The sequence below is a fragment of the Sorangiineae bacterium MSr12523 genome, from assembly GCA_037157775.1.
GTDB classification, from domain to species: Bacteria; Myxococcota_A; Polyangia; order Polyangiales; family Polyangiaceae; genus Pendulispora; species Pendulispora brunnea.
The window spans coordinates 5,996,445-6,054,115 of record CP089982.1; the positions used below are offsets into that span (position 1 = coordinate 5,996,445).

Annotated in this window: 54 protein-coding genes and 1 tRNA gene (2 of these 55 cut by a window edge); 22 read left to right on the forward strand and 33 right to left on the reverse strand. The window is 65.8% G+C overall.

The annotated features are described in order from the left end of the window. Positions 1-535, forward strand: partial view of a hypothetical protein gene (locus tag LZC95_23000; protein WXA99671.1) — the 3' portion only. The gene continues 5 nt to the left of window position 1, outside the view; the window shows 535 of its 540 coding nt (coding positions 6-540); its start codon lies off the left edge, out of view; its stop codon occupies positions 533-535. Positions 536-580: 45 nt separating this feature from the next. Here LZC95_23000 and LZC95_23005 read toward each other — a convergent pair whose 3' ends face one another. The 8 genes from LZC95_23005 to LZC95_23040 all read right to left on the reverse strand — a co-directional run bounded on the left by LZC95_23005 (position 581) and on the right by LZC95_23040 (position 8,477). Continuing rightward, positions 581-1,042, reverse strand: a complete 462-nt coding sequence (locus LZC95_23005) for a hypothetical protein (GenBank protein ID WXA99672.1) — start codon at positions 1,040-1,042, stop codon at positions 581-583. 95 nt (positions 1,043-1,137) lie between these two features. After that, positions 1,138-2,346, reverse strand: coding sequence for a metallophosphoesterase (locus LZC95_23010; GenBank protein ID WXA99673.1), 1,209 nt, complete (start codon positions 2,344-2,346; stop codon positions 1,138-1,140). Further along, positions 2,343-2,852, reverse strand: a complete 510-nt coding sequence (locus tag LZC95_23015; protein WXA99674.1) for a hypothetical protein — start codon at positions 2,850-2,852, stop codon at positions 2,343-2,345. Before LZC95_23015 ends, LZC95_23010 begins: the two co-directional genes overlap by 4 nt. 120 nt (positions 2,853-2,972) lie before the next feature. After that, entirely contained in the window at positions 2,973-4,892 is a 1,920-nt protein-coding gene (locus tag LZC95_23020) for a 3-oxoacyl-ACP synthase (GenBank protein ID WXA99675.1), read from the reverse strand. A 29-nt stretch (positions 4,893-4,921) separates the two neighbouring features. Continuing rightward, a complete protein-coding gene (locus LZC95_23025) occupies positions 4,922-5,677 on the reverse strand; it encodes a hypothetical protein (protein ID WXA99676.1) in 756 nt (251 codons plus the stop codon). Continuing rightward, positions 5,674-7,902 (reverse strand): beta-ketoacyl-[acyl-carrier-protein] synthase family protein, encoded by a 2,229-nt coding sequence (locus LZC95_23030; GenBank protein WXA99677.1) that lies wholly within the window; start codon positions 7,900-7,902, stop codon positions 5,674-5,676. Before LZC95_23030 ends, LZC95_23025 begins: the two co-directional genes overlap by 4 nt. Before the next feature lie 10 nt (positions 7,903-7,912). Further along, complete coding sequence (locus tag LZC95_23035) at positions 7,913-8,236, reverse strand: phosphopantetheine-binding protein (protein ID WXA99678.1); 324 nt, start codon at positions 8,234-8,236, stop codon at positions 7,913-7,915. Positions 8,237-8,264: 28 nt separating this feature from the next. Further along, positions 8,265-8,477 (reverse strand): hypothetical protein, encoded by a 213-nt coding sequence (locus LZC95_23040; GenBank protein ID WXA99679.1) that lies wholly within the window; start codon positions 8,475-8,477, stop codon positions 8,265-8,267. 146 nt (positions 8,478-8,623) lie between these two features. Between LZC95_23040 and LZC95_23045 the strand changes: the two genes are divergently transcribed. Then, a complete protein-coding gene (locus LZC95_23045; GenBank protein ID WXA99680.1) occupies positions 8,624-9,418 on the forward strand; it encodes an enoyl-CoA hydratase/isomerase family protein in 795 nt (264 codons plus the stop codon). Here the strand turns inward: LZC95_23045 and LZC95_23050 are convergent, their stop codons facing one another. Then, entirely contained in the window at positions 9,419-9,847 is a 429-nt protein-coding gene (locus LZC95_23050) for a hypothetical protein (protein ID WXA99681.1), read from the reverse strand. Between the two features lie 116 nt (positions 9,848-9,963). Between LZC95_23050 and LZC95_23055 the strand changes: the two genes are divergently transcribed. Beyond that, entirely contained in the window at positions 9,964-10,617 is a 654-nt protein-coding gene (locus tag LZC95_23055) for a hypothetical protein (protein ID WXA99682.1), read from the forward strand. Positions 10,618-10,629: 12 nt separating this feature from the next. Here LZC95_23055 and LZC95_23060 read toward each other — a convergent pair whose 3' ends face one another. The 3 genes from LZC95_23060 to LZC95_23070 form a co-directional block, all read right to left on the reverse strand. Further along, positions 10,630-11,439, reverse strand: coding sequence for a hypothetical protein (locus tag LZC95_23060; GenBank protein WXA99683.1), 810 nt, complete (start codon positions 11,437-11,439; stop codon positions 10,630-10,632). Beyond that, complete coding sequence (locus LZC95_23065) at positions 11,436-13,271, reverse strand: DUF362 domain-containing protein (protein WXA99684.1); 1,836 nt, start codon at positions 13,269-13,271, stop codon at positions 11,436-11,438. Before LZC95_23065 ends, LZC95_23060 begins: the two co-directional genes overlap by 4 nt. 167 nt (positions 13,272-13,438) lie before the next feature. Then, entirely contained in the window at positions 13,439-13,945 is a 507-nt protein-coding gene (locus LZC95_23070) for a cupin domain-containing protein (GenBank protein ID WXA99685.1), read from the reverse strand. A 63-nt stretch (positions 13,946-14,008) separates the two neighbouring features. On the opposite strand from LZC95_23070, the gene LZC95_23075 reads away from it, so the two are divergent. The 6 genes from LZC95_23075 (at position 14,009) to LZC95_23100 (ending at position 24,626) form a co-directional block, all read left to right on the forward strand. Further along, positions 14,009-15,394 (forward strand): aldehyde dehydrogenase family protein, encoded by a 1,386-nt coding sequence (locus LZC95_23075; GenBank protein WXA99686.1) that lies wholly within the window; start codon positions 14,009-14,011, stop codon positions 15,392-15,394. A 327-nt stretch (positions 15,395-15,721) separates the two neighbouring features. Continuing rightward, on the forward strand, positions 15,722-17,212 hold the full coding sequence (locus LZC95_23080) for a hypothetical protein (GenBank protein WXA99687.1): 1,491 nt from the start codon (positions 15,722-15,724) through the stop codon (positions 17,210-17,212). A gap of 1,002 nt (positions 17,213-18,214) precedes the next feature. Then, the gene (locus LZC95_23085) at positions 18,215-19,699 is read left to right on the forward strand and encodes a hypothetical protein (protein WXA99688.1); all 1,485 of its coding nucleotides are present in this window, start codon (positions 18,215-18,217) and stop codon (positions 19,697-19,699) included. A gap of 149 nt (positions 19,700-19,848) precedes the next feature. Further along, entirely contained in the window at positions 19,849-22,254 is a 2,406-nt protein-coding gene (locus tag LZC95_23090; protein ID WXA99689.1) for a CehA/McbA family metallohydrolase, read from the forward strand. 247 nt (positions 22,255-22,501) lie between these two features. After that, positions 22,502-23,584, forward strand: coding sequence for a hypothetical protein (locus LZC95_23095; GenBank protein ID WXA99690.1), 1,083 nt, complete (start codon positions 22,502-22,504; stop codon positions 23,582-23,584). Positions 23,585-23,594: 10 nt separating this feature from the next. Continuing rightward, positions 23,595-24,626 carry a tetratricopeptide repeat protein gene (locus LZC95_23100; protein WXA99691.1) on the forward strand — a complete coding sequence of 344 codons (1,032 nt, stop codon included), beginning with the start codon at positions 23,595-23,597 and terminating at the stop codon, positions 24,624-24,626. Positions 24,627-24,633: 7 nt separating this feature from the next. On the opposite strand, the gene LZC95_23105 is transcribed toward LZC95_23100, so the two are convergent. Then, complete coding sequence (locus LZC95_23105; GenBank protein ID WXA99692.1) at positions 24,634-25,998, reverse strand: serine/threonine protein kinase; 1,365 nt, start codon at positions 25,996-25,998, stop codon at positions 24,634-24,636. Positions 25,999-26,046: 48 nt separating this feature from the next. On the opposite strand from LZC95_23105, the gene LZC95_23110 reads away from it, so the two are divergent. Continuing rightward, the gene (locus tag LZC95_23110; GenBank protein ID WXA99693.1) at positions 26,047-27,027 is read left to right on the forward strand and encodes a D-glycerate dehydrogenase; all 981 of its coding nucleotides are present in this window, start codon (positions 26,047-26,049) and stop codon (positions 27,025-27,027) included. Positions 27,028-27,081: 54 nt separating this feature from the next. After that, positions 27,082-29,106: an NADPH-dependent 2,4-dienoyl-CoA reductase gene (locus tag LZC95_23115; protein WXB00213.1), complete on the forward strand. Its 2,025-nt coding sequence runs from the start codon at positions 27,082-27,084 to the stop codon at positions 29,104-29,106. Positions 29,107-29,114: 8 nt separating this feature from the next. Here LZC95_23115 and LZC95_23120 read toward each other — a convergent pair whose 3' ends face one another. Beyond that, positions 29,115-29,666 carry a DinB family protein gene (locus LZC95_23120; GenBank protein ID WXA99694.1) on the reverse strand — a complete coding sequence of 184 codons (552 nt, stop codon included), beginning with the start codon at positions 29,664-29,666 and terminating at the stop codon, positions 29,115-29,117. A 73-nt stretch (positions 29,667-29,739) separates the two neighbouring features. After that, positions 29,740-30,690, reverse strand: a complete 951-nt coding sequence (locus LZC95_23125) for a LysR substrate-binding domain-containing protein (GenBank protein WXA99695.1) — start codon at positions 30,688-30,690, stop codon at positions 29,740-29,742. A 55-nt stretch (positions 30,691-30,745) separates the two neighbouring features. Here LZC95_23125 and LZC95_23130 point away from each other — a divergent pair, with 55 nt between their 5' ends. Further along, positions 30,746-31,369, forward strand: coding sequence for a glutathione S-transferase N-terminal domain-containing protein (locus LZC95_23130; GenBank protein WXA99696.1), 624 nt, complete (start codon positions 30,746-30,748; stop codon positions 31,367-31,369). Positions 31,370-31,463: 94 nt separating this feature from the next. Here the strand turns inward: LZC95_23130 and LZC95_23135 are convergent. Continuing rightward, positions 31,464-31,536, reverse strand: a tRNA-Lys gene (locus tag LZC95_23135). 180 nt (positions 31,537-31,716) lie between these two features. On the opposite strand from LZC95_23135, the gene LZC95_23140 reads away from it, so the two are divergent. Then, complete coding sequence (locus tag LZC95_23140; GenBank protein WXA99697.1) at positions 31,717-32,364, forward strand: NAD(P)-binding domain-containing protein; 648 nt, start codon at positions 31,717-31,719, stop codon at positions 32,362-32,364. Here LZC95_23140 and LZC95_23145 read toward each other — a convergent pair. Next, on the reverse strand, positions 32,348-33,505 hold the full coding sequence (locus tag LZC95_23145) for a helix-turn-helix domain-containing protein (protein ID WXA99698.1): 1,158 nt from the start codon (positions 33,503-33,505) through the stop codon (positions 32,348-32,350). The two genes, LZC95_23140 and LZC95_23145, sit on opposite strands and share 17 nt — an antisense overlap. A gap of 7 nt (positions 33,506-33,512) precedes the next feature. Then, positions 33,513-33,785 carry a metal/formaldehyde-sensitive transcriptional repressor gene (locus LZC95_23150; GenBank protein ID WXA99699.1) on the reverse strand — a complete coding sequence of 91 codons (273 nt, stop codon included), beginning with the start codon at positions 33,783-33,785 and terminating at the stop codon, positions 33,513-33,515. Positions 33,786-33,805: 20 nt separating this feature from the next. Here LZC95_23150 and dmeF point away from each other — a divergent pair, with 20 nt between their 5' ends. After that, positions 33,806-34,738 (forward strand): CDF family Co(II)/Ni(II) efflux transporter DmeF, encoded by a 933-nt coding sequence (gene dmeF, locus LZC95_23155; GenBank protein WXA99700.1) that lies wholly within the window; start codon positions 33,806-33,808, stop codon positions 34,736-34,738. Here the strand turns inward: dmeF and mukB are convergent. The 4 genes from mukB to LZC95_23175 are packed head-to-tail and all read right to left on the reverse strand — an operon-like array spanning position 34,720 to position 41,827. Beyond that, a complete protein-coding gene (gene mukB / locus LZC95_23160; GenBank protein WXA99701.1) occupies positions 34,720-39,177 on the reverse strand; it encodes a chromosome partition protein MukB in 4,458 nt (1,485 codons plus the stop codon). The two genes, dmeF and mukB, sit on opposite strands and share 19 nt — an antisense overlap. Next, positions 39,174-39,992 (reverse strand): chromosome partition protein MukE, encoded by an 819-nt coding sequence (locus LZC95_23165; protein ID WXA99702.1) that lies wholly within the window; start codon positions 39,990-39,992, stop codon positions 39,174-39,176. The genes mukB and LZC95_23165 overlap by 4 nt, the downstream gene beginning before the upstream one ends. Continuing rightward, entirely contained in the window at positions 39,989-41,326 is a 1,338-nt protein-coding gene (locus LZC95_23170; protein ID WXA99703.1) for a condensin subunit MukF, read from the reverse strand. The genes LZC95_23165 and LZC95_23170 overlap by 4 nt, the downstream gene beginning before the upstream one ends. A gap of 30 nt (positions 41,327-41,356) precedes the next feature. Then, entirely contained in the window at positions 41,357-41,827 is a 471-nt protein-coding gene (locus tag LZC95_23175) for a class I SAM-dependent methyltransferase (protein ID WXA99704.1), read from the reverse strand. Positions 41,828-41,894: 67 nt separating this feature from the next. Between LZC95_23175 and LZC95_23180 the strand changes: the two genes are divergently transcribed. Further along, positions 41,895-42,794 (forward strand): LysR family transcriptional regulator, encoded by a 900-nt coding sequence (locus tag LZC95_23180; GenBank protein WXA99705.1) that lies wholly within the window; start codon positions 41,895-41,897, stop codon positions 42,792-42,794. Between the two features lie 7 nt (positions 42,795-42,801). Here the strand turns inward: LZC95_23180 and LZC95_23185 are convergent, their stop codons facing one another. The 3 genes from LZC95_23185 to LZC95_23195 form a co-directional block, all read right to left on the reverse strand. After that, complete coding sequence (locus LZC95_23185; protein WXA99706.1) at positions 42,802-43,083, reverse strand: hypothetical protein; 282 nt, start codon at positions 43,081-43,083, stop codon at positions 42,802-42,804. After that, the gene (locus LZC95_23190) at positions 43,083-45,458 is read right to left on the reverse strand and encodes a cation-translocating P-type ATPase (GenBank protein WXA99707.1); all 2,376 of its coding nucleotides are present in this window, start codon (positions 45,456-45,458) and stop codon (positions 43,083-43,085) included. Before LZC95_23190 ends, LZC95_23185 begins: the two co-directional genes overlap by 1 nt. Before the next feature lie 116 nt (positions 45,459-45,574). Then, positions 45,575-46,066 (reverse strand): nuclear transport factor 2 family protein, encoded by a 492-nt coding sequence (locus LZC95_23195; protein WXA99708.1) that lies wholly within the window; start codon positions 46,064-46,066, stop codon positions 45,575-45,577. A gap of 84 nt (positions 46,067-46,150) precedes the next feature. Between LZC95_23195 and LZC95_23200 the strand changes: the two genes are divergently transcribed. Continuing rightward, the gene (locus LZC95_23200) at positions 46,151-46,810 is read left to right on the forward strand and encodes a hypothetical protein (protein ID WXA99709.1); all 660 of its coding nucleotides are present in this window, start codon (positions 46,151-46,153) and stop codon (positions 46,808-46,810) included. On the opposite strand, the gene LZC95_23205 is transcribed toward LZC95_23200, so the two are convergent. After that, positions 46,801-47,292 (reverse strand): OsmC family protein, encoded by a 492-nt coding sequence (locus tag LZC95_23205; GenBank protein WXA99710.1) that lies wholly within the window; start codon positions 47,290-47,292, stop codon positions 46,801-46,803. The genes LZC95_23200 and LZC95_23205 overlap by 10 nt on opposite strands. A 161-nt stretch (positions 47,293-47,453) precedes the next feature. On the opposite strand from LZC95_23205, the gene LZC95_23210 reads away from it, so the two are divergent. Beyond that, on the forward strand, positions 47,454-47,861 hold the full coding sequence (locus LZC95_23210) for a response regulator (GenBank protein WXA99711.1): 408 nt from the start codon (positions 47,454-47,456) through the stop codon (positions 47,859-47,861). 2 nt (positions 47,862-47,863) lie between these two features. Here LZC95_23210 and LZC95_23215 read toward each other — a convergent pair whose 3' ends face one another. Beyond that, entirely contained in the window at positions 47,864-48,175 is a 312-nt protein-coding gene (locus tag LZC95_23215; GenBank protein ID WXA99712.1) for a GIY-YIG nuclease family protein, read from the reverse strand. Between the two features lie 57 nt (positions 48,176-48,232). Here LZC95_23215 and LZC95_23220 point away from each other — a divergent pair, with 57 nt between their 5' ends. After that, entirely contained in the window at positions 48,233-49,012 is a 780-nt protein-coding gene (locus LZC95_23220) for an aminotransferase class I and II (GenBank protein WXA99713.1), read from the forward strand. Further along, on the forward strand, positions 48,996-49,361 hold the full coding sequence (locus LZC95_23225) for a DUF3037 domain-containing protein (GenBank protein ID WXA99714.1): 366 nt from the start codon (positions 48,996-48,998) through the stop codon (positions 49,359-49,361). Before LZC95_23220 ends, LZC95_23225 begins: the two co-directional genes overlap by 17 nt. Here LZC95_23225 and LZC95_23230 read toward each other — a convergent pair. Then, positions 49,352-49,912: a hypothetical protein gene (locus LZC95_23230; GenBank protein WXA99715.1), complete on the reverse strand. Its 561-nt coding sequence runs from the start codon at positions 49,910-49,912 to the stop codon at positions 49,352-49,354. The two genes, LZC95_23225 and LZC95_23230, sit on opposite strands and share 10 nt — an antisense overlap. Before the next feature lie 120 nt (positions 49,913-50,032). On the opposite strand from LZC95_23230, the gene alkB reads away from it, so the two are divergent. From alkB to LZC95_23245, 3 genes are all read left to right on the forward strand, one after another. Further along, positions 50,033-50,686 carry a DNA oxidative demethylase AlkB gene (alkB, locus tag LZC95_23235; protein WXA99716.1) on the forward strand — a complete coding sequence of 218 codons (654 nt, stop codon included), beginning with the start codon at positions 50,033-50,035 and terminating at the stop codon, positions 50,684-50,686. Between the two features lie 78 nt (positions 50,687-50,764). Then, on the forward strand, positions 50,765-51,217 hold the full coding sequence (locus tag LZC95_23240) for a cytochrome c-type biogenesis protein CcmH (GenBank protein WXA99717.1): 453 nt from the start codon (positions 50,765-50,767) through the stop codon (positions 51,215-51,217). Positions 51,218-51,287: 70 nt separating this feature from the next. After that, positions 51,288-52,052, forward strand: a complete 765-nt coding sequence (locus LZC95_23245; protein WXA99718.1) for a hypothetical protein — start codon at positions 51,288-51,290, stop codon at positions 52,050-52,052. Here LZC95_23245 and LZC95_23250 read toward each other — a convergent pair. The 5 genes from LZC95_23250 to LZC95_23270 all read right to left on the reverse strand — a co-directional run. Further along, positions 52,015-53,481, reverse strand: coding sequence for a methionine--tRNA ligase (locus tag LZC95_23250; GenBank protein ID WXA99719.1), 1,467 nt, complete (start codon positions 53,479-53,481; stop codon positions 52,015-52,017). The genes LZC95_23245 and LZC95_23250 overlap by 38 nt on opposite strands. 185 nt (positions 53,482-53,666) lie before the next feature. After that, positions 53,667-54,932, reverse strand: a complete 1,266-nt coding sequence (locus LZC95_23255) for a serine/threonine protein kinase (GenBank protein WXA99720.1) — start codon at positions 54,930-54,932, stop codon at positions 53,667-53,669. A gap of 105 nt (positions 54,933-55,037) precedes the next feature. Further along, positions 55,038-55,874 carry a polysaccharide lyase family 7 protein gene (locus LZC95_23260; GenBank protein ID WXA99721.1) on the reverse strand — a complete coding sequence of 279 codons (837 nt, stop codon included), beginning with the start codon at positions 55,872-55,874 and terminating at the stop codon, positions 55,038-55,040. A gap of 61 nt (positions 55,875-55,935) precedes the next feature. Next, positions 55,936-56,703, reverse strand: a complete 768-nt coding sequence (locus LZC95_23265) for an SDR family oxidoreductase (GenBank protein WXA99722.1) — start codon at positions 56,701-56,703, stop codon at positions 55,936-55,938. 79 nt (positions 56,704-56,782) lie between these two features. Beyond that, positions 56,783-57,671, reverse strand: partial view of an MFS transporter gene (locus LZC95_23270; GenBank protein WXA99723.1) — the 3' portion only. It continues 419 nt past the right edge of the window; the window shows 889 of its 1,308 coding nt (coding positions 420-1,308); its start codon lies off the right edge, out of view — the gene reads right to left on this strand; its stop codon occupies positions 56,783-56,785.

The window sequence follows — 57,671 nt, forward strand, 5'->3', positions numbered from 1 at the left end:
CTTCCGTGGAATCCCGTTGGGCGCCGCCATCGTTGGGGCCACTCTTCTCGTGGGAGCGATCGGGGTGGCGGGCGTCGTCGTCAGCGCGTGCGGGACCGATCCCACCGGCATCGAAACGTGCCGCAGCATCGAGGAAGCGCGCTGCCGCGCCGCCGCGGCGTGCGGCAACATCGACCTCGACGTCCCTCCCCACAATGGAGATTCCGACGGTGACAAAGTCGAGGGCTGCATCCTCTGGTACCACGATGCCTGCCTCCACGGGCTCATGAACAACGCACCGGACAACGCCGCCGTGGAAACGTGCATCGAGGCCATCAAGGGTGGCGACTGCAATATCGTGGCCCACCCCGAGCAAAGCCCTGCCTGCAGTTGGATTGCCCCGCCCGACCGGCGCCCGGATGCGGGAGACGCAGGAGACGCAGGCGATGCGGCCGACGCGGCCAACGCGAGGGACGCCACGGACGCAGCCGACGCGAACAGCGGGAGCAACGCGGCCGACGCCAGCGACGCCGCCGATACGGGCAACGACCGCTAGAGCGACAGTCGAAGATCAATCGATGTTTGCGCCTAAGGGCGCGGTTCATCGCCGCGCATCGTGCGGCTTGGCGCGCATGCGCGAGGCCGTGCGTTCCACCGTCATGGCCATGATGCGCAGGGCACTGAGAGGCCGGCCGCGCTTCTCCTCGAGCCATGCGAGGGCCCCCTCCGTGGTCTCGAACACCATCTTTTCGCACTGAGGCGGCGGGCCCACCCAGCGCATGGCCACCTGTGCGCCGCGCAATTCGGGATCCGTCGTGACGATCGCCAGATACGGATTGTATGCAGGCAGCGCCGACATTTCGGCGAGTTGTTTTCGCCGCATGGCATTCGGCCGGCTGCAGTCCAAATAGAGCAGCACCGCGGGGCGGAATGGCAATTTGGGACTATGCGCCATCAACTCGCGCATATCGGCAAATTCTTGTTCCCAATCCTCGTCGGTTTGGAATCCGGTAACCCACCAAACGGCGATACCGAACTCCCACCTATTGCGCGAAAGATACATGTCGCCTTTCTCTTTCGCGCCTGCGCCTTTGCAGACGAATTCCCTCTCCCAATGAAGGGATTGTTACTCCGCTCCGCTAGGCTGGCAAGATCACATCACTCGTCGGCCGGGCCCGCGGACATGTCGTCCGTGCCGGGATCGTTTTCTTGCTCGACCGCTTCGATCGGTAGGCGAACCCGTTCGGCGTGCACATTTTTGCCCATTTCGACGCGCCAAAACGAAGGTGCGTCACCGCTGCGGCATCCGAGGGTGAGCGAAGGTGATGCCAAAAGTCGAAAGTCGACCCCGGCGGGCTGGCGCTCTTCGCTGATATGGCGATGTCCATGCATCACCAAGGTTGCGCCAATTTCGTTGAAAACCTCGGCCACCGTGCGTGCATCGTCCAGGCGCATTCCGATTTCCGACGGGGCGCGTCGTCCGACGCCATGCGGGAGTGGCACCACATGATGATGCAGTGCGACCAAACGATGCCGCGCTCCCTTCCACTCGGGAGTCTCCGCGACCCCGCGCATGTATTCGATTTGTTCGGGGCCGATCGCCCCGTTGTGGCGAAAGAACCGACGTTGGGGGCGAGCGCACGAATCGAGCCCGATGAAGGCCACTTCCCCATCCGCCATCACGTTGAACCACGCACCGCATGGCTCGATGTGCAGGCCAATGCGCGCCGCAAACGCCTTCCACGCGGCGCGTTTGATGTCCGACGTGGGCCGGGGGCGGCCGCTGCCCGCGAGGGGAAATAGGTAAAGATCGTGATTGCCCGGAATGGCAAATAGCCGGCCCTTGTCCTTCCAACGCTGGAATGCAGCCTCCACCAGCTCGTACCCGTCGCCGTCGTCGGTGATGTCGCCGGTGATGATCACCGCGTCGGCATCGCTCTCCTCGACGTAACGCACGGCGCGGAGGAGGCGCACGTTGGAGTTTTTCGGCGTGGCCTGTTGCAACGTGCGCAAGGCCCCATCGCTCGGCACGGCCTGGGCGAGTGTGTTGGCGCGGCGCGCTTCCAGGCGGCATGCCTTGGCGGCGGCACGCTCCACCGGGTCGACGATGCCGCCGGACTCGCGCGTGGAGGGCACCGCGTGGGCGTAGCCCTCGGGATCGATCAGCGCGAGGCGCGCGGGACGGGCGCCTCGCTGATGGAGCACGCGCCATCCGGCCTCGGACCACTTCTCCTCGTAACGTGACGAATCGGCATCGGCGAGGTGAACGCTGCGTTTGACGATGCGAGCCCGGTCATGGAACGTGTCCCCGAAGGTGGACACGTGCAGATCGGAGACGTGGGCGAGGACGAAGGAGGAGCGGCTCACATGCCCGCGAGGATTTTGAAGCTCTCCCCTTCGGGCACGAGCTCCAGGCGATTGTCGGCCACGGTATGCTTCCATTCCTGTGCCTTGACGCCGGGAATGCGGAAGCTCGCCGCGTAGGTGTAGTCGACGAAAACCTTGTTGGTCTCGGTGATGGTCACGCGGCGATAGCGGATTTCGTAGCGGATGTTCGTGGTCTGCTGGAACACCGACGTCATGAACTCTTTGTAGCCGTCGTAATCCAGATCGTCGTCGCCGGCCGAGTTGCCGCCATCTTCGTGGTACTGCGGGCTGACCATCGAGAGGAGGCGGCCGACGTTCCGCTCCTCGACGGCGTGGCGGTAATCCTCGCAAAATTTGATGATTTTGCGGTTTTCGCCGGTGTCCTCGACGTCGGTGTTGGGGATGTACGACTTCGAGCAACCGAGGGCACCCATGGACAAGGGCGCAACGGTCAGCAGAAAGGCGAAGGCTTTGGAGCGGAGCGGGGCGAATGGCATGAGGGACATGACGAGGGAGGAAACCTTTGACAGACGCAGCAGATTCCTGGGGACTTCCTGGAAGCTAACCTTACTGCGGGAACTTGCGTTTCGAATCAAGATCCTTGCTTTAAGTCGGACCCTCGCCGGTTAACCTAGCTGCTGGATCAGGGTCAACTTCGCAAAACCCCAAGGTGAAGCGCTTTGGACCTCCGCCGGCGGCTCCGGCGACACGAGCGGGCGCAGGGCGAGGTGGCCCGGCGGGCCCATGCTGGCGGTGCCCTTGTTGGCGGTGGGAGCGCGGGTGAAGGCGCCTTGGATGCGGTCGACCTGCGCGTAACCCGCCGGCTCGGATGTCACCAGGAGCGCAATGGCCCCCGGCTGCGGGGGCGGATAGCCTGCCGCCGCAGCCAAGGCCAGGGAGGTGGCGGCCACCTCGTCCACGGCCACGACGACCATGCGATCCGCGTCGCCCGCGCGCACGAGCTCCGCGGCCGCGGCCAAGGCCTCGACGGCGCCGTGAAGGCCGCTCGAGACAGCGAGACCGGGGCCGGAGAGGCCGAAAACGACGCCACACTCGCCCGCGACGGCATTGGGCGAGGTGTAGGGGAAGCGCCGCGGCTCCGCGCTGACGCCGCGCTCGCGAACACGTGCGTCGTAGGTGGCGTTCGTTTCGAGGGTAGCAAGAAAATGCCCCACGACGATGCCGGCACCCGCCACGGGCCCGACCTTGGCCTGCAACGCGGCGACGGCCGCCAGGGCAAGCCGGCAGAGGCCATCGGCGCGTGACAGTTTGTCAGGCGGATGCTTCGTGAGCTCGGCCAGGGTGGCCACGTCGGGCATGGCCTCGACGTGAACGGCACGCGAGAGGTGCACGACGCGGGGCTGGCGCTGGGGGCCCGGCACCGCGGAGCGGGTGACGACGAGCGAGGCGTTTGCACCGCCAAAGGCGGCCGACAGCTTGAGGGCCGTCACGACGGGCGCGGTCTCGGCGCGCGCGAGCAGGCGCACCGAAAAGCCGGGCTCGATGCCGTCGGCGTGGGCGGCCGCCGGCAACACGCCGCGGCGGATGGCCTCGACGCACGTCAGGGTCTCGAGCGCCCCGGCGGCGCCCAAGGTGTGGCCAATCTGGGCCTTGGCCGGGTGAACGACGGGGACGGCATCCGGGATGGCGCGCTTCAGCGCATGCCACTCCGCCGCATCGTTGAACGGCGTGGCGGTGGCGTGGGCGCTCACCAGATCGACGGCGGCGGGGTCGACGCCCGCATCCGTGAGCGCGGCGGCTGCAGCGCGCGCGAGGCCTTGGCCGGTGCGATCCGGTGCCGTGATGTGAACCGCATCGGCGGACGCGCCGAAACCGGAGACGAAGGCCAGCGCGTTGGAGGATGCGCGCGTCATTCGGGTCATGGCCAGCAATGCGGCGCCTTCACCGAGGGCCATGCCATCGCGGCCCACGCAAAAGGGGCGCGGCGGAAGCTGCGCGGTGGTGGCACGCAAGGCTTCGAAGCCCGAGGCCACGAACGTGCTCACGCTGTCGAAACCGCCCGCGAGGACCAGATCGCACGCGTCGTGGTCGAGCCAGCGGAGCCCGAGCCCGATGGCCAATGTCGAGGCGGAACACGCCGTGAGGACCAGGGTGGCGGGCGACAAGACGGGCACCGGCGCATCCTCGGAGAACACGGACACCATGGGCGCGAAGTACGTCGCGTCGGTGGCTTCTTGTTGCGAAGGCACCTGGCCTGCGCGCAACGTGGCGAAGAGCTTTTCCGCACCGCGCATTCCCCCCGCCGACGTCGCGAGAGAAAGCCCCACGCGCAGCGAGCGCCAGCCGGGCAGTGCGCGATCCAAGTCGGCGACGCACGCGAGGAGCGCCTTTCGAAGCAGGGCACCCGCATCGGGACCGCCCGCGGCACGCGCGGCATGGGGGCGCGCGAACCCGGCCCGCGTCAATTCGTCGTCGACGGTGATGCCGGTGCGTGCCGGCTCGCCGGGCTCGCCGACGCACGATGCCTCGGGCCCCTCCCCGAGGGACGAGATGGCACCGTAGGCCACAACGGCCGCGCCTCTCACGCTTGTCGCGTTTGCCACGCCGGACCCACTCATAGTGCGACGCCTCGCGCATCGGGATCGATGAACGCCGCCGGATCGGGGCTTTCTTGCGAGAGGGCCTCCACCTCGATCTCGATCTGAAGGCCCGTGCTGCGTTGCGTGTAGACGGCACGGTCTCCCGGCCCGGGCTGCACGCGGCGCGCGATCCACTCCAGGCGATCGACCTCCATGTCGCGCGATGGCTCGGTGGAGAACACCTCACGCCGCACGGCCACGTAATGGCGCCGCGGCAGGTGCTGCAAGGTCACCGTGGCGTTGCCGTCGCGCAGCACGAACACGCGCTCGTCGTGGCGGTTTTCCGGCAGCACGATGGAAAGAAGCCGCCCGTCGAGGGGCTCGAGGAACCACCAGCGGAAGAAGCCCACGGGCACGTCGTACACCGGTTTGTCCGACTCACCACGGCGGATCAAATCGAGCGCGGGCACGGCGAAGCGCCACGCATCGTGGGTGACCCACACGTCGAGCGCCGTGCGGCCGCCGGGCCCCAGAAGGACCAGCCGCACCGCGCGGCGCGGGTCGACGGCAACCGCGCCGCGACCCTCGATGATCTTGCCCGTGCGCGGCTCGCGCAGGGCGACCCGGATCAACTCGACGTACGGCTCGCTCGGGACCTCGCTGCGCATCTTCTTCAAGTCTTCGCGCGCACGCGTCCAATCGGCCTGCGAGACGATGGGGAGGCGCGGCGGTGGCTCTTTCGCGCACCCCGCTAGCGCAACGAGCGCGATCGCCGCGAAAAACCGGCTCACGGAGCGACCAAACGCAGCGCATACCCGCGCCCTGGGGCCACGCCGAGCACCAGGGCATCGCCGATGCGCCGGTGGGCGAACTCCGAAACCGCGGCCGCCACCGCGGCGGCGCCCAGCGCATCGTGCTCACCGCACGCGCCCTCGCACACGCGCACGGGCACGCCCTGCCATGCGGAGCGCGCGAGCATGTCCTCGAGTGCACGATCGCGACGCGGAAGGATGACGCACGCCGCGCGCGCAGGACCGCGCGGGGGCTCCAGCGGCAGGAGCGGCGATGCATCGTGCTCGCGCCAGGTGAGCACCTGCGCCACCTCGGCGAGAATCTCCGCGCCGCGCGCGCTCGCATGCCCCTTCTCTTCGAGGATGACGGCGGCCGCCCCCTCGGCGCGCGCAGGATGCGCGGATTTGCGCTCGGAGGAGCGCTCGAACAGAATCGCGATGCTGCGCTCGACGATGTCGCTCGCCTCTTCGTAGCCGCCCGCCGCCACGACGTCGGCTTCCCCGCCCTCCACCAGCTCGATGGCCTGCGCCCATGCGCTTTCGCCGCTGGCCGCGAGATCGGACGTGGCCAGCGCCGGGCCTCCGAGGCCCAAGTAAATCGAGACGTGCCCCACCGGAGAGCTGGGCACCAGATTGGGAAAGTCCGCGGGACTCGCCAGCCGCGGTCCCTTCTCGAACAAGCGATGCATGAACGCCGCCGACGCCGAGATGGTCCCGAAGGAGCTGCCCAGAATGACGCCGAGCTCCTCGCGCGGGCCATGGGATAGCGCGCCCGATTCCTGGTACGCGCGTTCGACGACCAGCGCGGCCATGCGCGAGGATCGATCCAGCCGGCGCGCGCGCCCCAAATCCAGGTGCGCCGCGAGATCCAACGTCACTTCGCGCGACCCCTCCCCGTCCGCGCGCTGCAAAAGCTCACCGCAATCCGCCGTCCCGTGAAGGCCGCGCGGCGTGAGGGCGGCGGCGCCGGTCACCACGACTTTGCGCCCGCGGCGATGGCGCGCGGCCACGAGCCCCGGCTCGGTGAAGACCAGGGCGCTGTCCATCCCTCCGAAGCCGAACGAGTTCGTGATCACCGCCCGCACCCGCGCATCGCGTCCCACGCTGGGAACGTGCACCAACGAGCACGCGGGATCCGGCTCCTCGAGGCCGGCCGTGGGCACGAGGGATTGCTTGTGCACCGTCAACGCGGCGATGCCCGCTTCGATGGCGCCGGCGGCGGCCAGCGTATGGCCAATTTGCCCCTTGGAGCTCGAGACCGGAATGCGAGAGAGCTCGTCGCCCAGCGCAAGCCGCAACGCCGCGGTCTCCATCGCGTCGTTCAGCGGCGTGCCGGTGCCGTGCGCGTTGACGTAGTCGACGAGGCTCGCGTCGAGTCCCGCTTCGCGCATCGCCGCGCGGATGATGCGGCCCGCGGCCACGCCCGATGGCTCGGGGTTCGTGATGTGGTGCGCTTCCGCGCCCATGGCCCAGCCCGCGAGCTCCGCCAGCGGCTCCGCCCCGCGCGCGAGCGCACGTGTGGAGCGTTCCAGCACGAGAAAGCCCGAGCCCTCGCCCAAGTTCAAACCGCGGCGGCGTCGATCGAACGGGCGACACGGTTCCGGATCGATCGCAGCCAGCGCATTGAAGCCGCTCAACGTCAGCCGGCAAAGGCCATCGGTGCCACCCGCCACCACGGCATCGACCCGGCCCGACAGAAGCCAATTGGCCGCGACCAAAAGTGCATTCGCGCCGCTGGAGCAAGCGCTGGCCACGGTGCGAATCTGCCAGAAGGGCCCGATGGCCTCGTCGAGGCAATCGCCCGTGGACGTCAGCGGGTGCGCGAGCATCTCGAGCTGCGCCTGCTGCGAATCCGGGTGCACGTGAAGCTCGGCAAGGCGCGCCTCGGTCTCGAACATGCCGCCGGTGGTCGCACCGACCACGAGCCCGACACGCAGGCGCCGCGGATCGAGCCGCGCCTGCGCCATGGCCTCGCGTGCCGCATGAAGCGCGAGCAACGTCGAACGCGACCACGCGCCGCCGCGGTACTCTTTGGGGGCGGTCTCCAACGTGAGGCCGCGCACGGCGCCTCCGAGCGAGGCGCGCTGACCCGTCGTATCGAAGAGCTCGATCGGGAAAATCCCGCGCTCGCCCCTTCGGAGCGCGGCCCACGTGGTCTCCCGCGTCTCGCCCACGGAGGTGACCAGACCGACGCCGGTCACCGAAATCCGAAGCGGCTCGGTCACGGAATCCTCGTTAGGTTGCCGGGATGGCGCTGGGATCGCCACCGGAAACGCCGTCCTGCGCGGCCTGGGAGCGCACGATGTACTCGGCCAGCGACGCAACGGAGCGGAAAATGGGGCGCGCCTCGTCCCCTTCCGGGATGCGCACGCCAAAGGTCTCTTCGATGCTCATGGCGAGCTGCAAGGCATCCAGCGAGTCCAGCCCCAGCCCTTCCCCGAAAAGCGGCGCCTCGTCCTGGATGCTTGCCGGATCTTTGCCCTCCAGGTTGAGCTCGCGAACGATAAGCTGTTTAATCTGGGTCCGGATAGTCGACTCTGCCATGAAGACGCGCAGCATAGCGCGTCTTCCTCGAAACGGGGACCTCCTAAACCGGTACCCTTTCGGACGGGTCGATCGTGCGCTCCTGCGATTTCGGCGCGGGTGCGGGCTCCGCAGGAGCCGATGGCGCACCGGGCCCTAGCTCATTTCCCGAGCCGCCGGGTCGTTTGAAGGCAACGCCGTCGATCGTGAAGACCACGAAGGCGCCCGCCAGAGCCCAGGGAACGAGCACCAACGCCACGCGCTTGCCCAGGTGCATATTCCGATCATAGGTGGTGATCCCCTGGTGCGCTACCCCGGCCCCCTCGGCGGAGTCTACTTTCCCGGATCTTTTGTACGTGGACGGCGGCTCCCGTTGCATTTTCTCGCGTGCGTGGCGCTGGCGTAACGGGTTAGCTTCCATGCATGGGCACACTCGTCCACTACGCTACCGACAAAGGCGTCGCATTCCTGACGCTCACCGATCCACCGGTGAACGCCTACACCTATGAAATGTTCAAGGAGCTCGACGCCGCCATTTTGGAGGCGCGCTTCGACGACGACGTGCACGTCATCGTGCTCACCGGCCACGGCGAGAAGTACTTTTGCGCCGGCGCGAACATCAACATGCTTCGCGAGGCCGACGAGAGCTTCAAATACTATTTCTGCCTGCACGCCAACGAGACGCTCTGCAGGCTCGAGCAGACGCCGAAGCTGGTCATCGCCGCGCTCAACGGTCACGCGGTGGGCGGCGGGCTCGAAGTTGCCCTCGCCTGCGATCTGCGCGTGGCGCGCACGGGCCCCTTTCTCGTGGGCCTTCCCGAGGTAAACCTCGGCGTGCTCCCGGGCACGGGCGGCACGCAGCGCCTTGCGCGCCTCATCGGCCGCTCCAAAGCCATCGAGATGATGGCCGAGGGCCAGAACGTACCCTTCGAGGAGGGCGTGCGCCTGGGCATCATCAACAAATACTGGGAGTGCACGAAAATCGAAGACTTCCGCCGCAAGGTCGACGAGTACGCCCACGAATTCACCCCGCCGCACAAGGCGGCGTTCGCCGTGGGCCGCATCAAGCGCAGCGTGCAGAGCGGCCTCGAAATGAGCCTGCTCGAGGGACTCGCCTTCGAACGCGAGCTGCAGGCGGAGCTTTTCGCGAGCTCCGACGCCAAAGAAGGGCTCACCGCTTATACTGCCAAGCGGAAGCCCTCCTTCAAAGCGCGATGATTACTGGCCGCCGGGCAGGCAGAAGCCCGTCTGCGGGTTGCACTGCGCGCCTTGGATGCAGTCGACGGCGCTCTGCTGGCAGGGGAACGCGCACTTCTGGTACTGCGTGTTGCAGCGCGCGAGGCCGCAGGCCGAGTCATTCTGACATGGAAACGCGAGCGCCCCGGGGACGGCCATCTGGCCCGGCTGCGAGGGCTGCGTCGGCGTGGGGCTTGCACCCGTGGGGGCGGGCTGCGGGTACTGCTGCTGCGGATACTGGCCCTGCGGCTGCTGCCCTTGCGGGTATTGCCCTTGCGGGTATTGACCCTGCGGATACTGCTGGTACTGACCTTGCGGCGCAACCGGCTGAGGAGAGTCCTCTTCCTTCTTGCACGCAGCGATGATGACGATGCCCATGGCGACGGCGCCGAGAGTTCCCAAAGCCTTCATGAAAGTCCTCCGCAAAGTGAGGCACTAGGTAATCGTTGCGACGGCCATCGGTCAATCTTCGTTACAAATGTCACCTAAGCCACGGCTGCGTCGGCAGGGCCGTGCAGCTTGCTTTCATGGCGACTCTCATCGGGCCGTTGGCGTGCCTCGTGGCATGCCGGCAAGGTGATCCGCCCACCGCGGGTGTCTCGAGCGCAGCGCCCATCGCGACGATGGCGTTGGCCACACCGCCGCGGGCGCGGACCGACAAGGACGCATCCGCACCGCGCGATGCGGCGGCTCCGTCCCCTGCCCCCGATGCCGCGGTGTCCGACGATCCAAGCCTTCCGCAAACGCACGACCGCCCCAACACGGATGCGGCGTTCGATGCGCGGGTGCGTGCGCTGTTCGACGGGATCGTGAACGACGATCCCGATCGGGCCATGCCCTTCTTCTTCCCCTTGGCCGCCTACCAACAGGTCAAGGCCATCGCCACACCCGAACGCGATTGGAAGCGGCGCCTCGTGGCCAACTACGTGCGTGACATCCATGCCCTTGCGCAAAACCTGAAAGAGCTCGGCCCCGATGCGCGTTTCGCGCGCGTCGAGGTCCCGCGTCAGGCACGCTGGGTGGAGCCCGACGAGGAGTACAACCGCATCGGGTACTACCGCGTGTATGGCACACAGATCTTCTGGACCTCCCGCGATGGCAAGGAGCACGCGGTGCGTATCAGCTCGATGATCTCCTGGCGCGGCCAGTGGTACGTCGTGCACTTGACCGGCTTCAAGTAGCCGGTAAAGGCGCTAGGGAAACGCCACCTCCAAGCGGCCGATATCGAGCGTCCCGCCGTGGCTGCAATTCGGGGATCCGGAGCCCTTCCACTCCGTGACGAAGCTCCGGTCCGCGCGCGAGGGCTTTGCTTCGATCCATGCGGCATCGCCCTCGCCGCACCCCACCAAGAAACGCGTGCAGCTCGGCACCTCCGAGGCGCCCACCGCGCAATGGGTCAGGTAGCGCTTCTTGAACGCCGAAACGGTCTCGATGCGCTGGCCCGTGCCGGGAGCGCCCGTGTAGCCCTCGATGGAGACCGTCTCGGTGTGGTCGATCACGAGAAGCTGCCCTTCGCCGAGCGCCTCCAAACCGAGCGAGGCCACCTTTGCATCGACGCCGAGCTCCTCCATCGGCACGCCGTCGCGATACGGATCGTCCACGCGGGCGAACCAGCCCTTGCGGGTGCGAATGGCCAAACCGAAGGCTTTCCAGTTCTTGCCTTGTCCAGCGAGGTACATCTTCATTGGGAAAAGGCGCGCCTCGAGAACCGCTCCGCGGGGCGCAACGAGGCGCTGGCGCTCGGGCGGCTCGTCGGACCATCCCTGGCCGCGATCGCACCGGTTTCGCCCCTTGGCGAGGGCGTGGCACACGTCCTCTGGGAAGCGCGCGTACGGCCCGCGCAGGAGCTCGGCCTTGCGTGGCGTCACGGGCGCGGGTGGCGTCACGGGCGCAGGTGGCGGTGCGGCATCCTCCGTGGCGACCGGCACCGGTCCAGAGCGGGACTGGCACCCCGAGCCGAGCACCGCCACGGCCCCAGAAAGACCGAGTACCCAGCGGATCACGGATCGATCACCAAGGTGCCAAAAGCCTCCGGCACGTGGAAATTCGGAGTCTTCGTTCGCGCGGGGCTGAAGGCCAAATAGCGACGCGGCTTTTCTTTGCCCTCCATGCGAAAGATCCCGAGGGGCAAACGGGCGCCCGCCGAGAGGGCGGCGACGATTTCCGGTGCGGCAATCGCAACTTCGATGATGGCACTCTTAATGACAGGATCGCGGCTGGTGGCCATACGCAGGTTGCCCGACCATTTCGTATCCCACTTTCTCGTTTGTTTCTTTTCGCCTTCGGTCCACGTCAAAATATCGAAGTAGTGGCCATGAGGCCCTAATTCGATTTCCGCATAGCGCCTTGGGTTCTTGGGATCGGGCGCCAGGAAAAGCTCCACGCAGTTTTCTTGGTAGAGCCCTTCCCGCTCCACCTCGATGGGGCGCGACGTGTCGGTGTTCGGCTCCATCGACTCGAGCCGGTAAGCGGCATACAGCGCCTCGTTCGACCAGGCGAAGCGCACGCGCGTCACCACCCCTGTCGATGCGCCCGAGTAATCCGTGTCGAACGAGACCTCCGGCGCCTGCTTCCAAATGGCATCGTCGAGCTTTCCGTCGATCACCGGCGTGCCCTGGACGGCATGCGCCTCCGGCTTCCCTTCCGGTGCCTCGGGCTTCGCCTCGTCCGCATCCTCCGCCAGCGTGAAGCCAGCCATCGCGCTGAACGGCGCTTTTCGGGCCGCGCTGAAAAGAGCCGCGCCATCGCCCTTCACCGCGGGCGATGCGAGGTCCACGTCGAACTTCTTCGCGGCCACCTCCAGCAGCGGCGACGTGCGATGCCCGCCGAGCTCCCGCGCCAGATCGGCTCGGTCCCAGAAGCCGAGCAGCTGCGCCCCCACGCGATCGACCAAAATGGGATTCTCCCCGCCGATGGCGAAGCTCTTCGGGCTCGGCACGAGCGTCTGGAAGCCATCGCCCGCCATGGCCGGTGCGCCCTCCGCGAGCACCGCGTCCGGCGCCTCGATCTCGAGTACGTCGGTGATGCGCTCGGCGAAGGTTTCCAGCGCGGACACGTAGGCTTCCCGCGTCTCCGTGCCGCGCTTTTTCGCTTCGAGCCACGGATTGAGCTCGCGGTGCATGCGCCACTTCTGCCGGAAGACCGGCGCCTTGTCCGAAAGCATCACTGTGCCCTGCATGCATTTGATGCCCATCGAAAACACGGCGAATCGATGGGCCTTTATCTTGGGAAGCGAGAGGAAAAGCCCGTGATCGAGGTGCTCGGCGAGGATCTTCGGGACCATCAGCGTGGGAACGTGGGTGTTCTCCATCCCGGTAAGACCGATGGCCTTTCCCGGCTGCGAGCCTTCCACGTCGAAGACGCCATCGTCGTCCATGGCCACGAGCGGCACGTGCTCTTCGTCGGTCATCTTCTTGTAGCCAGAAACGTCGATCAGGCGCTCCCAGTCCGCGTGGGTGGCGCCCCACCCTTCGGCCACGGTGATGCGGGTGTGCCCGCGCCCGCGCAGGCAGCGAATGACGCCGCGCACGAACTCCGGATCTGTGATGCGCCCGCGCAGACCGTCGTCGCCGCCGCTCTTTTTCGGGTCCTTGAACCAATCGAAGCCGCCCAAGTTGGGCTTGAGCAAGACCGGCGTCTCCGGAGGGCGCATCGGTGCGGCGGCCTGGCAGATGCGCTCCCCGAGCTCACGGGCGCTTCCACCTTCGAGCACGGTGACGGGGACCGGAGCATGCAGGCGCGCGCGGTTGCGCGCACGCCACCGCGCCACATCGATCTTCTCGGCCTCCGCCACCTTCGCGCCCCCGCCGTCGTCGTGCACCGACGCCGCCGACACGAGATCCGGCGCGGCATCGAAAGCACTTGAAACACCTGAGGCATCTGAACCCTGCGAGGTGCTCGAGGTCGATGACGCCCCACCGCAGCGCGCGCACCCCGTCGACGCCAGCGCGCTGCACCATGCAAGCAAGCCAAGCCGGCCAACCAGGCAAAGGCGCGTGCGGATCACTCGTGCGACAGCCTGGAAATCAGCTCGATGTGCGCGGGAAAGGCGCGCGCCAGCGTGTCCTTCTTGGCGATCTCGAAATCCGCAAAATCGAAGCCGGGAGCCACGGTGCAGCCCACCAATGCGAATTCGCCGCCCTCCTTCAGCTCGGAGCTGAACCAACTCCGCGCGCCGACCACGGACTGAAACGACTCACCGCGTTCCGGATCGGCGCCGAGCGTGTGCGTGTGCAGCTTTCCATCTTCGCCAATCTCGTGCACCAACAACGCATCGCCCGCATAGAAGTGCCAGATCTCGTCGGATTGAATCCGGTGAAATGCAGAGTATTCGCCATTACGAAGTAAAAAATAAATCTGTGTCGCCGCACTGCGGTCGCCGGCGAAGCCTTCGGGCAGGGCGTCCTTTCGTACGGTCAGCGCCGCTCGATAGGTCTGACGATACGCGCCACCTTCCGGGTGGGGCTCGAGCTGCAAGTGCCGAATCCAGTAATCCGCCGTGTGCCTCATTGCCTGCCGCCTTTCCCGTTCCCGGCGTTTTCGCCTGGAATTTTTTCCCGTACGCTCCGCGCCATGACCACCCTCGACGTCGACAACCCGTACACCCTCGAATCTGCCTGCACGGTACCGCTTGCAGACGAAAAGCGCGTCAATGAAACGCTGGACCGGGCGCGTGCGGCCGCGCGCGCTTGGAAGGAAACCTCGCTCGACGAGCGCAAAGCCCTGGCGGAGAAAGCCATCGTCGCCATGGAGAAGGCGGCGGACACCATCCCGCAGGACATCTCGCGCATGATGGGCAAGCCGCTCTCGCAGGCCCAAGGCGAGCTGCGCGGCATGGCGGACCGCGCCCGATTCATGCTCTCGATTGCGGAGAGCTCGCTTTCCGACATCGTGCTGCCACCGAAAGATGGATTCGAGCGGCGCATCGTTAAAGAGCCGCTCGGGGTCGTGCTGGATTTACCTGCGTGGAATTATCCACTCCTCACCGCCGTCAATGTCGTCGTGCCCGCCGTGCTCGCGGGAAATTCAGTCATCGTGAAGCACTCGCCGCGCACACCCCTCTCGGGCGGCCATTTCGCGCGCGCCTTCGAGGCGGCGGGCGCGCCTCCTCACCTGGTGCAGGCGCTCGATTGCGATCATCCCACGAGCGAACGCATCGTCGGAGACCCGAGGGTGGACCACGTCGTGTTCACCGGCTCCATTTATGGCGGACATCGAATCGCTCAGGCTGCTGCTGGCAAATTCATGCACGTAGGATTCGAATTAGGCGGCAATGATCCGGCGTACGTCGCCGCGGATTGCGATTTTGAAAAGACGGTGGAATCGGTGGTCGATGGCGCCATCTACAATGCCGGCCAGAGTTGCTGCGCCGTCGAGCGCGTTTACGTGCATCGCTCCCTTTATTCGCGATTCGTCGAAGCGTGTGATGCCCTGGTAAGTGCCTACGTACTCGGCGATCCGATGGCGCCCGAGACCACGTTGGGGCCCATTGCGCAGCCAAATCACGCCGCGGAACTCGAAGCACTGGTCGAAGACGCCCGCGGGCTTGGCGCACGAATCGTGCGCGGTGGACGTGCTACCCGCGTTAACGGCAAAGGTCGATTTTTCCAGGCTACGTTGGTCGCCGACGTTCCGCGAACCGCGAAGTTGATGACGGCGGAATCCTTCGGTCCGATTCTTCCCATTTGCGCGGTGGATTCCGACGAAGAAGCCCTGGAGCGCATGAACGATTCGCAATTGGGCCTCACGGCGAGCGTCTGGACGACCGATCGCGAACGCGCCGCACGTTTGTCACGCAAACTTGAATTCGGGACGGTTTACATGAACAGGTGCGACGCTCTCGACCCAGCGCTACCGTGGATCGGTGTGAAGCAATCAGGACGCGGACACAGCTTGAGCGCGCTCGGTTTCGATCAACTGACGCGGCCGAAAGCGATTCATTTTCGCCTGAAATTCTAGGGTTTTTCTCCTGCGGGCAGCGCGTGAGTAAGCACGCGCTGCTCGCGCGCGTGCGATGCGCGCGTTCATCGAAATGTTGCAGCGACGAGAAAACTTCCGCGCTTCGGTCGTTTTCTTTGCGAAGGTCTCGCTGGGTGGCCATTCACATGTTTGAAGGCCGACGACGAATCCTGCTAGACAGCACGACGCGTAATTGGCATTGTGCGAATCATTCAGAAGCACCGCTTCATTCTGAAGCACCATAGGCGCACCGCGATAATACGATGTTAGGTATGTCAACCAACATCCGCGCGTCGTGCGGCCCATTACTACACAAGGAGACCTCCCATGAGGAAGATGTCAGCGAAGTTGGGGTTGGTGGCGTTGATTCTTGGCTCGTCCCTCGCGATGGGATGCTCTTCCAGCGACGATTCGCCGGGCAACACCGGATCGAGCAATGCAGCGCTGGTGAAGGGGCATGTAACCGCGAACGGTAACGGCCAGATCGCGTTGGGCCTCGCAGGTACGGCGACGGTCAACGCAGCGGTCAATGTGAATATCTCGGCAGTCGTCGACGGCGCCCTCAAGGTCGTTGCGACGGCGAAGGTGGACGCGGGTGGGGCATTCACCCTCACGCTCCCGGCTGATCTCAATGCGAAAATCCTGATTGTCACTGCGCTCGACGTGAACGGCAACGTCATTGGCTCCTCGATCCTCGAGGCCAAGGCTGACATCGCCGCCGCGGGCAACATCACCTTCGCCGCCCCGATCTCGACGGAGACGTCGCTCGAGGCGAAGGCCCTCCTCGACCTCCTCATCAACGCCAAGATCGACGCGAACCTCGCGGTGCAGGTTGCCGCGCAGCTCCACGCCGCGATCGACGCGAACCTGTCGGCCAAGCTCTGCGCCGCCATCAACGCGGGCGCCAACATCGACGTCGTCGCTCACGCCGTTGCCAAGGCTGCGGTCATCGCGAACGCGGCGCTCGTTGGTGAGCTCCAGGCCAAGGCGAACATCGACATCGACGCGCTCGTCAAGGCGCAGATCGACGCCGCCGCCTCGCTCAACGCGTCGCTCGACGCGAACGTGAACGCCGACGCGAAGGTCGATGCGACCATCCAGGCGAACCTCCAGGCCAGCCTCGACGCGGCCGCGAAGCTCGATGCGGCGCTCAACGCGGATCTGAAGATCGACGCCAAGGTCATCGCCGATGCGAAGGCCCACGCGAACCTCGTGCTCAATGCGGCCCTCGGCGCGGCGCTCGATGCCTCCGTCAAGGCGGATATCCAGGCCTCGCTCGATGTCGACGCGAAGCTCACGGCGGATGTCAAAGCCAATGCCAAGCTCGAGATCAACGCGGCCGCCAAGGCTTTGGTCGAAGTTCTGACCAAGAAGGGCGCGAGCCAGAACCTGATCACGGCGGTCCTCGATGCGGCTGCCAGCGTCAACGCGGAACTCGACGCGAAGGTCAGCGTCAGCGCCGTTCTCGAGGCGCAGGCCTCCTTCGCCGCCAAGATCGACGCGGAAGTTCGCGCCCAGTTGAAGGGCCTCCCGATCCTCGGTGACGTCCTCACGGCGGTCCTCGACATCGTGGGTCACATCAACGCGAACCTCGAAGCCCACCTCAAGATCTGCCTCTCGGCGGACGTGAGCGTGAAGGCGAAGTTGGACCTCGCCCTCAAGGCCATCGCGGACATCAGCGCGAAGCTCGATCAGGGCATCAACGTCGACGTGAAGGCCGAACTCAACGCGGCTCTCTCGGGTCTCCTCGACGTCCAGGCGAACATCAGCCTCGCTTGCCCGGGTGGCGGCGGCGGTGGCGGTGGCGGCACGAAGTGAATGAAGTAGCAGCACCCCTGATGCAGTAAATGTAGTTAGGTAGTTGCCAATCCGGTTGTCTCAGTAAAAATCGGCCGGATCTTCGGGCGCCTCACCCGAAAGGTCCGGCCGGTTGTTTTTCCATCGTTCATGTACGTACAAGCATCCTTTGGGCGGATGTTCGACGCCATGAATGATCCGTGTGAAGTCGGCATCCAAGCTCGCGCTGTTCGTTACAAAAAACGTTCGCTCCGTTTGAACGGACGACGGGAGCTTGGATCCGATGATGATGAAGATTGCCACCGATGGAAGATGCGACGCGCATGACAGCGCGATCAGGCTTCCAACGGTGGGATATGTAAAAATATTTTCGCACTTTCGACGTCCTGTTGCGGTTGCGTTTCCGCCGCACTGAGCTAGTTTGGGTGGACAGTCGTTCGGCATGCTGAAGGCACATCCCAGCGCCGTTCTAGGTACCGCTGTAGGTTGCGGCGCCAGAATCGGAGCGATGTGCACGTCGATTCAGCGGCGAGCGAGAGCAGTACATGTCGGTCATTGGCCGACATGATAATTTGGTCATTGAAAAGTTTGTAACGGCTGACAGCAATTGTCCGTCATTCGTGATCATCCGAATGTCACGTTGCGGCTGCTCGCCAATCCCAGATTACCGATTGGATTGTGCCGAGTGGCGAGGCACGCAGCGTGCAATCTCCACAATCGATAACTACGCATTACGCAGACAATTGAATCAGCGAAGGCCCGCTCGAGGCGCGGACCATGATCGCCAGATCATTCGCAAGCACTCGCTGGAATGACGCGGCGTTCAATCGCTGGTGATAGGCAGTTTTAACCCCTGAGATTCAACTTAACGCCCAATTAAGGAGCGAACTCATGAAGAAGATTTCTTCGGCGTGGAGCATGCTGGCATTGGTTCTCGGAGTTTCCGTGGCCGGTTGCTCTTCAGGGTCTGACGATTCGGATAAAGGAAAAGACACGAACTCGGGAAATTCAGCTCTCTCGATCGTGAATGGCCACGTAACGGCCGATGGTTCAGGAAGCGTCGATCTGGGTTTGGCCGGGTCGAAAACGCTGGATGTAGCCAAAACCATCAACATTTCCAAACTAGGTGCCGCGGGTGAGTTGACCAGTGTGGTCACCGCTACGCTCGACGCCAGTGGTGGATTCAGCGCAAAAGTTCCGCTGGACGCGAAAGTGCTCATCGTGCAAGCACTCGACGCATCCGGCAAAATCGTAGGGTCGTCGATTCTCGAAGCGGCAGGAAAAGCAGCAGGACAAGTGGTCCTCGCGGCGCCGATTTCGACGGAGTCGTCGATTGAAGCACAAACACTAATCGATATTTCCGGCTCTCTTTCCGGTGCACTCTCTGGCTCGGCTTCGCTCAGCGCAAGCCTCGCAGCCGAGGTGCGCGCGCTCGTCAGTGCGGATCTCGCGGCGTCGCTCTCGGCAGCGATTTCTGCGGGCGCCAATGCGCAGGCGATCATTCACGCGGTGGCCAAAGCCGCGGTGGTGGCGTCGCACGCGCAAGCTCTGACCATCTCGAGCCAGGGCGTGAGCTTGGACGTGAATGCGCTGGGTGAGCTGGAAGCCAGCGCGGCGCAGGCGCTCAATGCGGTTCTGGAGGCAAAGGGCTCGGTCGATGCGGCGGCGAAAGCGGCGGCGCAAATTTCGGCGAGCTTGGACGCGGCGCTGAAGGCAACGGGCTCGGTCTCGGGATCGGCCGTGGCGGAACTCTCTGCGCAAGCGCATGCCGCGGCGAATCTGACGTTCCACGCGTCCCTGCAGACGTCGCTCAAGGCTACGCTGGATGCCGCAGTCGATGCATCGGCGGAGCTCAAAGCGTCGCTCGAAGGGGCAATTTTCGCCTCGCTCAAGGCGGCGGCCACCCTCGAGGCGAACCTCACGGCGAAGGCCATCGAAGCCGTCATCAAGGCGAGCGGCGGCGCGGAAGCTTCGCTCAATGCGACCTTGAATGCGGCGCTCGAGGCGACGGCGAAGCTCGAGGGATCCATCTCGGGCGCGGTGGACGCGGCGGGCATTGCGCAGGCCCGCGCGGACTTCGTGGGTGAAATCACGGGCAGCATCAAGGGCTCGGCGTCGGGCACGGGTGGTCTCGTCACCACGCTGCTCGGGACACTGGCCGGCACGGCCAAGGCGACCATCGACGGCGTCATCAAGGCGAGCTTCGAGGCTACCGGCACCGTGGAGGGCAAGTTGAGCGGGACGCTCGATGCCAGCCTGGAGGCAGCCCTCAAAGCGGTGGCGGACGTGAACCTCGACGCCGGCGGTTCGGTGTCGGGCAACCTGGATGCGGCGCTTTCCGGCGTGATCAAGCTGTTCGGCGACCTGTCGAAGACCCTCGACCTCAAGGTTCCGGACCTGACGAAGATCACGGGTGTGACGCCGGATCTGGCCAAGGCGATTACGGATCTTCTCACGATTACCCAGGGCACGCTCCGCGGCGTGCTGCCGACGAACGGCGGCAAGTAATCTAGAAATATCCGTATATCCATCACCGAGGAAGAACGAATCCCCCAGTTGGGATTCGTTCTATCCTCTTTTTGTATTTCGATATCCGTCACGCTTGCGTCTCGATGACGTCATGACGGTGGACCGCTTCGGCGGTAGCCTCGCAGGCCATGATCACGCATCTTCGCTGGCTGGCCTTTGCTTCCGTGGCGGTGATGCCCGGCTGCAGCGGCTGCCGGGGATCCAAGGCCGCGCCGATCGAGCACGTCGAGGCGCGGGTGGAGCCGCTCGACAAGCCGGGAACGGCACCGCGCGTGTACGGACGGAGCGGCGATCTCGTTCTTCACGGTACCCGCGACACGTCGATCACGGTGGCGACGGCGGCGGACCTTCCCAACCATCGCCCGCTGCGCGGATCGATCCTCGACGTGGGACTCGCGGGGGCGGGCCCGTCGGATCCGCTCTTGTGGTGGCGCGCCGCATGGGTCGATTCCGGGCAGAAGCTGCACCCGCTCGTGGCGGCGGACGTGAGCACCCGAAGGTGCCCGGAGGGCAGCGATGGCGTGCACATCGAGGGCGACGTGGACGCCGTTCATCTCGCGACGGATCTTTGCGCGCTCGCGGACGGGCGCTACCGCGTGAAAACATTGGCGACGGGACTGCCGGCCGGTGCCACCCTGGCGGACGATTTGAACCCGGGCCCGGTCGACGCGGTGATCGATCGGATGGGGGCCGAGTGGCAGGGCGACGTGACCACGCGCTTCGTGGCGCTCGCCGGGTATGGCATCGGTGTCGCGCTGGAAGCGACCGGAATGCGCGCGCGTAGCCGGCGCGTCCGGGCCACGGGGACGATCTCTCCCGCGCCCATCACGTTGCTCCATGAAGGTACGGAGGCGACACGGCTCCTCCATGTGGTGCGCGGGGATGCATTGGACGCCCTGGCCGCCCTTCCCTTCGCAACGCGCACCGCCACCATCGGGCTCGCCGATGGGCGCCCAGGATTTCTCACGGTGCGCGACAACGCCGACCGACTCCTCGTCAGCGGTGTCCTCCCCGCGGGCGGGCCGCGCACGATCAAGCTGCCCGATGGGCTCGGAGAGACGCTCACCGTGCGCGATGCCGATGGCGTGCAGGCGCCACGCGCAGTGCCCATCGCGGAGGCCGCGTCGCCCGCCCTGGTGGCCATTGCCTCGGGACGCGTGGCGCTGCGCTTCACGGATGGCCGCGACGCGCCCGTGCCGGCCCACGTGCTCTTCCGCGGCCTCGAGGGTACGCCGGATCCTGCGCCCGAGGTGACGGGGCGCGCGTACGCCGGCGGGCGCTCGGTGTACCTGCTCGATGGATCGGGGACGGTGCACCTTGCGCCGGGCAAGTACAAGGTCACGGCGACGCATGGGCCGACGTATACGCTGTCGAGCAAGGAGATCGACGTCGCTCCGGGCGGTGAGCAAACGGTGGCCGATCGCCTGACGGCGGTGGTCGATACGCACGAGTGGACTGCGGCGGACTTCCACTTGCACTCGGCGCTGAGCCACGATTCGTCCGTCTCGCTCCAAGCGAGGCTCGCGAGCCTTGCGTGCGAAGGCGTCGACCTGGCGGTGGCCACGGATCACAACCACGTCACCGATTACGAGCCGGTGGCGCGCGAGTTGAACCTGACCTCGCAGCTTGCCACGGTACCAGGCGTCGAGATCACGTCGGCGGGCGCGCGGCTGTGGGGGCACTTCAACGCCTTTCCCCTGCCACCGCCCGGCAACGCCGCCCCCGAAGAGGTGGCGCCTCCGTATTACGAGATCCTGCCGAAGGATCTCTTCGCCAAGGCACGGGGTGCGGGGGCACGTGTGGTGCAAGTGAACCATGCGCGCATGCCGCCGAACATCGGCTACTTCGATCTCGCGCACCTCGATGCGGCGACGGGGCATGCCGATCCGGACTTCGCGGACGACTTCGATGCGCTGGAGGCGTACAACGGCTTTTGGATCGAGAGCCCCGACAAGGTGCGCGAAGGCGCGCGCGATCTGGTCGCGCTCGCACGGCGCGGCAAGCGCCCCATCGCTACCGGAAACAGCGACTCGCATCGCCTGCTGTACGAGGAGGCGGGCTACCCGCGAACGTACGTGCATACGGCCGCGGGCTCGGCCTCCGATCGCGCCGTGCGCACCATCGAGGCGATGCTCACCGGCGACACGACGGTCAGCTCGGGCCCTTTGGTGGTGCTGACCGTGGAGGGAAAATCACCGGGCGCCGTCGTTCGACCGAACGCGAACAAAGAGGTCCGCGTCAAGGTGCGCGTCTTCGCACCGGCATGGGTACCGGTCGAGACGATCGAGATATGGCGCGACGGCGAACCCGTGCAGCACTTCACCGCGAGTCCCGCGCACGATGGTCTGCGCTTCGAGCGCGAGACGATCGTCAAGGGTCTGCAAGACGATGCCGTGATCCTCGCGTGGGCGGAGGCACGCACGCCGCTCGGTGATGTACTGCCGAACCCCGATGCACGCGCGATCGGTTTTTCCGGCCTCGTCTACGTCGATGCCAACGGCGATGGTCGTGTCAACGTCCCCGGGAAGCGCTGAGCACCGCACGCGCGCGCACCTCGGCTGACGCTTCTTTGCCTACAGAAGCGCGAAGCTCACGCGATCTCGATCTTGGAACGATTCATCCATGGAGCTAGGTTGATGTAAAAGAGCACGTGAGGCATGGCGGCTCGTTTGCTCGCGTGCGCGTCCAAGGGGGAACGTAGACATGGGTGCAGTACTCCCATTGTGCAGGGCTTTCTTTCGTAGCGGGGGAGCGCTGATGCTTGCATGCACAAGTGCGTGCATGTTGTCGTGGGACACGTCGTCGACTCAGGCGGGGCTCGATACGGAACGGAAAATCCGCGGCACGATTTCGGGGCTCGCCGGTTCGGGTTTGGTGTTGACGAACCTATCCGGAGACGAGGTGTATCCCGCACCGGGCGACACGTCGTTCGAGTTTCGCATCGGCAAAGGCCAGGGCTATGCCGTGACGGTGAAATCGCCGCCGCGTTCGCCGGTGCAGAATTGCGTGGTCGCCAACTCCGTGGGCACGTCGAGCGGCAACGAAGACGTGACCAACGTCGTCGTCGTGTGCACCACGCTCGGGTTCACGGTGAATGCCGAGGTGCACGATTTGATGGGATCCATGGCCCTGTCGAACGGCGTGGACACCTTGGTGGTGCAGCGCGACGGGCTGCAAGCCTTTCCGCCCCTGCGTAAGGGGCAAAGCTATGCGGTGACCATCACGTCGCAACCGAGCAACCAGCAGTGCACCGTGACGGGTGGCAGCGGCGTGATGGACGAGGCGGACGTGCTCGTGCCCATCCGCTGCATCGATTCGTTCGTCGAAGGCTTCGATGCGTCACAGGTTCTTCCCGCGGGATGGAAGGTCGCCCTGATCACCGCGTCGGGCAGCACCCTCTGGCATGTGTCCAACGATGGTGCCGACTCGGCGCCGAATTGTGCGCGCATCGCGGGAGCGTCGACCGCGCTCGATACGGCGTTGGTGAGCCCTCCGATTGCCATCGTGGGCGACAACCCGCAGGTGAAGTTTCGTCATACCTACGTCGCGGAGGCCGGGTACGACGGCGCCGTGCTGGAGATTCAGATCGACGATGGTGGCTGGGCGGACATCGTAGCCGCGGGCGGGAGCTTTTCGTCGGCGGGGTACACCGGCATGATCAGCAGCGGGTTCGGAATCCGGCCTCCCCTCGCCGGCCGGGACGCTTGGACCGGAAACTCGGGGGGTTACGTCACCACGGTCGCCAATCTTCCGCCAAAATTGGCGGGAAAGAAGGTGAACTTGCGATGGCGCTGGGGAAACGACAGCAGCGGCACGACCGCCGGGAGCGGCTGGCGCATTGACAATATCGCCATCTACCGTTGAACATTCGCGCATGCTTCGGCGCATGGGGTTGGTGCTTGCGGTGTGTGCATGGACGTTGGGCACGGTCTCGATGCCGTCCATTGCCAGCGCGCAGACGGGCGATGCGGCAGCCGCGCAGACGGCGTTCGATGAGGGGCAGGCGCTGATGAAGCAGCGCCGCTATGCCGAGGCATGCGCGAAGTTCCAGAGCAGCCACCGCATCGATCCCAGGCCGGGCACGGCGCTCAACCTGGCCGATTGCTACGAGCAAAACGGACAGCTGGCGAGTGCGTGGGCGCGCTACGTCGAGGCCTCCGAGATGGCCGCACGCGAGAACCAACGCGAGCGCGAACGGTATGCGCGCGAGCATGCGAAGGCGCTTTTGCCCAAGCTGGCGAAGCTTTCGGTCAAGTCGAATGGGCTGCCGTCCGGTGCAGTGGTCAAGCGCGACGGGGTCGTGATCGACATGGCGATGCTCGGCAGCGCGGTGCCGGTCGACGCCGGCGAGCACACGGTGGACGTCGAAATCGATGGAAGGCCGGTGTGGTCGACCAGCGTGAAGGTCACGCCGGCGACGAGCGCCGAGGTGCAGGTCCCCGACAAGAACGATCCTCTTTGGGCGACTGCGGCGCCTCCACCGTCACCGGCCAAGACGGCCGAGCGGCCTGCGCCCGCGACCCCGGCCGAGCCCGCGCCTCCCCCGCCGCAGGGGAAAACGTGGTCGACGCAAAGGACGCTTGCCGTGGTGGCCGCCGGCGTTGGCGCGGTGGGGCTGGGCGCGGGCACGTTCTTCGCGCTCAGTGCGAGTTCGAAGTGGTCCGACGCGAAAGATGGCTGCCAGCCCAACGGCTGCCCGCGCGACAGCGTCGACAAGGGCGACGACGCGCGGAGCCAGGCCAACGTGGCCACGGCGGCGTTCATCGTGGGCGGCTTGGCGCTAGCTGGCGCGGGTGTCCTCTGGTTCACAGCGCCCTCGTCGGAGCGCGGGGCGGGCGTGGGCGTCGTCCCCATGGGGGATGTGCGCAGCGGCACCGCCGGCTTGATGGCGCACGGCCGTTTCTAGAGCCAGTCTATTGGCGTGACTTGAGGACGCTTTCCTTGAGGTCCTTCGGCTCTTGCTGCGGGCGGGGACGCGGCGCCTTTTCGGTCTTGTCCTTCGCGACCGAGGCGGCGGGCGCGCTCGTCGCGCTTGTCGCGACCGAGGGCTCTTGCGCGGAGGCCGGCGCGGGAGGCGGTGCCGGCGGCTCCACGGTGATGGAGGGCGACGGCGACGAGACCGGCGGCGGAACCTGCGTCGCGGGCACCACGTCGTGCTTCTTCCCGAACACCGCCACCACGGCGGCCACCAACGAGAGGGCCACCACCACGCCCACGAGGATGGCCACGGCCACCGACCACGGGAAACGCTTTTGGCCCGAAGCCGTGACGGCCGACACGGCGGATTGCGTCTGCATCCCGACCGTCAACGGCGTCTGCGCGAACGACGTCGCGTTGGGCGGCAGTTTGTAGCCCGTGAGGCGCACGGCGCGCTCCACGCTGCGGTTGGCATGCCCCGTCCCAAACGGCGCAATCGCCACCGCGAGCTCCGCGACCGTGGAAAAGCGCTCGTGCGGATTTTTGCGGAGGCACCGCGCGATGGCCTCGTCGAGCACCGGCGGCACGTGCGGCATCCACGTGCGCAGCGGCACGTGCTGCTGCAACAGCACCGCGGCGACCATCTCCGCCTCGGACTGGGCCTGGAATGGCCGCTGGCCGGTCATCAGCTCGTACAGGATGGCACCGAGCGACCAAATGTCCGTGCGCCCGTCGACGTCCTTCGGTGAGCGGCATTGCTCCGGGGAGGCATAGGCCGGTGAGCCCAAGAAAGCCGTCGTGCCGGTGATGGCCAAGCGATCGCCCGACTCGTCCAACGTGTTTTGCGCCTTGGAAATACCGAAATCGAGCAGCTTGACCACGCGCTCGCCATCGGCGCGGTTGGCCAAAAAGAGATTCGCCGGCTTGAGATCGCGGTGCACGATCCCGAGTTGGTGGGCCTCGGCCACCGCGTCGATGGCCTGGAGCACGTAGTCGATGGCCACCGCCGGCGGCAGCGGCCCGTCCTCGGCAAGCACCGTCTTGAGGTCGCGCCCCTCGAGCAGCTCCATGACCATGTACGGGGAGCCCGTTTCGAGCTTCCCGACGTCGATCACCCGGGCCACGTGCTCGCTGCGCAAGCGACTGGCCGCACGGGCCTCCTGCATGAACCGCTCGACCAGGGCCGCGCGGTGCACGGACTCGGTGCGAATGAATTTCAGCGCGACGTGCTGCCCCAGATCCATGTTGAGCGCCGCGACGACCATGCCCATGCCGCCGTGACCGAGCAACCGCTCGACTCGGTACTTCCCGAGGAGGACGGTTCCCGCGGGAAACGTTTCATTCGGCAGTTGCATGGCCATGCTTTGGATCTTTCGTCCCAGCGTGAATCATACCGTACTGTGGGGCGCATGAGATCCGAGCCGCGCATTTTCGTCAGCAGCCCCCTCCCCGGCCGCGCCATCGAACAGATCCAAGAGGCTGGAAACGTCGTTTTGGGGAAATCAGGTGTCGGTGTACGTGACGAAGAATTCCTCGAGGAAGGGGCTTCTTTCGAGGCGCTCGTCACGTTGTTGACGGATCGGGTCGATGCGGCCCTGCTCGAACGCCTCCCGGCTCTGCGCCTCGTCGCCAATGTGGCCGTTGGTACGGACAACATCGATCTCGCCGCCTGTGCCGCCCGCAATGTGGTGGTCACGAACACACCGGGCGTGCTCACGGAAGCCACGGCCGATCTGGCCTTCGGGCTCCTGCTTGCCGCCGCCCGCCGCATCGCGGAGGGCGATCGCATGGTGCGTTCGGGCGGTTTTCAAGGCTTTCGCTTCGATACCCTGGTCGGCGCCCCGGTGCACGGTTCGACTTTGGGCATCGTGGGGTTCGGGCGGATCGGCCAGGCCATGGCCCGGCGCGCGCGGGGCTTCGGGATGCATGTACTCTACACGCAGCGCTCGCGCCTGAATCCGAACATGGAGACCGCGCTGGGTGCGACCTACGTGTCGATGGAGGAGGTGTTCGCGCAGTCCGACATCGTCTCGCTGCATTGCCCGCTGACCGACGAAACCAAGAACCTCGTGTCCTCGAAGCGTCTTTCGACGATGCGGCCCGGATCCATTCTGATCAACACGGCGCGCGGAGCCTGCGTCGATGAGGCGGCGCTGGCCGCAGCCCTGCGCGAGGGGCCGCTCGGGGCAGCCGGGCTGGACGTGTTCGCCCGCGAAAGCACGACTTCCGTATCGATCGATATAGAATTATTGGCCTGCAAAAACGTGGTGTTCACACCGCACATTGCAAGCGCCGACCTCGCCACCCGCGTGGCCATGGCCGAAACGGCGGCGAAAAACTTGGTCGCGTTCTTCCACGACGGCAATCCGCCGAACGTGGTGCGTTATTGACTTAAAGACAATAACCGAGAGCAGCGCTACGATGGAGGTGCAATGACCGACGCCGTGAAGTACCCGCGCCTTTTGGAACCGCTCGATCTCGGGTTCACCACCATTCGAAATCGCGTGCTCATGGGATCCATGCACGTGGGCTTCGAGGATCGAAGCGCGCGCTTCGACAAGCTGGCCGCGTACTTCGCGGCGCGGGCGCGGGGCGGGGTCGGTATCATGGTGACCGGAGGCTTTTCGCCGAACCGCGAAGGCTGGCTCTATCCCTTTGCGTCGAAGCTCTCGTCGCCCAGCGAGGTGGGGCCGCACCGGGCGATCACCTTGGCCGTGCACGCGGAGGGCGGGAAAATCTGCCTACAGCTCCTGCACGCGGGACGATACAGCTACCACCCGCTGTCGGTGTCGGCGAGCGCCATCAAGTCGCCGATCAACCCCTTCAAGCCGCGGGCGCTCTCGGAGCGCGGCATCCGGCGGCAGATCGACGACTTTGCCAACGCAGCGGCCCTTGCGCGGGAGGCGGGCTACGACGGCGTCGAGATCATGGGCTCGGAGGGGTACTTCATCAACCAGTTCACCTGCCGGCGTACGAATCGGCGCACGGATGCCTGGGGTGGTTCCGTGGAGAACCGCACGCGTCTGCCGGTGGAGATCGTCGAGCGGGTGCGCAAGGCCGTGGGGCCGGATTTCATCGTGATTTATCGGCTCTCCATGCTCGATTTGGTCGACGGTGGCAACACCTGGGACGAAGTCGTCTACCAAGCAAAGGCCATCGAGAAGGCGGGGGCGACGATCATCAACACGGGCATCGGCTGGCACGAGGCGCGGGTGCCGACGATCATCACCTCGGTGCCGCGGGCGGCGTTCACGTTCGTGACGGAGCGGCTGCGCAAGGAGGTGCGGATCCCGGTGGTGGCGACGAACCGCATCAATCGGCCCGACGTGGCCGAGGAGCTGCTTGCACGCGGTGCTTGCGACATGGTGTCGATGGCGCGTCCGCTGCTCGCCGATCCGGAGTTCGTGCGCAAGGCTGCATCGGGCCGCGAGGACGAGATCAACACGTGCATCGCATGCAACCAGGCGTGCCTCGATCATACCTTCAGCATGAAAACCGCATCGTGCCTGGTGAATCCGCGCGCATGCCGCGAGACGGAGCGCTCCTTCTTGCCGGCGCAGCCGGCGCGCCGTTCGCGGCGGCTCGCCGTGGTGGGCGCGGGGCCGGCGGGGCTCGCCTTTTCGGTGGAGGCTGCACAGCGCGGGCATGCGGTGACTCTGTTCGAAGCGGCATCGGACATTGGCGGCCAGTTCAACATGGCGAAGAAGATCCCGGGCAAGGAGGAGTTCGTCGAGACGTTGCGCTATTTCCGGCGGCAGCTCGAGTTGGCCGGGGTGACGGTGAAGCTGGGCATGCGCGCGACGGCGGAGAACTTGGTGGGCTTCGACGAGGTGGTGCTGGCGACGGGTGTGACGCCGCGGGTGCCGCGGATTCCGAACATCGAGCATCCCAAGGTGCTGTCGTACGTCGATGTTTTGCTGCACGAGAAGCCGGTCGGGAAGACGGTGGCCATCGTTGGTGCGGGCGGCATCGGCTTCGATGTGGCGACGTATTTGACGCACGGCCACTCGTCGACGTTGGATGCGAAGCGGTGGCTCGCCGAATGGGGCGTGGATCCGGAGGTGCACGCGCCCGGCGGCGTCGAAGGCGTGGCGCGGCAGGAGTCTCCGCCGGCGCGCAAGGTGTACTTGCTGCAGCGAAAGAAGGAGTCGCTCGGCAAGGGGCTCGGCCGGACCAGCGGGTGGGTGCACCGTGCGACGTTGAAGGGCAAGGGCGTGGAGATGATCCCCGGCGTGACCTACGACAAGGTGGACGATGCGGGGCTGCACATCACGGTGCGCGGCGCGCCGCGGGTGCTGGCGGTGGACCACGTGGTGATCTGCGCGGGGCAAGAGCCGCTGCGCGAGTTGAAGGATCAATTGGAACAGCGCGGGGTTCGCGTGCGGGTGATCGGCGGGGCCGACGTGGCCGCGGAGCTCGATGCGAAACGGGCCATCTTGCAAGCGACGGAGCTCGCCGCCTCGGCGTGAACGGTGGGCTAGCGGATGGGCAGGCCGAGCTCGCGCAGCTCGGCCTCGCGCAGCGGGAGCTCCTCGCTCATGAAGTACTCATCGAGCGGCGGCGGCTTCACCGACGTTCCGGCGAGCATGGCGTGCACCTGGCCGCGGTGATGGATCTGGTGCGTGGACAGGTGCAGCAGCGTGTCCGCCACGGTTTCGCGCTGCGTGTGGTCGGCGCGGGCAATGTCGATTTTCGTCGCGAGATCGGCCTCGGTGAGCCGGTCGGCAAAGGCGACGAGCTTCATGTCCGACGCGCGCTGTGCCGCGGCCAGGGCCTCCACCTCGGGAAATCCGCGAAAGGGCATCCGGTCCGCAAAGAGGCTGCGCCCCTTCCCGCCCCGCTCCAACGCATCGAGGTAGAACCAGTCCACGGTCAAAATGTGGTTCAGCGTCTCGGGAATGGACGGGAAAAAGCTTGTCCGCGCGGCCTCGTATTCCGCACGGGACAACTGCGCACAGGCCCTGTGCAGCCGCAAATTCGACCAAGCATTGTTGGCCGCAAGGCCACGGTACAGAGCCAGCGTGTTCATTTGGGAACAGTGTAGTGGCCGATCTGGGGCTTGAACCAGCCCAAACACAGCATGCCAGGAAGATGAGACGCGCTTAGCTACGGCGAGACGAGCCTTGTCCCCGGACCGCGCAGCCCGGCCAGGCATCGAAAAAGAGCTTGAGTGCGTCGAGAAAACCGGTGATGCGCAAAGGCACCGGCCGGCTTCGCGCGTAGACGGCAAAGAGTTGCTCGGGGGGAGGGCAAAACGCTTCGAGAATCTCTTCGAGGCTCCCGTCTGCCATGGCTACGATGCTCAGGTATTCGGGCAATCGTGCAATGCCATGGCCGGCGATGGCCAGATCGCACACGAGCTGCCAGCTGTTCGCCGTATGGTGGCGATGAACGATGGTGGGAAAGGTCTTCGCTTTGGCGAGGCGCCACACGGTCGGTGTTCGTCGAACGCCCATGGCGAGGCATCGATGCTTCGAGAGGTCGCGAGGGTCCGACGGCCTTCCATACCGCGCAAGGTATTCCGGGCTCGCCACCAGGCGGTACTTCATCGGTGAGCCGAGCTTGCGCGCCGCCAGGAGTGGACTCGAGGCCGGATCGGTCTGGATGACCACGTCCACACCGTCCCGCCGCGGGTCGAGGCGCTCGTCCGTGAGCTCGATTTCGAGATCGACATCCGGGTACTGCCGTGTGTAGCCGGCGAGCACCCTACCCAGCATGGCACGTCCCAGCTCCGTCGGTGCCGCGATACGCAAGCGACCGCGCGCTTCGTGTTTGCGTCCGGCAATGAGCTGCTCGGCTTCCGTCATGGTGTCGAGTGCCGAACGAATCTGTTTGAAGTACGTGCGGCCTTCCTCCGTGAGGGTGACTCGCCGAGTCGTGCGCTCGAGCAGCTTCGTACCAAGGCGCTTCTCGAGGCGGCTCACTTGCACACTGATCGTGGAGACTGGGGCCGACAGCGCGAGTGCCGCGGCTCGGAAGCTTCCGACGTCGGCCACGGTGGCGAAGGCCTGCACGGCGGCGAAGTCCGGCCGATTGTTCAATCGTTGGAACATAGTGATCAATGTAGCGCGATTGTTCAATGCACCTGGGGCACCTATGAGGTGCGGCATGGCACATTCGATGACGCTTTTTTACGCACCTCACGTCTGTTCCCTGGCCCCGCACATCGTGCTTCGCGAACTAGGTATCGCGTTCGAGCTCGAGCGAGTCGATTTGCGTACGAAGAGGACTGCACGCGGCGACGACTTTCACGCCATCAACCCGAAGGGTTACGTTCCTGCACTCCGGTTCGCAGATGGATCGGTGCTCACCGAAACGGCCATCATCATGCGCCACCTGGCGGATACGTATCCCGAGTCGGGTCTCGCACCGATCCATGGCAGCGCGTTGCGTCTGCGGTTCGACGAGTGGCTCCACTTCGTCGCCACGGAACTTCACAAGGGGTTCACCCCGCTCACGATCATGGCGGGCGCGAGCGAGGAGAGCAAACGGTGGGCGGCATCGCGCCTCTCCGGGAAAATTTCTCTGCTCGAAGGGCAGCTTCGCGATCGCGACTACTTGTTCGGGGATCGCTTCACGATCCTCGACGCCTACGGGTTCTGGGCCATCCGCAATTACGCGACGCTCACCAAAGCGGACCTGTCATCCCGCCTGCTCGCCTATCGCGAACGCATGCAAAGCCGCCCCTCGATCCGCGCCGCCCTCGACGCCGAGGGTCACCGCCTCCCTTGAGAGGGACTCGAGCCTTTGCTGTACGGAGCGCAGCGCAGTACAGCAAGGCCGAGGAGCGAGCGCCTGGTTCGGATGCACCGCAGACGAACAGGGGTGGGCTGAGAGGGACTCGAACCCTCGACCTACGGATTAAAAGTCCGCAGCTCTACCGACTGAGCTATCAGCCCTTTTTTCGCAACCGGCGGACTCTATTAGCCGCATCAGGTCGGAAACTCCACACGAAAGTCGCTCGGGGCCTGAACAAATGAGATCTTGAACGATCTTGCCGGGCGGGCGCGGCAGGTGCGCTCAAGAAGATGCAAGCCGCGCATGTGGCGGCGCCCCATGGTCGAGCACGGAGGCATGTGATGAACATTGGAATCATTGGGACGGGCATGGTGGGCGAGGCGCTGGCGACGAAGCTGGTCCAGCTCGGGCACGCCGTGAAGATGGGGGCGCGGTCGGCCACGAACGAGAAGGCTGCGGCGTGGGTACAGAAAAACGGCAAGGCTGCTTCGCAAGGCACGTTCGCCGATGCGGCCCGCTTCGGCGAAATCGTCCTCAATTGCACGAGCGGCGCGGTGTCGCTCGAGGCGCTGCGGGCGGCGGGGGCCGAGGCGCTCCGCGGCAAGATCCTCATCGACGTGGCGAACCCGCTCGGGGAGCCGGATCAGGGACTTCCCATTCTTGCCACGGCGGGCAAAGACTCCTTGGGCGAGCAGATTCAGCGCGCGTTTCCGGAGACGCGCGTGGTCAAGACGCTGAACACCATCAACGTCGATGTCATGGTGAACCCTCGCTCGGTTGCCGGCGGCGACCACGGCTTGTTTCTCTGCGGAAACGATGCTGGCGCCAAAGCGTCGGTGCGGGAGCTCTTGTCGACCTTCGGCTGGAAGGAGTTCATCGATCTGGGCGACATCACCACGGCGCGCGGAACGGAGTCGTACTTGCCGCTGTGGCTGCGGCTCATGAAATCGCTCGGGACCGTCGCGTTCAACATCAAGGTCGTGCGCTGAGTTCCTCCTGAATGCGGCGCGCGCGCCGGCCGTATTCTCCGGGCGTCATGCCCTCGATGCGCTTGAAATGCCGATTCAAGTGGCTCTGATCGGCAAATCCCACCGCGGTGGCCGTCGCCGCCGCGGTGTTGCCGGCCTGCAAGAGCAGGCGTGCGTGGTGAATGCGCAGCAGCACTTGGTACGCGTGCGGTGGAAAGCCCACTTCGGCGGTGAAGGCCCGCACCATGGCAAATTTGTTCATGCTAACCAGCGCCGCCAATTCGTCGAGCGGCACCTCGCGCGCGTAGCAAGCGTCGAGGTGCTCCTTGAGCGTGCGCACGACGGCGTATTGGCCAGCCTTCTTCTTCGCCCGCGCGTCGCGGCGGTGCTGGGCGAGAAGGGATTGTACCTTGGGTTGCGTGGCCTCGTCGGGAACGTAGATGCGGACGCACAGATCGGGCGCGTCGCGCGTGCTCAAATTTTCCGCTTGGAAGACCATCTTGCCGAGCGCGCCCTTGTTGAAGACTTTGCGGGTCGAGAACGCCGGCGGCGGCGGCGAAGGTTTGCGCGCCCAGAAGGCTTGGAACTCGGCGCTTCGCGGCGAGAGTAGCTCGGGCACTTCGAGAAGCCACGGGTCGGTCGGCGATGCCTCGATGGCCGCGCGCAGTTCCTCCACGGCGGCACGGGCCTGCTCCTCCCAGTTGTCCATGAGCTCGCGCACGTCGGGCTGCGTGAAGAGGAACACGAACGAGTTGCGCCGCTCCGGTGCGATCGTGGAGCATCGAAACAGCGCTTCGCAGGCCTCGTTCCAGGCGAGGACGTCGAGCCGTCTGCCGGTGACGTACGCCGGGTAGAGCGCAAGGCCATCGAGCAAGCGCCGCAGGCTCGCCGGCACCGGCTCGGCGCGGACCGTGGCCAAAGCGAGCGCCTTGCCCAGACCTGCCAGCTCGAAGACGCGTGCCCGCGGACCGGATGCGAGCTCGAGGGCGTCGCAGATCCAACGCAGCGCCGTGGCGGAAAGGCCGATGTTGCGACCCTCCTCCACCCAGGCGTACCAGGAGGCGCCCACCCCTGCCCTCTCGGCGATGGCTTCGGGGGTGGCGCCGGCGCGCACGCGCGCCTTGCGCAAGAGGTCACCCAGGGTGCGACGGGCGTCGGTCACCGACCCATCATCGCATGTACGTCTTCACCACGTCGATCAGCTCGCGCGCGGCGCGGGACTTGGCGGTGTCGGCGTCGGGATTCACCATGTGGGACCGGACGTGCCCCTCGAGCACCTCGGCCGTGAGGCTACCGATGGCACCACGGCAGGCGGCAAGCAGCTGCATCACCTCGCCGCACTCGCGCTCCTCCACGAGGGCGCGCTCGACGGCCTCGATTTGGCCTTTGATGCGGCGTACCCGCTGCAGGAGCTTCACTTTGTTGCGTGCTGTGTGGGCCATCGCCAGATACTATACCCCCCATGGTATCTCTGGTCGATAGGCTCCGTCACGAACACGACCACGGCGCCAGCGCGTCCGCACACGAAACGCGCACGCGATGGGTCGTCGCCCTCACCTGCGTCATGATGGTGGGCGAGCTTCTCGTCGGCTACTGGACCAACTCCCTGGCCCTCACCGCCGACGGCTGGCACATGGCCACCCACGCCGGCGCGCTGGGCATGGCCTCCTTCGCCTATTGGTTTGCGCGCACGCGCTCGCGCGAGGCGGTGTTCAGCTTTGGGACGGGCAAGGTGCACGCGCTGGCTGGCTACACCAGCGCCGTTCTCCTGGCGGTGGTCGCCGTGTGGATGATGTACGAATCGGCCGTGCGCTTGCGGGCGCCGGTGCCCATCGCGTTCGGCGAGGCGCTTCCCGTTGCCGTCGTCGGGCTGCTGGTGAACCTGGCCAGCGTCAAGCTTTTGCACGGCGACCACGATCACGATCACGACGACCATGATCACCATCACCATGATCACAACTTGCGTGCGGCTTACCTGCACGTGCTCGCCGATGCGTTTACCAGCCTGCTCGCGATTTTCGCGCTGGTGGGCGGCCGGTATCTCGGCTGGTGGTTCCTCGACCCCTTGATGGGCGTGGTCGGCGGCATCGTGATTGCGCGTTGGAGTCTGGGACTGTGCCGTGGGGCGGCGAAGCAGCTGCTCGACATGGTGCCTTCGCGGGAGCTCGCGGCACGGGTGCGGCGGCACTTGGAGGAGGTGCCGGGAACGCGTGTGGTGGATCTTCACCTGTGGGAGCTCGGGCCGCATGCCCAGGCGTGCCTGGCCACGGTCATCTCGGAGGAGCGCCGTTCACCGCTCGACTACGGCGAGCTGCTGCGCCAGCGCGAGGGGCTCGCGCACGTCACCATCGAAGTGCATGAGGTGCGTGAAGCGCATCAAGCTTCAGGGGCCTGAGCGGCCTTCACGCGGCGGCCACTCACCAGGACCTCCTCGCGCCCGGACTCGTCGACCCGGCGCACGAGGCGATAGGTCGTGTTGCCCTCGGCGCGGGCCACCTCAGGCGCGGCGATGAGCAGCTGCAAATCCAGGTTTTGACACAGATCGAAGAGAACGCCGAGGTTGTCCTGCGAAAGGCGGTTGGCCTCGTCGAGGAAGAGAAACCGCAGCGATCCCGTTTCGCGCTTTTGGTGGAGCAGGTTCGCGTCGCGCTCCCACTCGGTGAGGATCACCATCATGAGCGCGGCTCCGACACCGATGGCCTCCCCGGTGGAGAGGCGCGTGGGCGAGGCTGATTCCCAGCCGGGCGCGCCCTCACCGTTGCCGGAGGTGCCATTCGCGGCACCGGCGCTGTTGCGCTGGATTTCCACGGCCAGCTCGAGGTACTCGCGGTAGTCGAGGATGCGCTGTCCGCCCGTACGGCCGCCGCCGCCGTAGCGCCGGAAGATCTCGTTGAGCGCTTCTTCGATGGGCAGGGTCGTCTGAAAGAGGAGCTCTTGGACGGCGCCTTCGCGGAGAGCGCGGAGGATCTGCTCCATCTTGTCGACGCGCTTCATCTCCACGCGAATGCCGACGACGTTTCCAAAGTGGATGCCGTGGAGGCTTTGATTCAGCCTTCGCACCTGGCTCTTCGCGCGGCGGAGGCGCACGTCGATGCCGCGCGCGACGTCTTCGGAGGCGCCACGCAGATCCGTTTCCTGGCGGCCAAGCCGCTCTTCCAAGAGAGAAAGATGGTCGCGCAAGCGCAAGAGCGCCTCCAGCGGATCCTCCACCTCGGCGACTTGGGGCGGGAGGCATCGCTTGAGAACGTCGCGCACGGTCAGCCAGGCATCGAGGTACGCGTTGGCGTGGAGGAACTCGGTCACCTGCGCGGCGCTCTCGGCGTTGCCCCGTGAAGCGCGAAGGCGGTCGACCAGGAGCTCGCCCTTGCCGCGCGCCTCGGGCCAGAGATCGGCGCTCGGCCGGCCGCGGTACGAGGCAGCCACGCGGGACGAAACGGCGTGCGAGAGAACCCCTGCCTGCGAGGCGGCGCGCTCGAGAACAGTCCACTGTTCGCGCGTGGGCAGTGCCTCCTTTTCCACGGTGGTGGCCTGCGATGCGGCGGACGTGGCCGCACGCTGCGCTTGCAGACGGCGCTCCTCGAGCAGGGCCAAGTCCGTGGCCAGCCGGCGTTCCTCCAGCTCGAAGGCTTTGCGCTCGGCGTCGATTTCGGCGATGCGGCGGTTGGTCGCGGCGGCGGCTTCCTCGGAGAGATCGCTCAGGCCTTCCGCGGCGAGCTCGCCCGCCGCGCGCTCGTGGTGCGCACGAACCGCCATGTGCTCTGCATCGGCCTTCTGCTGCGCCGTGGCCGCGAGCTCCCAGGCAGCTTCCGCCGCGCGCAGGGCCTGCTCTTCGGCCTCCCAGGCGGCGCGGGCGTTCTTGCGCTGCTCTTCCAACGCCGGCACGATGGCTTTTTGCTCGGCCAGCGCGCGCTCGGCATCGGCGAAGCGGAAGGCGGCGCGGTTTTCCACTACCTCGGCCAAGGCCGTCAGGGCCACGAACAGGCGATCGCGCTCGTCATCGAGCTCGCGGCGGCGCGCCTCCAACGTGGCTCGCTCCTCGTCGGCGGGAAGGGTCGGCGGGTGGCGCAGCACCTCCACGAGCTCCGCCAACGTGCGGCGATCGTCCTCGGTGCGCCGCAGCTCCTCGCGTGCGTTCTCGACTGCGTCGAGCTGCGTCTCGAGCTCCGCGGCGCGGGCCGCATAGTCGGGCGGCACGAGGAGGTAGGCATCGCCGAGAAGCGCGCGCAGTGCGGCGATGCGCGTGCGAAGGGCTCCCTCGCGCTGCCGGAGGGCCCGCACGCGCGCTTCGCCGGTGTCCTCGAGTTGCGCGAGGGTCTCCATCTCGCTGCGAAGTTGCGCGAGGGCCTCACCCGGATCGCCGCCCTCGAAGGTGGACCAATCGGCGGCAAGATCGTCGGCGTCGCGCTTGGCTTCGTCGAGGCTGCGCACGCGGGAAAGGGCCGCCTCGATGTCGCGCTCGAGGCCCTCCGCCTCTCGACGCAGGTCGGCGGCGCGGCGTTCGCGTGCACGACGCCCGAGCGACGGATGGTCGGGCACGCGCGTGACACGGATGCCAAAGGACTCCTGGACGAACACGTCGTCGCCGCGCCGGGTGGGCTTTCGCTCGTCGAGCCCCAGTGCGGCGTGCGCGTTCACCAGCAGCACGCTGTTCATGGTGCGCGGGAACTTCGACAACGTCGCGGCTGCGCCTTCGGGATCGTCGACGATGAGCGCGTTCTCCAGCGGCCCTAGTTGCGCTTGCAGCATGGCCGCTTCCTCCGGATCGAGCTCTTCGAAGCGGCTCGCGAGCAGCTCTGCATCGAGCTCGTCACGAAGGCTCAAGAGGTCCGCATCGAAGGCGCCGCCGGTGGCATCCAGGGCGTTGGCCTCGCGCAGGCGCGCCTCGTGGAGCTCTTTTTTCTCCGTCAATGCGGCGCGTTCGCGCTCGGCGTCCGCCGCGAATCGGTCGCGGGCTTTCGCGATGTTTTCCCGGCTGCGAAGCGCCATTTCGAGGCGCTTTTCCAGCGCTTGCAGCTTGGGTGCCCCGGCGGCCCATCGCTCGGCGCGACGCGTGAGTTCGGCCGCCTCACTGCGCAAACGAACCAAGGTGCGCTGCGCCTCTTCGCTGCGGGTCAACTCCGTGCGCAGCTCGTTTTCCGTGGCCCGCAGCTCGGCCTCCGCGACGTCGAGCGGGCGCTGGACAAGGTGCGCCGGCGCTTCGTCGGCACCGGGCTCGATCTCGAGCTCGAGTGCCCGTGCGCGGGCTTTCGTCTGCTGCTCGGCGAGCCGCCGGGCACGCGAAAGCTCGGCCGCCGTCTCCGTGGGGCGCTCGACGGAGGTTTTCAGATCCGCGAACCGCGCGAGCACGGCGCGTGCGCGATCGTGGGCGCCTTCGGCCGACGTGGCGCCGGTGAGCGTGGCAAGAGCACGAAGCGCGCGATCGTACTCCTCTTGGCGCACGGCGATGGATTCGCGATCGCGGTCGAGGCGGGAGCGCTCGAGATCCACCTCACCGAGGCGTGCGCGCGTTCGCTCGAGGGCCCCCACGACGGCATGTTCGTCCTCGGCCAGCGCGAGCTCGCCCAGGGCGGTGCGCGCCTCGTCGAAGCGGCTTCGCACGCGGCGGTGCGCGTGGGCATTGCGGTGGAGCTCCTCGAGGCCTTTTTCGAGATCGCCCACGCCGGTCGCAGCACGGTCGTAGGCGTCGCGCGCCCGATCGCGCTCGAGCCTTCGCGCCTCGCGCGCCTTGGTGGCCGCTTCGTAGGCCGCGCGTGCCGCCTGTGCATCTTCGCCTTTGCGCAAAAGCTCGCGTTCCAGCTCGGCGATGCGCAGGTGCACGCTGCGCGCGCGGGTCATTTTGCCGGCGCGAACGTGGGCCTCCTCGAGAAGGCGCTTCGTTTCGGCCAGGCGCGCTGCGAAGAGCTCGTGCTTTTGCTTCGACTCCGCGATATCCGCCTCCAGGCTGCGCACACCACGCGCTGCTTCGGCCGCCGCGGCGCGGGCCTCGTCCAGCCGGCCTGCGGCCTCGTTGGCGCGCTCGCGGGTGGCAGCCACCGCGGCGGCGAACATCGCCTGGCCGGCGTCGAAGATGCCGCTGATCTCGTGCTCGAGGTGGCGCGATTCCCGCACCTCGGTGCGCGTCCGATGGCATGCATCGAGGTTGCCGCGCATGCGCGACAGCGTGTCCGAGAGGCCGCTCTCCTCCTTGAGCAGGAACGAGCGAAGTTCGGTGGTGAGCGCGCGCGAGATGCCGCCGGTCATGCTGGTGCGGAGCATCTCGTTGAGCTTGTTCCGGTCTTCGTCGGTGGCCATCCGCAGCGGCGTGATGCCATGCTCGAACAAGGCCGCGAAGTACTCTTTCGCGGTCGCGAAGACGTCGATCTTGCCGGCGAGGCGCGCGACGCCTTCGCGAAGTTCCGCGAGCTCGGGCACTTCGTCGTGCTCGCCGCGCGGCAGGAGAAAGAGCTCTTTGAGGCTGCCTTGGAGGTCGATGTCCTTGATCAGGAAGGGCGTGAGCACGATGGTGGGCTCCGCCTTTCGCTCGAGGTGAACGCCGGCGATGAATTTCTTCGGGCCAACCTCGATTTCGAGTGCCGCATAGGAAGGGCGGCCCTGCTCACCGAGGCGGCCCCAGATGCCGCGGTCGCCGCCGGTGGCGCTGCTTTCGCCCAAGTTGGTGAAGCGCAGGCGCGACATGTCGGGCAGGAGCACGACGTACGCGGCGATCATGACGGTGGTCTTCCCTGCCCCGTTCGCGCCTTCGAGTGCCGTGACGTGGCGATCGAAGAGGTAGCGCTCGTAGAAGACTCCCTTCCAGTTCACCAAGGCGAGCGCGGTCGCCCGCGCCCGCATCATGAGGGGGCTCCCCCTTCGGGATCGGATACCGATTCGGGTTCCGACTCCGACTCCGACTCCGACTCCGACTCCGACTCCGACTCCGATTCCGATTCAGATTCAGATTCAGATTCTGACTCTGACTCAGATTCAGATTCAGATTCGGACTCTGACTCTGACTCGGAATCCGATGCCGAATCGTCTTCGGCGAGGACGAGTTCGCCCTCGGCGACGAGGCGCGCGAGGGCGGCTTCGGGGGCCTTCGTTCCTCGAACCGGTTCGGCGAAGCGCATGAGCGCGGAGCGCAGGCGAATGCGGTCCTCTTCGACGATTTCGACGAAGCCCAAGGTGGCCAAGCGGCGGAGGGCCTCGGCGACCTTGTTTCGCACGGTCTCCTGTGCGACGCGCTCGTCGTATTTGCGTCGCTTCGGGTTCATCACCCGCACCAGCGCATCGGCCCCCACCACCCCGGCCAAGTGCCCGAGCACCTGCTCGCGGGTCACCGTGCCGCCCTGCTCGAGGGTCGATGGCTCCAGATAGAGAAGGGTCAATGCCTGGCCCACCAGCATTTCCCCGGACGAAAGATGGCGCTTGCCGAGCGCGTCTCCCGTGGGGAGCAAGTAGAAATAGCCGTCGCTTCGGTGAATGAGCTCGCACCCGAAGCGGCGGTACAGCGGCTCCAAATGATCCTCGGCGTCGACGAGAAACGTGTACCAGGCCACATCGTCTCGATCGATGTGCCGCCCTCGGCGCAACGCGAGATCCACCTCGGGGTATGCCTCGTCGAGGATGACATCCTCGAGCCGCGCGAAACGCGGGCTGCCGTCCGAGCTCACGAGGCCTCCTTCTCGGGCTGGGACTCCGGCTCGGCGACCACGCGCACCGTCCATTCCTCGATCATCAGGCCATCCTGCATCGGCACCCACGCGCGTTCCGCCGTGGCCTCCGGATCGCCAAGACGGGCCACGGCCTGCGCCACACGCCCCGTGGTGACGAAGCGCTCCTCCTCCGCCACCTCCGCAATGACCCGCTCCGTCACCACACCCAGCGCACGCGCCCCCTCGGCAAGCGCACCGCGGACACGCGCCTCGAGGATCGCTTGCGGATTCTCCGCCGGCGCATCGGCCAGACCTTGCTCACGCTCCTTGCGCGGACGGCGCACGGGCGGCTTCTCCTCCGGCGGGATCTCCACCTCGCGCAAAAGACGAATCGGCGGTGCGCTGGCCAAGGTCAGCGCGAATTGCTTGCCCGCCGTGCCAGCCAAATGCTCGCGCAGGCGATGCGTCAAGGTGCGCGCCGGATCCAGGCGAACGACGTCGCGCAGGTAGCGGTGCACGTACTGGTAATACTCCGACCACGCGCGCTGCCGCGCCGAGCCCCACGCCGCGATGCGGTCCACCTGATCGACCACCGTGCGCGCCGCACCTTCGGCATCGGCCACCCCCGCCTCGGCCGCGTGCTCTTGGATGTCCTGAAGCAGCGACTGCAGCTGGTGCGTGTCGCGTAAGAGAATCTGATTCAGCTCGTTCAAGGTGCCGCTCGTCGACTCGAGCAGCTCCTGGCATCGTGCCACGGCGCCGAACCAATCGGCGTGAAGAAGCCCGGCAATTTCGCGCTGGAACTCCTCCTGCTGCAGGTCGAAGCCGCACTGCCGTCGCTCGATGCCGTTGGCCAGATCGCCCATGGTGACGCGCAGCGGGCTGATGACGCCCATGCGCCACTCTTCCTCGGTGTGCGCGGCTTTCGCCGCGGTGAGGATCTCGCCCAGGCCCACCAGAAGGCTGCGCGTGAGCACGGTCAGGCTGTCGCGCGTGAGGGTGTCGTCCTCGAGAAAAAATTCGATGATGCCGTTGGCCAGCCGTGTGAGCGCGTATTCGCCCGCCCGCACGATGCCGGCGCCATCGACCCGCGCAATCATGCGCTGCTCGCGAAGCCGGCGGATGGCATGCGTGGAGCGCCGCTGTTTCGCGGGCTGCCCCGGTTCGGCGGCGGCCGCCAGCACGGACTCCACCTGCTCGAACACGTCCGCGAGCTGCTCCTCCGAAAAAGACGTCATCGCCGCGCTTTCCGCCCGCAGATGAAGCGCCGCGAGAAAGCACAGGTCCAGCGTCGATAGATCGAGCGATGGCCCGCGCTGGGCGAGCGAGGCAAGAACGCGGTTCGGATTCACGGCCAGGAGACCGTGACAGATAGCAGCTTTTTACCTCTTGGTCGCCGTCACCAAGGACCCGCCGCCCATCGACGTGAGCTCGAGCCCGGCGCTTTTCAACACGGGTTCCAGCTCGAATCGCAGCAGATTGGCCACGTCGGGCACGTCCAGCGCCAGCACCCCGCCCGGCGCGAGGTGCCGCGCGGCCGCCGCGGCCACCTGCCCGAGCGCCTCGGAGCGCGAGGGGCCGTCGTCGTAGGCGGCGATGGCCAGCGGAAAATCGGGATCGGCCAGTTTCAAGGTTGCGATGTCTTGAAAGACGTGGATCCGATGCCCCACGTCGCGGTCCTCTCGATCGAGCTCTTCCTGGAAGTCGTGGAGCGGACCGCCGGACATGTCCACCCCCACCACGCGATACCCCGCCCGGGCCAGCGGAATGGCCGCCCATCCCGGCGCCGCATGCAGCTCGAGGATGGGCCCTCCCGTCCTTTCAGCAATTTCCAAGTACCGTTCGAGGGCCATTTGCATCTACGTTCCCGGTCGTCGCCTCGTTGTTCAAACGATCCGTGCGATCGGCTACAAATCCGCCGTGGCCCCGGTAAGCATCGATGATTTGCGCGTGGTCGTCGCCGTCGCGGAGCACGGGAGCTTCGTTCTGGCGGCGCGCCACACGCGGGTACCGACCAGCACGGTGAGCCGGGCGGTGGCGCGATTCGAGGATGCGGCGGGGGTGCGGCTCTTTCAGCGCAATTCGCGCAAGGTGAGCTTGACAGCCGAGGGCGCGATGCTGCTCGAGCGCGCAGCGCCGCTCCTGGAGGAGATGGACCGCCTCGTCGAGGGCCTCGCAGGCGAGGAAGCGTCCATCTCGGGGAGGCTTCGTGTGACCGCGCCCACGATGAGTGGCTCGCGGCCGATCGCGGCGGCGCTCATGTCCTTCGCCGAGGCGCACCCCAAGGTGACCGTGGAGCTGTCGCTGACCAACGCGGTGGTGGACCTGCTCGAAGAGGGGTTCGATCTCGCCTTCCGCGCCGGCCCCGTGCACGGTGCCGATCTCGTGGCGCGGCGGGTTTGGAGCGTCCCGTACGCGCTGGGCGCTTCGCCGGCGTTCGTGGAGAAAGAGCTCGCGCGCCGCAAAAAGCTCGATCGCGCCGCGCTCGAGTCGCTGCCGGCCATCGCGGCCCGGCCTGATACCGTGTGGCGGTTCCGGCGCGACGACAACGGCGTGACGACGATCCGGCCGCGCATCCGTTTTTGCGTGAGCGATCTGCGCGTGGGGATCGACGCCGCCGCGCGCGGCCTGGGCATCGTGGGCGCTGCACGGCACGAGCTGCTCGCCGCGGGGCTCGTCCTGCTCGAGCCAAAGGCCGACGTCGGGCGGCCCGAGGCGCGTGAGCTCTACGCGGTCTATCCTTCGCGCCGTCTTCTCCCGAAGCGCGTTGCGCTCGCCATCGACTGGGTGGCGCGCGCGCTTCGGGACGCGGAACGTTGACGCGACGCTAGTTGGTGTCGTCGTGGCTTTTCGCGGAGACGCGGCCGCGCGCGGTGGCCATGAAGTCGCCCGCGTTTTCGGCGAGCTCCTCGGCTTGCGCGGTGAGCCGCTCGAGAAGCTTGTCGATCTCGGGCCGCGCGCGCTCGATCCACTTGCGCACGGTCGGGGCGGCGGCCACGCCGAGGACCATCCCCACGCCGATGTACTGGAGCTTCGTCCCGAGCGGTACTTCCTCGGCGGCGGCGCCCCCCTTCTTTCCCTTCTTCTTTTTCTTCTTTCCCTTTGCCATCACCGCTCTCCCAGTTTTCCGAGTGCAACGAGGTTGGTACGGGTCGCGCGCGCCGTTTTCTTCTGCAGGGCGAACGAATTCAACACGACGGCGATGGTGCTCAAGTTGTGCACGATGGCCGCCGAAAACGGCGATAGCCGCCCCAGCGCGCCAAACCCGAGCCCCACCAGGTTCACGCCAATCGATGCGGCGAAGTTCTCGTGGATGGTCCGCAGCGCATGCTTCGCGATGCCCAGAGCCTCGGGCACCAGGAAAAGGTCATTTCGCGCCAGGGTCACGTCCGCCGTCTCGATGGCGAGATCGCAGCGCCCCTCGCCCATGGCGATGCTCACGTCGGCGTGCGCCAGCGCCTGCGCATCGTTGATGCCGTCTCCCACCATGGCGACGCGGTGTCCTTCGGCGCGAAGCTTGTCGATCAGGTCGAACTTGTCCTGCGGGAGCATCTCCGCGTGCACCTCGCGGATGCCCAGTTGCTCGGCCACGAAGTGCGCAGGCGCCGCCCGATCGCCCGTCGCGAGGAGGATCCGCTTGACGCCCAGCTTTTCCACCTGCGCCAGCGCCGCGCGCGCCTCGGGTCGAACCGCGTCGGCCACGGCGAACGTGGCCGCGTGCGCGCCGTCCAGCGCCAGATGAACCAGCGATTGCGCCGCGCGCACCTCCGGCAAAGGCTCTGCATCCGAGCCATCCACCGCGATGCCCGCACGCTCGAGAAAGACGCGGCTTCCAATCTGGACGCGCACCCCATCGACCAGGCCTTCGACACCGAAGCCCGGATGCGGCAGGTAGTCGACCACGTGCGCCGGCTCGAGGCCGCGATCGCGTGCTTCCCGCACGATGGCCGCCGCCAGGGGATGGGTCGCATGCCGTTCGACCGCCGTAGCAAAGCGCACGCACTCGTTCTCGCCGCGTGCCCTGCCCGCGTCGGTGAGGCGAAGGGCCACCAACTTTGGCGCGCCCACGGTGAGCGTGCCCGTTTTGTCGAGAACCACGGCATCCACGTGCGCCGCGCCTTCCAGGTGCACGCCGCCCTTGATGAGGATGCCCCGCTTGGCCGCGCCGCCGATGCTCGCAAACACCGCCGTCGGCGTGGCCAGCCCCGCCGCACACGGGCAGGCAATGACGAGCATCGTGATGGCCTTGGTCCAATTGCGCGTGACCAGCAACGTGATCCCGGCCAATCCCAGCGAAATGGGCACGAACCGCGACGCAAAGCGGTTTCCAATGGCCTCGATGGGCGCGCGGCGCTCTTGCAGATCCTGCACCGCGGCGACCATGCGCGCGATGAGCGTCTCGTGCACGAGGCTGGTGACCTCCACGTCAATCTCGCCCGATTCCACGATGGATCCGGCGTACACCGTGTCGCCGGCGCGCTTTTCCTTGGGGAGCGCTTCGCCGGTGAGAAAGCTTTCCTGCACGAGGGCAACGCCGGCCACCACCTTGCCGTCGAGGGGCACCTTCTCGAAGTGGAAGATGCGCACCACGTCGTTCTTCTCCAGGTGCTCCACGGGCGTCTGACGCAGCCCCGGCTTGCCGCCCGGCACGTGCGCCGGCGACAGCTTCCACGCCTCGGGCGGGGCCAGATCCATGAAATCGGCAATCGCCAAGCGCGAACGGCGCAGGGTGATCTCCTCGAGAAGCCGGCCGAGCTGGATGAGCCACACCACGCTGAGGCCCGTGAGGCTTTCGCGTAACAGGAGCGTGGCCATCACCGCGATGGCAATCAACGTGTCGTCGGTGGGCTTGCCCTTCGCCGCGGATTTCGCCCCACTCTTGAAGATGGGGTAGCCGCTCACCACGGTGAGCAGCATCGCCAGATCGGTGAGCGGGCCCCCGCTGCCAAGGACCGGCACACCGCGAAGGCGCCGCGACACCAGCCACGCGAGCACCGCCCCCACCGCCCCGAGCCGCAACGTCTCTTTGCGGACGGCTTCGTCGCTGCCCAAATGCTGATGATCGTGGCCGTGGTCGTCGTGGTGATCGTGACCGTGCCCATGGCCGCCGTGATCATGATGGCTGTGCTCGCCGTTGGCATCGCGGTGAATGCCCGCGATTTCATGCCGGTGGTCGCGCAGATCGCACTCGCCGTGCACCCGGGCGAACTCCTTCACGCCGCGGCAGATGGCCTCCGCCACGTCGACGGGCTTCACCTGGTCGGGATCGTAGAAGACGAGCGCGGTCCGTGTGCGCGAGCTGTAGCTCGCCAGGCGCACGGAGTGGATACGCTGGAGCTCGCGTCGCATGGCGTCGCGAAGAAAAGCGTCCCCTTTGAAGTCGAGATGAAAGCGAATGCGTCCCGGTACGAAGGCCTTCACCGTGATCCGCCGAAGCAGATCGGGAAGGGATGCCGCACCGAGCAGTGTGGCGTCGCCCGACATGAGACCAATCAGCAGAGCAATCGGCTCGCCGCGAGTCAATAACTTCTTCGATTCGCGAATCGTTCAGGTCTGCGAACGACGCCGCTTCACTTGCAGAACTTGCCGATGCGTCCGTCCTACTTGACGCCCTCTCCGAGCTTGCTCGCGTGCCCGGCGATGTTGCGCCAAGGGCTCTTTTCGTTGCGGCGAATCCACGTATCGGTAAATCGAATTCGCTGATCGAACGGTTTTCCGTGATCGACACCTTTGGAATGCAAAATGGCAATTACGAGTGCGGTATTGTCGGTTACCCGTACACGCCAATCGCTTGATTCGTTGACGTCGTAGCGAACGTCGGGCGAGGACATCTCGGCCACGACTGCGGCCTTGTCGTAAATGCGTCCGGAACCGCTCACCAGCGTGTAGTCGTCGGTGAGAAAATTGGCGAAGGCCTTGGCGTCGCGGTCCACGACCGACTTCTGCATGGCCTTGTCGAGCGCGATCAATTGGAGGGCGTCGGCGTCGCTGGTGGCAGCCTCGGTGGTGCCTCCAAAGCCGACTGCGCCGGCGATGCCCGCGACCAACGTAAGAACGATGCATCGAGATGCACGAGATGAAGAAGTGCGCATGGTATGTCTCCCCGATCGTCCAGTATTGGCCCCTACTCTCGAGCCTGGCAATGGAACACTGCTGCGCATTCGAATGACGTCCAAATGACACCGCTGAGAATCACCGAGTATCTGGCCACCCCGCCCCTGCCACGTCTCGTGCCCGAGGGAGTCTTCGACGATTTCGGCTGGTGCGCGAGCGACACGCTCGAGTGGTCCCGTCCGAGTGCACGTCCATTCGACCTGGCTACGCCCCTCGATGGGTCCGACCCCGCGCGGATGGTGTTCGTGTTCCATCGTGCCGATCACGGCCCCGAGTTTCTGCCGCGGGAGATGGCCAAGCTTCATGCCTTCGGCATGGGCCTTGGCGACGACGATTGGGCGCTTGCCCCGTATGCCATCGACGATGCGACCGACGGGCTGTGGGAGCGGCGAATGCGCCCGCGCGAGGTGCTATGGCTCGCCGCCGACAACATGAATGCGCTGTTTTGGGGCCTTCACGATTGGTCTCATTTCCACAACCACGGGCCCTTCGAAGAGCGCGCGTGGACCGAGCTTCAATGCGACCAGGCCGCGCTCTTCTGGATGTGGGTCAATCGAGGGGCCATCGGCCTCGACGAGCCTGCGTGGCTGCGCATGCACGCCGACGTGCTCCAAGGGGCGCTCGCCCGCTTCGAGGCCGAAGGTAAACGTTTCAATCCCGAATATCTCCCACGGTGCACGGCGGATGCGCTTCGCGATCTCGCTCCGTCTCGTCAGCCTTGAACGAGGATCGTCGGTTCGTTCCGGACGGGAAAATTCACCGAGTTGGCAATGAAGCAGTCCGCGTGCGCCTTCTCGTGCAGCGCATGCGCTTTGGCTTCGTCCGAGCCATCCTTAACCTGCCCCGCCTTAACCAGGATGGTGACCTTCGGCGAGAGCGTGACCTCCGTGAAGCGCATTTTCCCATCACGCAGTGCCAACCGACCGAACGCCGCATCTTCGTAGGCAACGACCACGATCCCTGCCCGAGCGCAGTGTGCGAGGTACGAGAGGCAATGGCAGCCCGACAGCGCGGCGACGAGCCAATCCTCGGGATTGTGCAGCGAAGCATCGCCGCGATACACGGGCGCCGCCGAGCCGCGGATCGGTGGCTTGCCCTCCATTTCGACGACGTACTCACGCGAGTACGACGCATAATCGGTGAGCGGACCGCGCTCGGCGCCGGTCCAGACGAGCTTGCAAGCGAACGTGTGTTCTTGACCCATCGTGCGAGGATACCAGAAGCACCATTCGGATTTCGTCCAGGCCACTGACACTGCGGCACCCGCGTTCACACGGCCCTGTGTTTGTCGTTGGAATATGCAAACATTGCTTGGATTCGCCCGAGTGCGCGCGGTAGCATCGACGAGTTTTGGGAGGGCATAGGATGAACAAATGGCGTCCACGTATCCTCGCAGTCGATGACGATCCAACGCAGTTGGAGCTGCTGGCGCGCGGACTCGCCCTCGAAGGATTCGACGTCGCCACGAGGGAAGGGCCTATTGGCCTGACCAGTTTGGTGCGCTCCTTCAACCCGGACATTGCCCTGGTCGATATACATATTCCCACCATGCGCGGTGACCGCATCATCGAGTTGATTCGCAGCGTGGCCAGTCCCGATACGAAATATTTCGTCATCTCGTCGTCGAGCGAGGCCGAGCTGCGATTGTGTGCATTGGAAACCAATGCGCATGGTTGGATATCCAAGGGGAGCGGCATGAGCCAAATCGCACTTCGCCTGAAGAGCGCCCTCGCCCATCGTCGAATCCGCCGCGGCGAGAGTGCCAACGGTTGAAGCTAACTCGATTTGCGCAATTTGCTCCTGCGGATGCAGTCACGCGCGAACGCCGACAGCTCGCCCGGTGATGCCGCGAGCGCGAGCTTTCGGTCGCGCGAAAGGGCCTTGAGCGCATATTCGAGGCGCAGGGCGTTGCCCTGGCTGGCACACCGCCGCGTAGCGAGGACCTCCAGCGGGCCGCGGCCACGCGTGTAGCGGGCGCCGGTGCCGGCGTCGTGCTGGGCCATGCGGGCGGCCACGTCGCGGGCGATGCCCACGTAAAGAGAACTGTCCGCACAGCGCGCGATGTAGACGAACCACGAGGAGGCCACGCCGCGAGACTACATGGCTCGTTCTCGTTCCGCTAAGGTGCAGCATCGAGAAAAATCATGCGCACCGTGAACGTCATTCGGTATGTGCTTCCCTTTCGCGAAGGGGGCTCCGTGCCCGCGCTGGTCGAGGCCGACGATTTGGGCCTCTACGTCGTCAAACTGCGGGGTGCCGCGCAGGGCACCAAACCGCTCATCGCCGAACTCGTCGCGGGCGAGCTCGCTCGCCTGGCAGGCCTTCGCGTGCCGGAAATCGTGCTGGCGGAGCTCGATGGCGCCCTCGCAGCCAGCGAACCGCACCGCGAGATCTGCGAGCAGCTCGAGGCCAGCGCCGGATTGAACCTCGCGCTCGACTACCTGCCCGGCAGCATCACCTTCGATCCGGTGGTGGCACCTAGGCCCGATCCCGTCACGGCTTCCCGCACCGTGTTGCTCGATGCATTCGTGGCCAACGTGGACCGTACGCCGCGCAATCCGAACCTGCTCGTGTGGCACACGCAGTTGTGGCTGATCGATCACGGCGCCTCGCTGTACTTCCATCACGGGTGGAGCCCTGCGGATCCGCTCGACGGCGTGAGCGATCCCTTCGCCGAGGTGCGCCAGCACATTCTCCTGCCCTGGGCCAAGGCGCTCGATGCCGCAGCCGCGCACTTGGCGGCCGTCTTCACCGACGAGGCGCTCGCGCGCATCGTGGAGGACATCCCGGCGGGCTGGCTCGGTCCCGAACATGGCTTTTCCGACGAGGCATCGCACCGCGCGGCCTACCTCGGGTGGCTTCACGCGCGCCGGGCGAACCTTCCCCTGCTCCTAGAGGAGGCGACCCGTGCCCTGCGCGTTTGATTACGCCATCGTGCGCGTCGTCCCGCGGGTCGAGCGCGAGGAATTCATCAACGCCGGCGTGATTGTCTTCTGCGATGCGCGCGATTACCTCGCCGCCGGCATCGCGCTCGACGAAGCGCGCCTGCTCGCGCTTTTTCGCGCCGTGGACCTCGATCTCGTGCGGCAGCACCTCGCGGCCATTCCCCTGGTCTGCGAGGGAAAAGGTCCCATCGGGCAGCTGCCGCTGCGTGAGCGGTGGCATTGGCTCACCGCCCCGCGCAGCACCATTTTGCAGGTCTCACCCCCGCACACGGGCCTCACCGATGCACCGGAGGAGGCCCTGGCGAGGTTGATGGGCACTTACTGCTGAACGTCGACCACGATGCGCGCCGGATTGGTCAGCTCGAGCACGCGGAAGTTCTTTTTCGACGCCACCCCAACGATGTACGAGGTCTCCGCCTCCCAACCCGGGCAGGACATCTTGAGCTGCTTCACCGAAGAGAGGTTCGGCTTCACGTCCACGATCGACGCCGGCGAAAACGTCGGCTGCTGCGTTTCGTAATCGTACGCGTTGGCCGGCTGGATGATCACCTCCAGCTTGGCCGCACCCGCCACCGCGACGGGATCGCCGCTCGCGCACTGCGAGGGATTGGTCGTGTAGCGAACGATGTATCCGGGGACGGCATTGCCATCGAATTCGAAGGTGGAACGATCGAAGCCCGACTGCTTGGCCACGCGCAACGTCTTGAAGTTCGGGATCGTCGCGGGACTGTGCGTCACCGTCACGGGGGCGGTGCTCCAATCCGTCGCGAGCGCGCTCTGCGTTTCCGTCTCCGCCGCAGCGCTGCTGCCGGCCAACGAGACGCCCACTGCCAACAAGATGACCCCGCCACAAAGCGAATGCTTTTTCGAGAATTTCATTTTTATTTCGTCACTTTCGTACGTGCCATTCAGGCACTCGCTGATACGAGCTCTCTCGAAATTGCTTCCTCGCGAAATCGGATATTCGACGCGATGCGACGCCCGCGTAGAATGCTACGCGTGACGATTGGCCTTTTCGACGATTCGCAGGATGGACGGCGGCCACGCGAGCCGTTGGCGGAAGGCGCCGTGCTGCTCGTGCGCTTTGCCAAAAGCATGGAGATGGAGCTCGCCGCCGCGCTGGATGCCATCATTGGCGCTGCCCCCTTTCGTCATATGATGACTCCTGGCGGATTTCGCATGTCCGTGGCCATGACCAATTGCGGCCAGGCGGGCTGGGTCACCGATGCACGCGGCTACCGCTACGATCCGATCGACCCGGAGACGGGCCGCCCATGGCCGCCGTTGCCGCCATCGTTTCTCGATCTCGCGGCGCGCGCCGCCAAGGAAGCGGGCTACGGCGGCTTCGTGCCGGACTCGTGCCTCATCAACCGGTACGAGCCGGGCTCGCGCTTGTCGCTGCATCAGGACCGCAACGAGCGCGACTTCTCCGCGCCCATCGTTTCGGTGTCGCTGGGCCTGCCGGCAACGTTTTTGTTCGGGGGCGCGCAGCGCTCGGATCGACCTCGCCGCATTCGCCTCGAGCACGGGGACATTGCGGTGTGGGGAGGGCCTTCCCGGCTCGCATTTCACGGTGTCGCGCAACTCGAAGACGGTCACCACCCGATCTTCGGCGGCCGCCGCATCAATCTGACATTCCGCAAAGCGTTGTGACGCCGGAGACCATGCGACGACTTGCCGCACTCACCTTCGGGGCGTGGCGGATCTAGAACGAAGCTTAGGAGTCCGCGCATGCCCCGACTGTTCGCAACGCTCTTCGGCCTATGCTTCACATTTATCGTGGTGACCGCATTTGCCCAACATGGCGAGGCCATGCTCGAGGGCCGGCTCCTTGCGCCGTGCTGCTGGACGCAGACGTTGGACATCCACGAGTCGCCGCTCGCCACCGAGCTGCGAACCGAAATCCATGGGCGGCTCGACCAAGGCGAGTCCGCCGAGGTCATCGAAGAGGATCTGGTCGCGCGCTACGGCGAGCGGATCCGCGCCATCCCCAAGGGGCACGATCCGCGCGCGGCGGTGAGCTTCGCCAGCGCCGGCGCCATGCTCCTCAGTGCCATTGGCCTCTTGTGGCTCCTGCGCCGCTGGACGCGCCCGCGTATGGCGCTTGCGGCACCACGCACCGGCACGCGCGACGAGTACGATGCGCGCCTCGACGACGAGCTGCGCGAACTCGACCATCCATAGAAGAATTCTATAACCATATCGCGCGATTTCCAATTAGACGCGCGGAGGTCGCAGCCCCATCCTCGGGGGCATGTTACGAATGGGCATCTCCCTCGGCGCGCTGCTCTCGCTCGCATCGGCCTGCGGTAGCGCGTCGCACTCCACCGCGCAGGTGGAAACGCTTTCCTTCGCGTCCCAGAAGCGCAGCAGCGTGTCGTCTGTCGCGCAGTTCGTCGTGTGGAAGCCGAAGGAAGGGCAACAGCAGAACTTCGACGATGGCTACAAGCAGCACCTGCGATGGCACGCGTCCAATGGCGACACCTGGGGTTGGTACGGCTGGTATTTCACGACCGGCCCGCGCGATGGCCAGTTCATGGACGCGACCATCGGGCGCGCGTGGTCGGATTTCGACAAGCCGCTGAAGCCGGCCGAGGATGCCGCCGACAATCGGGCACACGTATACCCTTTCGGCGAGCTGCAATCGGTTTGCCGGGTCATCGCACTCGAGGACCTGAGCATCGGCCGGCCCAGCGGGCTGACGTCGAAATACGCTCGCCTGCTCACGCTCACCGTCACCGATACACCGAATGCGGTGCGGGTGCTCGCCGAGCTAAAAGCAAATTACCAAGAGGCCATCGGCATCAAAACGATGTTGGCATACCGCATCGTGGATGGTGGCAATTTGAATGACATTCTTCTCTTCATGGGATTTCCGACCGTGGAGGAATATGGAAAATCCGACCATCTGGCCGAGGACATCGAAACCATCGAGCACCAGCTGGGGCTGCAGGCCATCGGTGCGATGCGCTCGGAGTCGCTCACGTACCGCGCGGACATGAGTCTTCTTCCAAATTGAGATTCGTCTTTGGAAAAAGCACCGGCGCTGCCGCAGTAGGATTCTCGAGCGCACGCGCAATGGCCTCGGCCGTCGTCGGCAAAAAGGGAACGAGGGCGCGGCCGATGGCCTCGATGGCCGTCAGCGTGGGATGCAGAACGGCCCACGCCTCGCGCGCACTCGCGGCCGACCATGGCGCGCCATCGGAGAGATGCTTGTTCGCGGCGGCAACCAGCGTCCAAATGGCCCGAAGCGCGTCGTCCGGCGCGAGCCGTTCGCACGCGTCGTCGACGGCCTTCGGCAGTGCGCGCGCGCGCGCGGAGAGCGCATCGTCCGAGGCTCCTTCCGGGGCAATACCGCCGGGGAGGCGTCGAACCAGGCCCAGGGTGCGCGAGACGAGGTTCCCCAGGGCATCGGCCAGCTCGGATGTGTATACCGCTGTCAGCCGGTCCTCGTTCACGTCGGCATCTTGCGATGGGCCCACGTGACGAAGCAGGTAATAGCGGAGCGCATCCGCGCCATAGCGTGCCACCACCGCCTGGGGCTCGATGCCGTTTCCGGCGGATTTGCCGATCTTGCGCCCCTTCACCGTGAGGTAGCCGTGGACACAGAGATCCGTGGGAAGCGGCAAGCCCGCGGCGAGGAGCAGCGCGGGCCAAAGCACCGCGTGGAAACGGGCGATCCCCTTCCCCACGACTTGGATGCGCCGCTCGGTGCCGGTCCAGAAGCCGGAGGTCAGGTAATACGCGAGCCCGTCGAACCATACGTAAATCACTTGCTCGGGATCGCCCGGAACGCTGATTCCCCAGCCGCGCGCTCGAGCACGTGAACGCGAGACGCTCACGTCGCGCAGGCCCGCAGCCACGAACTGCGCGATTTCGCGCCCGCGCCACGGTGGGTGTATCCGCAGTTCGCCGGATGCGATGGCCTCGGAGATGCGCGCCTGGTAGCGCGACAGGCGGAAGAACCAGTTTTCCTCTTCGACCACCTCGGGGGCGCTCCCATGCTCTGCGCACACGCCGTCCACGAGCTCGGACGGCTCGTAGAACGCTTCGCAGCCTACGCAGTAGAGGCCTTGGTAGGTACGCTTCTCGAGATCTCCGGCACGCGCGCAAGCCTCCCACAACGCTTGCACCGCGTCGGCGTGGCGTGGGTCTGCGCTGGTGCGGACGAAGTCGTCGAACGATGCGCCGAGCAGCGGTTGCAAATCGCGGTAGTGCTCCGCGTGCGCGTCCACGAAGGCACGCGGCGAGAGGCCGGCGGCCTCGGCGGCGCGCACGTTCTTCAGGCTATTGTCATCGGTGCCGCTGACGAAGCGCACTTCGGCGCCGCTCGCGCGGGCGTGGCGGGCGAAGGCGTCCGCGAGGATCACCTCCAACGCGAAACCTAGGTGCGGTGCCGCGTTGACGTACGGGATGGCGGTGGAAACGAAGACGGCTTTTCGGGTCATGGTGGGAGCTCCTTTTGCGAGACAAAACGACGAAACCCAGGCGGCTCTCGCGGAGCGGCCCGGGTCTCGGTGGCGGATTCGAACGAGTTCTTGCTCGGCCTATCCGGCACACACCGCGGCGACTCCGCGCGTGCTTGCACGCATGGACATCATCGCGGTGGACGGACGGACTTCGAGCATCGGCGCTAGTGTGACACGACGCCGGCCACCGTCAAAAAAAGAATGCGCAGCAGCGCGATCAGGCCGGCAAATGAGAGGGCGACCGCCACCCCCAGCGCCGCCGCGCGCAGCGGCTCACCGCAACTTGGCGCGAGCACGCACACTGCCCGCGCGGCCGTCCGCGGGCGACGCCGCGGGATGAACATGCGCGTCTCGTCGTCCTCCTGCGCCTCCAGCTCGTCCACATGTAGAGCCTCGGTCATGGATTGCGACAACAGCACTTGGCAACGCCGATCCGCCGCCACGCGCACGGCATGGGCAATGGCCTTGTACCGAGCGTCGCGCCGATCCCCGAGGTGATGTCCGACGAACGCCGCCAAGTCGCTCGAGACGCGATGGCACCCCATCCGGACCATGAGCGTCTCCACGCTGAATTGGAATTCCGCGGCCGTCGCCATCCGCTCCTCGGGATCGCGGGCCATGGCCTTCTTGCACAAGGCATCGAGCTCCGATGGATACATCGGGGGGAGCGACGGCGGAGGTGCGCCGCTCCTCAGCTTACGCAACGTCGCAAACTCGTTGTCGTCGCCATACGGTGCATTCCCCGTAAGTAAGTAATAAGTGACCGCGCCCATCGCCCAAACGTCGGACCTCCGATCCACGGGTTTTCCAACCGCTTGCTCCGGCGACATAAAAGGAAATTTCCCTTTGAGCAGCCCCGCGTGGAAGTCATCCAACGCCCGATCGCGGACGGTGACGATTCCAAAGTCGATGACTTTGGTAATGCCGTTTACGCTCACGAGAATGTTCTGCGGCGACACGTCACGATGGACCACGCCGAGCGGCGCACCCGAGGGACCCCGCAGTTCGTGGGCCGCATGCAACCCGGCCGAAACATCGGCCATGATGCGCAGGACGACATCGATGGGCATCGATTCGTCCCGGCTTCTCACCGCACGCTGCAGCTTCGCCAACGAGTCGCCGTCGACCCACTCCATCACCAAATAGAGAACGCCGCGGGATTCCCCCAAATCGAGAATGCGCGCCACGTTGGCATGCGTGATGCCCGCCGCAATACGCGCTTCGTCCAGAAACATGCGTTGAAAACGCCGGTCCGTCGCGTACTGCGGAAGGATCGTTTTGACTGCAACCAACTTTTCGAATCCGGCCTTACCGTGAAGGCAGGCGAGCCAAACCCAAGCCATCCCACCGCGGGCGATCGGGCAAAGCAACTCGTACCGATCGAGGTGGTGGCCAGGTTCGAGGCGATACTTCTCCCCGAGGCGACTCACAGTCCATCAATGGCCGCCCGCGTTGGAGTTCATGATATTGACTTCGAGTTAATGGAATCGTCCCATGAATGGAACGCTCGAAGAGTCCGCTGAGTCAGCCAAGTCTCACTGGTGGGTGACCTTCAATCCGTAAATATTCACCTCGCCATAATTGCTTTCACCGCACGAGTCTTCTTTATCGCAATTCGATTGCGTATAGGCGCCGGCCTTGAAGTAGCACCCTGACGTCTTTTTGCTCAGCGTGTAGGCCGGAGAGCTGGCGTTGTTGTAGTAGATTTTGATCTTCCCGCCGCTGGCCACGAACTTCACGGTAAAGCGTTTGCCGAGGACGTAGTTCGCATCCAAGGTGGGGCCGGTGTCGCCGTTGATGTCGACGAACAACTTGGGATATTCGAGGCGAATGACGATGACGTCGTCGTTGGCATCGTGGATCTGGCCCGCGACCACGTGCTTCTTCTTTTTGGGCACCGCCGTGATCGCCTCGTCGATGATCATGGTGTGGGTGCCCGAGGAGGTCGACCAGCTTGCGTTCGACTTGCCGCTGTCCTTCATCTCGCGCAGCTCGGAACGGGGATAGCCCGAGCCGCTGGTGGTGACCCCATTGGTCGGCGCGCGAAACTGCACGCCGTCGCCCGCCGCGTTGACCTTGAAGTACGGGTCGACCGAGAATGTGGCCAGCGACGGCTGGGTGACCTCCTTTGGCTTTTCGGACGCGCCCGTGGGCAGCGTCACCTTCCAATTCGTGAGGTCGAGCACCTTCGCCGGCACCGCGCCCGCGAGCGCAGCCTCGTCGGCCGGATCCGACTGCTCTGCCTGGTCTGCCTGGTCTGCCTGGTCTGGCTGGTCTGCCTGGTCTGACTGGTTTGGCTGCTCTGACTGGTTTGACTGCGGGTCATCGTTCGCCGCCTCCGCCGAGCATCCGACGAGCCAGAGCGCCGCCATTCCGAGAATCCATCGTCCCTTCATCGTCCACCTCCCAGTCCTTTTCGATATGGTAACGTTATCAGTCCATTAACATGCCGCCGTTGATCTCGATGGTCTCCCCCACCACGTAACTCGAGGCCCCGGACGCGAGAAACGCGATCACGCTCGCTACCTCCGCGGGGGTCCCCACCCTGCCGGCTGGAATGGCGGCGACATGGGCCTTCATCGCCTCGGGCGTGGAGAACTGCTCGTGAAACGGCGTATCGATGACACCGGGGGATACCGCATTCACGCGAACTCCGTGAGGCGCGAGCTCTTTGGCCAGACCTTTGGTCATGGTGATGAGCCCACCCTTCGCCGAGGAATAATGAATGGAACCCAAGGCCCCGCCATTGCGCCCCGCAATCGACGAAACATTGACGATCGCGCCCGTGCGCCGTTGCATCATGGAGGCGGCGACGGCCTGGACGCAGAGGAATGCGCTTTTCAGATTGAGATCCACCACGTCGTCCCAGCGCGCCTCGGACATGTCCATCAATCGAAGCCGCTCGACGAGGGAACCTGCATTGTTGACCAAAATGTCGATGGGCCCCAGTTCGGCGGAGACGCCGGAGGCCGCGCGTCGGACCTCCTCGGCCTTCGTCACGTCGGCCCGCACAGTGATGGCGTGCCCTCCGGCGGCGACGATTTGCCGCTTCGTCTCCTCGGCGCCCGTTTCGTTGCGGAAATAATTGATCGCGACCCGCGCGCCTTGTTCGGCGAGGGCGATGGCGGCGGCTTTTCCAATGCCCGAGCCCGCCCCCGTCACCAATGCCACTTTGCCTACGATGTCGGAATACTTGTACATGCATCTCCTTGGACGGCCACGACGGCTCGAGCCGACTTTCAATGGTAGGTAACGATCTTTCAGCAACGCGGGATCGCGATCACGCTCGGCGATCCTTGCGCGAGTGACGGACAAGGGCGCCGGCCTCGCCGGGATCGTCCCGCTGCCGCTGCTCGACCGCGACGGACTCGCCAGGCCGTGGCAAGCCATCGAGCGTTGCGTTGGGAAACAATGCGAACAACACGAGAGTGCCGGCCGGTGCGAGCACACCGGCCGCGGTCAGAATGGGCGTGTATCCCGCGTGGTCCACGACCCATCCCGTGAGCAGCAAGAAGATCATGCTGCCGATGCCCGCCCCCGTTCCCCCCAGCCCAGCGACCGATGCCACGGTGTCGCTCGGAAACCAATCGCTCGGCAACGTTTGCACGTTGTTGATCCAAAATTGAAAACCGAAAAGAACGAGGCCAATCAACGCCAGGGCCGTGAACGGGCTCTCGGCCCGCGCGGCGAGGATGCCCGCAGGCATCAGGGCCGCCGCCGCGCCAATGCTCGCGCGCCGCGCATTGCGCACGGACCAACCTCGTTTCACTAGATAGCCGGATGCAAAGCCGCCGAGCAGGCTGCCGGCATCGGCCGCGACATAGGGCACCCAGGCGAACAGTCCGATCTTCTTCAAATCGAAACCGTGCACGCGATAAAGGAACAAGGGCAGCCAACTGATGTAAAGCCACCACACTGGGTCGACGAGAAACCGTGTGAGAACGATGGCCCACACCTCGCGCCTGCGGAGGAGCGCCATCCAGTTCACCCGCGGCTTCGCTTGTAACTGCGCAGGATCGTGTTCCCGCGCGGTGGGGCGATATAGAAGCGACCATGCAATGAACCAGGCGAAACCGAGTCCGCCGGTGATGACGAAGGTCGCTTGCCATCCATAGGCCAACTGCAGCCCGACGATGAGCGGCGGCGCCACGATGGATCCAATGGCGGCG

Coding starts and splice junctions, on each gene's coding strand:
- LZC95_23005 (WXA99672.1), bottom strand. CDS start 1,042: ATGTATCTTTCGCGCAATAGGTGGGAGTTCGGTATCGCCGTTTGGTGG.
- LZC95_23015 (WXA99674.1), bottom strand. CDS start 2,852: ATGTCCCTCATGCCATTCGCCCCGCTCCGCTCCAAAGCCTTCGCCTTT.
- LZC95_23035 (WXA99678.1), bottom strand. CDS start 8,236: ATGCTGCGCGTCTTCATGGCAGAGTCGACTATCCGGACCCAGATTAAA.
- LZC95_23040 (WXA99679.1), bottom strand. CDS start 8,477: ATGCACCTGGGCAAGCGCGTGGCGTTGGTGCTCGTTCCCTGGGCTCTG.
- LZC95_23045 (WXA99680.1), top strand. CDS start 8,624: ATGGGCACACTCGTCCACTACGCTACCGACAAAGGCGTCGCATTCCTG.
- LZC95_23050 (WXA99681.1), bottom strand. CDS start 9,847: ATGAAGGCTTTGGGAACTCTCGGCGCCGTCGCCATGGGCATCGTCATC.
- LZC95_23055 (WXA99682.1), top strand. CDS start 9,964: ATGGCGACTCTCATCGGGCCGTTGGCGTGCCTCGTGGCATGCCGGCAA.
- LZC95_23070 (WXA99685.1), bottom strand. CDS start 13,945: ATGAGGCACACGGCGGATTACTGGATTCGGCACTTGCAGCTCGAGCCC.
- LZC95_23075 (WXA99686.1), top strand. CDS start 14,009: ATGACCACCCTCGACGTCGACAACCCGTACACCCTCGAATCTGCCTGC.
- LZC95_23080 (WXA99687.1), top strand. CDS start 15,722: ATGAGGAAGATGTCAGCGAAGTTGGGGTTGGTGGCGTTGATTCTTGGC.
- LZC95_23090 (WXA99689.1), top strand. CDS start 19,849: ATGATCACGCATCTTCGCTGGCTGGCCTTTGCTTCCGTGGCGGTGATG.
- LZC95_23095 (WXA99690.1), top strand. CDS start 22,502: ATGTTGTCGTGGGACACGTCGTCGACTCAGGCGGGGCTCGATACGGAA.
- LZC95_23100 (WXA99691.1), top strand. CDS start 23,595: ATGCTTCGGCGCATGGGGTTGGTGCTTGCGGTGTGTGCATGGACGTTG.
- LZC95_23105 (WXA99692.1), bottom strand. CDS start 25,998: ATGGCCATGCAACTGCCGAATGAAACGTTTCCCGCGGGAACCGTCCTC.
- LZC95_23110 (WXA99693.1), top strand. CDS start 26,047: ATGAGATCCGAGCCGCGCATTTTCGTCAGCAGCCCCCTCCCCGGCCGC.
- LZC95_23120 (WXA99694.1), bottom strand. CDS start 29,666: ATGAACACGCTGGCTCTGTACCGTGGCCTTGCGGCCAACAATGCTTGG.
- LZC95_23125 (WXA99695.1), bottom strand. CDS start 30,690: ATGTTCCAACGATTGAACAATCGGCCGGACTTCGCCGCCGTGCAGGCC.
- LZC95_23130 (WXA99696.1), top strand. CDS start 30,746: ATGGCACATTCGATGACGCTTTTTTACGCACCTCACGTCTGTTCCCTG.
- LZC95_23140 (WXA99697.1), top strand. CDS start 31,717: ATGAACATTGGAATCATTGGGACGGGCATGGTGGGCGAGGCGCTGGCG.
- LZC95_23150 (WXA99699.1), bottom strand. CDS start 33,785: ATGGCCCACACAGCACGCAACAAAGTGAAGCTCCTGCAGCGGGTACGC.
- dmeF (WXA99700.1), top strand. CDS start 33,806: ATGGTATCTCTGGTCGATAGGCTCCGTCACGAACACGACCACGGCGCC.
- mukB (WXA99701.1), bottom strand. CDS start 39,177: ATGATGCGGGCGCGGGCGACCGCGCTCGCCTTGGTGAACTGGAAGGGA.
- LZC95_23175 (WXA99704.1), bottom strand. CDS start 41,827: ATGGCCCTCGAACGGTACTTGGAAATTGCTGAAAGGACGGGAGGGCCC.
- LZC95_23185 (WXA99706.1), bottom strand. CDS start 43,083: ATGGCAAAGGGAAAGAAGAAAAAGAAGAAGGGAAAGAAGGGGGGCGCC.
- LZC95_23190 (WXA99707.1), bottom strand. CDS start 45,458: ATGTCGGGCGACGCCACACTGCTCGGTGCGGCATCCCTTCCCGATCTG.
- LZC95_23195 (WXA99708.1), bottom strand. CDS start 46,066: ATGCGCACTTCTTCATCTCGTGCATCTCGATGCATCGTTCTTACGTTG.
- LZC95_23200 (WXA99709.1), top strand. CDS start 46,151: ATGACACCGCTGAGAATCACCGAGTATCTGGCCACCCCGCCCCTGCCA.
- LZC95_23205 (WXA99710.1), bottom strand. CDS start 47,292: ATGGGTCAAGAACACACGTTCGCTTGCAAGCTCGTCTGGACCGGCGCC.
- LZC95_23210 (WXA99711.1), top strand. CDS start 47,454: ATGAACAAATGGCGTCCACGTATCCTCGCAGTCGATGACGATCCAACG.
- LZC95_23220 (WXA99713.1), top strand. CDS start 48,233: ATGCGCACCGTGAACGTCATTCGGTATGTGCTTCCCTTTCGCGAAGGG.
- LZC95_23230 (WXA99715.1), bottom strand. CDS start 49,912: ATGAAATTCTCGAAAAAGCATTCGCTTTGTGGCGGGGTCATCTTGTTG.
- LZC95_23240 (WXA99717.1), top strand. CDS start 50,765: ATGCCCCGACTGTTCGCAACGCTCTTCGGCCTATGCTTCACATTTATC.
- LZC95_23245 (WXA99718.1), top strand. CDS start 51,288: ATGTTACGAATGGGCATCTCCCTCGGCGCGCTGCTCTCGCTCGCATCG.
- LZC95_23250 (WXA99719.1), bottom strand. CDS start 53,481: ATGACCCGAAAAGCCGTCTTCGTTTCCACCGCCATCCCGTACGTCAAC.
- LZC95_23260 (WXA99721.1), bottom strand. CDS start 55,874: ATGGCGGCGCTCTGGCTCGTCGGATGCTCGGCGGAGGCGGCGAACGAT.
- LZC95_23265 (WXA99722.1), bottom strand. CDS start 56,703: ATGTACAAGTATTCCGACATCGTAGGCAAAGTGGCATTGGTGACGGGG.